The organism is Vogesella indigofera (assembly GCF_028548395.1).
Taxonomy (GTDB): Bacteria; Pseudomonadota; Gammaproteobacteria; order Burkholderiales; family Chromobacteriaceae; genus Vogesella; species Vogesella indigofera_A.
Genome location: NZ_JAQQLA010000013.1, coordinates 1 through 53538 on the forward strand (window position 1 = coordinate 1; position 53538 = coordinate 53538).

The following is a 53538-nucleotide window of genomic DNA, read 5'->3' on the forward strand; positions in this document are numbered from 1 at the left end:
ACACTTACACCTATCGGTTATTCGTTCTGTTAAAGAGCAGTGCTGAACCGCGTTTCGTTTGCGGCGTCAGCTGAGGAGGCGAACTATAGCGAAGCCGACCACCCGCGTCAACACCCCAACATGCAGTTTTTGACACAAAAACCACAAACCATTGATTTTAATGAGCAAGTAATTTGAAGAAAATTGGAAACCCAAGCCGGATTGGCTCTGCTACGCTGGATGACCTACTCCTCCCTCCCATAAAAACCCATTAATTCATGCAACGTCACTGGCTTTTCGATCTTGATGACACCCTGCACCACGCCGGCGCACAGGTATTTCCGCTGATTACGCTGCGGATGACCAGTTACATCATGCAACACCTGCAGGTTGACGAAGATGAGGCGCACCGCCTGCGCAAGCTGTACTGGCGTCGCTATGGTGCCACCCTCGGCGGCCTGATCAGGCATCACCACGTCGATGCCGACCATTTTCTGCGCAACACCCACGACATGGACGAACTGCTACCCCTGATCGACAGCAGTAACCAGCTACCGCAATTGCTGAGCCGTCTACCGGGACGCAAGTGGGTGTTTTCCAATGGTCCGCAGCATTATGTAGAGGCACTGATCGAACATCTGCGCATCGGCCATTTCTTTGAAGAGGTTTTCGGCATCGAACGCTTCGGCCAGCCCAAGCCGCGGGCGGCCGCTTTTCGGCAGGTACTGCGTCAAAGCGGCATTGCCGCCGAACGCTGCATCATGGTGGAGGATTCCCTGGCCAACCTGCGCACGGCGCGGCAGCTGGGCATGCGAACGGTGTGGATCAGCCAGCAGAAGCGCAAGCCGTGCTGGGTCGACTATCGTATCGGCAGCCTGAGCCAGTTGCCACGGCTGGCATTTAGCGCCGACCCTGCTGCTTGAGCGACAGCAACAGACAGGCAAAAGCCGCCAGCGGCCACAAGTCGGCCACCAGATCGACCAGTGCGCTCATGTTCAACAGATGGCCGTAGCTCCAGCGGAACAGCGACAGCACGTCGGACTGCAGACCGGACAGCGGCCAGAACGACACCACCAGCTGCGACAATAGCAGGCACAGCATGGCAGCCAGGGTTTGCGGCCAACGTTGGCCACGCGTCACCACCCACACCAGCAACAGGCCACCGAGCAGGCCCAGCGCGACGTTGAGGTTGACCCACTGGAAGAACAATGCTGGCTTCAGCAGCGCACCGGCGGTAACCAGTTTCAGCACGATCACCGTCAGCAGGAAGTAGACGATGGCGCGCAACTGGTACTGGCGCCGGCTCAGGAAGCAGGTCAGGAACAGCAGACTGCCGGCGAGATTCAGCATCGCACTGCCGCCTTCGATCAGAATCAGGAATAGCTGCGGATCTTGCAGCGGCGAGATATACGGCTGCGGCAGCCCCTCCGGCAACACCACCATGCCGAACAGAGGAATCGCCGGATTCAGCTGCGTCAGGAACCATAGCCCGATCAGCAGCAACGCGTAGTCGGCACTGCTATCGCTGACAAACCAGTGCCGGCGCAACGCCTTGCACTGCGCCCAGAAGCGGGAAAACAGCGGGAACGTCGCCAGCGTCGCGCCGCAAGCGGCGCCGCCGACGTTGTACAGCACGTCAAGATTGGAGGCGACGCGCAATGGCAGGAACTGCTGCAGCGTCTCCACCAGCACACTGCTGAGACTGGCCACCAGCATCGCCAAGCCCCAGCCCTGCCATTTGCGATGCGGCACCAGCGCCAGGCTGAAACCGTAGGGAATGTAGATCAGCAGGTTGACGGCATTGTCGAAAAAGCGGGTGTAGTACGGCAGCGGGTAAAACAGGAAGTCGAACAGCGGCAAGCCGGTATCCTGCCAGCCGGTAAACGGATAGGCACTGAGGAACACGATCAGCGCGGCATTGATCAATGCCGCATGCAGTGCGACATGGCTGCGATCGGAAGCAGGAGAAACGGAAGCGGAGCTCATCGGAATCGTCTGGCCAGGTAGGCGGCTCAGGCCTGCGCCTCCGACCACACGCCATCGTGGAAGAAACGACGATAGCGCGTCAACCACGGCGCGATGTCGTAGCCATGCTGCGCCAGCCAGGCCGGATCGAAGTAACTGTTGAGATAGCGGTTGCCGTCGTCGCACAGCAGCGTGACGATGCTGCCGCTCTGGCCGTTACGCTGCATCTGCGCCGCCAGCTGGCAGACGCCGTAGAAATTGGTCCCGGTGGAACCACCGCACTTGCGCCCGAGCACCTCCTCCAGAAAATGCACGGCGGCGTAGCTGGCGACGTTCGGCACGCGGATCATGTGATCCACCACCCCGGGAATGAAGGACGGCTCGACCCGCGGGCGACCGATGCCTTCCACCCCGGAGCCGCCGCTGCACTGCTGGTCGCGCTGACCACTATAGTAGCTGTCGTAGAACACCGAGTTTTCCGGATCCACCACGCACACCCGCGTCGCCAGGCGCTGGTAGCGCACGTAACGGCCAAAGGTGGCGCTGGTGCCGCCGGTGCCGGCACCGCACACGATCCACTCCGGCACCGGATGCGGCTCCAGCGCCATCTGCCGGAAAATGGTATCGGCGATATTGTTGTTGCCGCGCCAGTCGGTGGCACGCTCGGCGTAGGTGAACTGGTCCATGTAGTGGCCGTCCAGCTGCTGCGCCAGTTGCCGCGACACGTCATAGATAGTGGCCGGATCATCCACCAGGTGGCAGCGCCCACCGTAGAACTCGATGGCACGGATTTTCTCGGCCGAGGTGCTACGCGGCATCACCGCGATGAACGGCAGACCCAGCAGGCGGGCGAAGTAAGCCTCCGACACCGCGGTACTGCCGCTGGAAGCCTCGATGATGCTGGTACCGGCCTTGATCCAGCCGTTGCACAGACCGTAGAGGAACAGGGAACGCGCCAAGCGGTGCTTGAGGCTGCCGGTAGGATGGGTGGACTCGTCCTTGAAATAGAGCTGGATGTCGGGCAGCCCCGGCAGCGGCAAGGGAATCAGGTGCGTATCGCTGGAGCGATTGAAGTCTGCCTCGATCTTTTGTACTGCCTGCGCTACCCAGCTACTCATCGTCATCTCCTTGGAATAGACGCATTGTACCCGAGTCATGCAAAAAGGGCGCCGCAGCGCCCTTTTTCATGCCAACCGCAGCCGGTCGATCAGAACTTCATACCGATACCGACGCTGGTCACCAGCGGGTTGATGTCCAGCGTACCCAGGTCGGTACCATTGGAGCTGACTTTGGTCTTGATCCACAGCTTCTTCATGTCCAAGTTCAGGAACACGTCCTTGGTCAGAGGCATGTCGATACCGACCTGCAGCGCCGGGCCAAAGCTGTTCTTTTTCACGGTCCAAGGCAGCACGTCCGTATTTTTCACGTCGTAGAAGCGGGTGTAGTTGATACCGGCACCGGCGTACGGACGGAACTGGCCTTCCGGATTGAAGTGGTACTGCAACGTCAGCGTCGGTGGCAGCACTTTAACGGAGCCCAGCTTGCCCAGAGCAGAAGTCACATCATGCTTGGAAGTACCCAGGATCAGCTCGGCGCCAATGTTGTTGGTGAGCATGTAGGTGAAGTCTAGCTCGGGAATGGTGTCATTGCTGACATCGACATTCGCCGCTTGCAGCGTTTTATTTACCGAAGTTTGCGGATTTACGTTAGCAATACGCAAACGTGCGATGATGTCGCCCTGTGCCGCGAAGGCACCGGCGGACAAGGAAGCCAGAATGGCGGCGATAGCGAATTTTTTCATGGTTATCTCCAAGCAAGTTCTGCGAAAATTCTTCTTGTTCGCCAAAGCACTCTTAATTGACCAGCAACTTGTCGAGCACGGCGAAGACGTGCGGCAAGAATAACCTTGCTCTGAGGCAGGGTTTTTGCGTTAGATCATGAAACGATCATGAAATACCACGACCTGCGAGACTTCATTAGCCAACTGGAACGACAGCACGAGCTGAAGCGCATCAGCGTGCCGGTGTCGCCGCACCTGGAGATGACCGAGATCGGCGACCGCGTGCTGAAGGCCGGCGGCCCGGCGCTGCTGTTTGAAACGCCGCAACAGGGCGACAAGCGCTACGACATCCCGGTGCTGGCCAATCTGTTCGGCACCCCGCAGCGGGTGGCGATGGGCATGGGCGCCAACGACGTGATGCAGCTGCGCGAAATCGGCAAGACGTTGGCTTATCTGAAGGAGCCGGAACCGCCGAAGGGCTTGCGCGACGCCTGGGACAAGCTGCCGCTGCTGAAGCAGGTGCTGTCGATGGCGCCGAAGGAAGTAAAGAAGGCGCCGTGCCAGGACATCGTGTGGGAAGGCGACGAGGTGGATCTCTCGCGGCTGCCGATCCAGCACTGCTGGCCCGGCGACGTGGCACCGCTGATCACCTGGGGCCTCACCGTCACCCGCGGCCCCAACAAGAAACGCCAGAACCTGGGCATCTACCGCCAGCAGGTGATCGGCCGCAACCGCGTGATCATGCGCTGGCTGGCGCACCGCGGCGGCGCGCTGGACTACCGCGAATTCCGTGCGGCCAACCCGGATACGCCCTACCCGGTGGCGGTGGTGCTGGGTTGCGACCCGGCCACCATCCTCGGCGCGGTGACGCCGGTGCCGGACACGCTGTCGGAATACCAGTTCGCCGGCCTGCTGCGCGGTAGCCGCACCGAGCTGGTGAAATGCCTCGGCTCCGACCTGCAGGTGCCATCCAGCGCCGAAATCGTGCTGGAAGGTCACATTCACCCGAACGACATGGCGATGGAAGGCCCGTACGGCGACCACACCGGCTACTACAACGAGCAGGACAGCTTCCCGGTATTCACCATCGACCGCATCACCATGCGCGAGAAGCCGATCTACCACAGCACCTACACCGGCAAGCCGCCGGACGAGCCGGCCATTCTCGGCGTGGCGCTGAACGAGGTGTTCGTGCCCATCCTGCAGAAGCAGTTTCCGGAGATCGTCGACTTCTACCTGCCGCCGGAAGGCTGCAGCTACCGCATGGCGGTGGTGTCGATCAAGAAGCAGTACCCCGGCCACGCCAAGCGGGTGATGATGGGCTGCTGGAGCTTCCTGCGCCAGTTCATGTACACCAAGTTCATCGTGGTGGTCGACGACGACGTCAATACCCGCGACTGGAAGGAAGTGATCTGGGCGATTACCACGCGCATGGACCCGGTGCGCGACACCACCCTGATCGAGCACACCCCGATCGACTACCTGGACTTTGCCAGCCCAATTTCCGGACTGGGCGGCAAGATGGGACTGGATGCCACCAACAAGCTGCCGGGCGAAACCAGCCGCGAATGGGGCACCCCGATCGTGATGGACGCCGCCACCCGCCAGCGGGTGGATAGCCTGTGGCAGCAACTGGGACTGTAAGAACCTTCTCACGACCTGCCGCGACAGATCGCCAGATGGGGCGATACCGCATTGAAAACGGCTTCGGCAGGTGCATTTATATCCAAGCCAACGCCCTTCCTCAGGCGTTTTCGCCTTGTCTCGCGTGAGCTCGCGAGATCGTGAACACGCTCTGACACGTCGCCGGCGCAAATAATTGTGTTACCCCGGGCAGGGCGCGTTATCATCGCGCCCTGTCTGTACTTACCCCGGAGATCTCACCATGATTAATGCCAATTCCCGCCAGCGCCTGAAACGCCTGAAACCCCGCCAGCGCAAGAAGCTGCGCGTTGGTGAGTTCCAGGAACTGGGCTTTACCGTGATCGCCAACCTGAAAGACGACGCCGCTGCCGGCGCCCACGACGGCCTGCTGGATGCCTGGCTGGACGCGGTCGAGCAGCACGGTGTCAGCTTTGGCGGTCACTTCAGCGACGGCCAGCTGGACGGCATCGTATTCCCGATCAACGGCGTGGCGGTCACCGCCGAGATGCGCAGCGCGCTGAATGCCTGGCTGCAGGCACGCGCCGAAGTCAGCGACGTGGAATGCAGCGAGCTGCTGGACGTGTGGCACAGCGCCTGGTAAGGCTGCGGCCAACCCTGGCCCCATGAAAAAAGCCTCCGCATGCGGAGGCTTTTTTCTATGCCGCGTCAGGGCGCGGTCAGCCGGCGCCGCGCATACAACAGCAGGCCGTCGGCCAGATGCTGGTACAGCCGCGGCGCGCGCGACGGCGGACAGGGTTGGCCGCACAGCGGCGACGGATCGCCGGCCGCAGCCAGCGTCTGGCACAGCGCCAGCTGTTCGTGCTGCCACGCCAGCCAGTCGGCCTCGCCACGGCGTTGCAGGCGCTGGTACTGCTGCGGCCACGGCGCACCGGACTGCACGGTGCGCCAACCAAAAAACAGCAACGAATGCCACAGAGCAAAACTGCTGCGACACTGGCGACGGCACAGCGCCGGCAATACGGCGTTGATCGCCAGCAGCAAGGGCAACAAGGGCTGGGTCATGGGGCCTCCTTTTGTGCAATGCACAAAAAAGGTATAAACCGATTCTGCCGCCTTGCCAAGGCCCTTCGCCACATTGCCCCCTCTGCTGCCTCCTATCGAATCGGCACAAAAAAAGGCGTCACCATGCGGAAAACCGCACGGGGACGCCCTACAAAGGGACCTACAAACTTACAGCGTCACCCAGCGCGGGCTGGTCAGCGCCTCCGGCTGCAGCAGCTTGTCCAGCTGCTCGCGCGTCAGCAGGCCGCGACGCAGCACGATGTCGTAGACGCTGCCGCCGTTGGCGTGCGCCTCGGTCGCCACTTCGGTGGCGGCGGCATAGCCGATGTAGGGGTTCAGCGCCGTCACCAGACCGACGGAACGGTGCACGGTGTCCAGCAGGTAGTCGCGGTTGGCGGTGATGCCGACCACGCAGTTTTCGCGCAGCGTGTCGCAGGCCGCGGTCAGATGGCTGACGCTGCGGAACAGGCTGTAGGCGATCACCGGCTCGAAGGCATTCAGCTGCAGCTGGCCGGCTTCCGCCGCCATGGTCACCGTCATGTCGTTGCCGATCACTTCATACGCGACCTGGGTCACCACTTCCGGAATCACCGGGTTGACCTTGCCCGGCATGATCGAGGAGCCGGCCTGGCGCGGCGGCAGGTTGATCTCGCCGAGGCCGGCACGCGGCCCGGACGACAGCAGGCGCAGGTCGTTGCAGCTCTTGGACAGCTTCACCGCCACCCGCTTCAGCACGCCGGACAACTGCACGAAGGCGCCGCAGTCCTGCGTCGCCTCGATCAGATTCGGCGCGGTCTGCAGCGCGATGCCGGTCAGCGCCGACAGCTTCTCGCACACCAGCGGCGTGTAGTCCGGATGGGCGGTGATGCCGGTGCCGATGGCGGTGGCGCCAAGGTTGATCTCCAGCATCAGCGCGCTGGCTTCGTACAGCCGCTGCTCGTCCTCGCCCAGCATCACCGCGTAGGTGCGGAACTCCTGCCCCAGCGTCATCGGCACCGCGTCCTGCAACTGGGTGCGGCCCATCTTCAGCACGTCGGAAAATTCGTCGGCCTTGTCGTCGAAGGCGTCACGCAGGCGAGCCATCGCCGCCAGCAGGCGCTGCACGCCCCAGAACGTCGCCAGCCGCAGCGCGGTCGGGTACACGTCGTTGGTGCTCTGCCCCATGTTGACGTGCTCGTTGGGGTGCAGGTACTGGTACTCGCCCTTGCCGTGGCCGAGGATCTCCAGCGCGCGGTTGGCGATCACCTCGTTGGCGTTCATATTGGTGGAGGTGCCGGCACCGCCCTGGATCACGTCGACCACGAACTGCTCGTGCAGCTTGCCGCCACGGATTTCCTCGCACGCCAGCACGATGGCGTCCTTGTGCACGGTACCGAGCAGGCCGAGCTGGTGGTTGGCCTGCGCCGCCGCCTGCTTGATCACCGCCAGCGCGCGGATCAGGTCGCCGTAACCGGCGATGGTCTGGCCGGTGATGGGGAAGTTCTCGATGGCGCGCAGGGTATGCACACCCCAGTAAACGTGGGCAGGGACCTCGCGGTCGCCGAGCAGATCGTGTTCAAGACGGGTAGCCATAGCGTGGTTCTTGTGTGGGGAAGGATGGCCGCCACTGTAGCGCCGCCGTGACAGCCCCGACCAATTCCGAATGGCGATGGGATGATGCAGGATTTGCATGATCGGCCATCATGTCGCCAACGCGCGATCAAAAACCAAGAACATGCGGCCAACCTTGCACCAAGGTTGGCCGCAATAGTGGGTTATGCCGCGCTACACCGCCGGATAGCGCGCCGCCAGCTGTTGCCACAGCGCATCCAGCGCCGGCAGCTCGCGCCGCGCGTCGCGGTAGACGCGGATCTCCATCGGCAGCGTCCACTGCTCGCCACCGGCAGCACACAACTGGCCGGCCGCCAGCTCGCGCTGCACCGCGCTGTGCGGCAGGAAGGCGACACCGTGCCCTTCCAGCACCATCGCCTTCAGCCCCTCAGCCATGTCGGTCTCGAAACACTGCCGCAGCGCGCACACCGCCGGCGCCCGCGCCAGGATCAGGTCGGTCATGCGCCGGAAGTAGGCGTTCGGGCCGTAGCCGAGGAAGGGCAGCGGTGCGGCACTACTGCCGGGCAGCTGCCACTGCGGCTGGCCGTCCGCCAGCGCGCGCGCGAACGGCCCCAGCGTCTCGCTGCCCAAGCGCAGGCCGGGATAGCGGCCGGCGCTCAGCTCCACCGGATGGCGCGGATGGTGGTAACACAGCAGCAGATCGGCATTGCCCTCCACCAGCGCCACCACCGCGTCGTGCACGTTGTGCGCCAGCAGGCGCCACGACACCTCGCCCAGAGCCGCGCGCTCGTCCGCCAGCCAGCGCGGCACGAAGCCGAACGACAGCGTGTGCGGCACCGCCAGCGTCAGCGTGGTGCCGTCCGCCGCGTGCAGGCCGCGCAGCAGGGTGCGGGTGCTGGACAGCTCGCCGACCAGCTGCCGCGCCTTGTCCAGCAGCAGCTCGCCGGCCGGCGTCAGCCGCGTCGGCCAGGTAGTGCGGTCGATCAGGTCGGCGCCCAGCCACTGCTCCAGCGCCTTGATGCGGCGCGAGAACGCCGGTTGCGTCAGGTGGCGCAATTCGGCGGAGCGGGTAAAGCTGCCAGTCTCGGCCAATACCAGAAAGTCTTCCAGCCAGCGGGTTTCCATAGCACACCTCCTGCAATGGCCAGCAGCGTAATCGCTCTGCCGGCCGCACGCAAAAAAGGTTGGCCGCATGATCGCTCATGCGGCCAACCTTTTTATCACCTCAACGGATGCGCCTCAGTCGCGCTCCAGCTCCCACAGTGCCGACTGCAGCGACTCCATGCGCGCATCCAGTGCGCTGCGGGCATCGGCCAGCGCCCGGTTGTAGATCGCCGGACCGATGCGCCCGGCGACAAACAGCAGCAGCGACTGCGCGTCGAACGCGCCCAGCTCCACCCCGAACTCGCTATCCAGCTGGCTTTGCAGCGCGGGGGCCAGCTCGGCAAGCTGGGCGTGGCTGAGGAAACGTTCGTCGCGACTCATGGCAAGACTCCGGAATGACACGCTGCCGCCGGGCGGCGGCAGCGCAAAACACGCAGTCTATCAGCCCTGCTTGGCAAATGCCGGCGTCAGCTCGATGTCCTTGCGGCCATCCTGATCTTCGTCATCGTCCACTTCCGGCAGCGCGGCAGTCAGTTCTTTCTCGCTTTTCGCCACCACGCAGGCGGCAATGGCGTTACCCAGCACGTTGGTCGCGGAACGGCCCATGTCCAGGAAGTGGTCGACGCCCAAGAGCAGCAGCAGGCCGGCTTCCGGAATGTTGAACTGCGACAGGGTAGCGGCAATCACCACCAGCGACGCGCGCGGCACGCCGGCGATGCCCTTGGAGGTCACCATCAGCACCAGCAGCATGGTGATTTCCTGCGACAGCGACAGGTCGATACCGTAGGCCTGGGCGATGAAGATGGCGGCGAAGGTGCAGTACATCATCGAGCCGTCAAGGTTGAACGAGTAACCCATGGGCATCACGAAGCTGGCGATGCGGTCGGAGCAGCCGAAGCGCTTCAGGCCTTGCAGGGTTTTCGGATAGGCGGCTTCCGAGCTGGCCGTGGTGAACGCCAGCAGTGCCGGCTCGCGCACCGCGCGCAGCAGCTCGATGACGCGGCCCTTCAGGAAGATGGCGCCCATGGCCAGCAAGGCCAGCCACAGCAGGCCCAGCGACAGGTAGAACTGCGCCATGAAGCTGCCGTAGGTGGACAGAATGCCCAGACCCTCTTTCGCCACCATGCCGGCAATCGCCGCGAATACCGCGAACGGCGCGAAGTTCATCACGTAGCCGGTAACCTTCAGCATGATGTGGGCCACCGCATCGATGGCGTCGATCAGCCCCTTGGCCTTGTCGCCGATGGCGGCGGCGCCGGTGCCGAAGAACATCGAGAACACCACGATGGCGAGGATCTCGTTCTTGGCCATCGCGTCAAACACGCTCTTCGGAATCAGGTGACTGATGAAGTCCTTCAGCGACAACGCACCCTTCTCGATACCGGAGCTGGCAGCCACATCCGGCAGCGGCAGGCCGAGGCCGACACCCGGCTTCAGCAGGTTGACCATGATCAGGCCCAGCGTCAGCGATACCAGCGACGCGGTCAGGAACCAGCCCATCGCCTTGGCGCCGATGCGGCCAACGGTAGCCGCGTCACCCATGCGGGCAATGCCAACCACCAGGGTGGAGAACACCAGCGGCGCGATGATCATCTTGATCAGGCGCAGGAAGATATCGGTCAGGATGGACAGCTGGTCGGCAAAGGCGGTGATCGCAGCAGGGCTGGATGCCAGCTCGCGGAAGAGGTAGCCACAGAAGATGCCCAGCACCATGGCGACGAGGATCATCTTGGTCAGACGGTTGAGTTTCACGGGGGACTCCATGCATATGAGGGTCAGTAATACTTCGTAGTACCGGGCGGGCCCGGTGCGCCGGCATCTAGGTGTGCCGTTGTCTGGGCTGCGATATAGCACGTGCCATGCCAGCCCCCGCCATTGCCAAGCCCATGATTTGCAAGGCAATAAATCGGCGGCACCGGCGACAGCAACGGCAAGCCGAACAGTCACCCGATCGGCATCCGGATTTCCGAACACCCTGCCGCCGTCGCGCGGCCATAAAAAAACCGCCCGTCATGGCCGGCATGACGGGCGGTTTGATGGCAGCGTTGCTTCAGTCGCCGCCGCCGGCCTGCGCCACCCAGTCGGCGGTGTGCGCCGCCGCCTTGAATTCGTGCACCACCTGTTGCAGCTCGGCAAAGGCGCGCGGCGCGTCCAGCGCGGCGCAGGCACTGCGCAACGCCGCCAAATGGCCGGCCAGCTGCGCCGGCGGCAGGTGGTACTCCTGCGCCCGCATGATGCGCGGATGGTCGGTGGCCAGCACGCCGTCGCCGATCAGCAGCTCCTCGTACAGCTTTTCGCCTGGGCGCAGCCCGGTGCAGCGGATCTCGATGTCGCCGTGCGGGTGGTAGTCGTCGCGCACCTCCAGCCCGGACAAGTGGATCATGCGCCGCGCGAGATCGATGATCTTCACCGGCTCGCCCATGTCCAGCACGAACACGTCGCCGCCCTCGCCCATCGCGCCGGCCTGGATCACCAGCTGCGCCGCCTCCGGAATGGTCATGAAGTAGCGGGTGATGTCCGGGTGGGTCAGCGTCACCGGCCCGCCACTGGCGATCTGCTGCTTGAACAGCGGCACCACCGAGCCGGAGCTGCCCAGCACGTTGCCGAAGCGCACCATCACGAAACGGGTGCGGCTGCCGGCGGCGTGGCGCGCCTGCAGCGTCAGCTCGGCCAGGCGCTTGCTGGCACCCATCACGTTGGTGGGCCGCACCGCCTTGTCGGTGGAAATCAGCACGAAGGTGGCGACGCCGGCGTCCTGTGCCGCCTGCGCGCAGCTGTCGGTGCCGAAGGCGTTGTTGACGATGCCGGCCACCGGATTGTGCTCCACCATCGGCACATGTTTATAAGCCGCCGCGTGGTACACCGTCTCCACCACGAACGCCTGCAGCACCGAGGAGAGCCGCGCGGTATCGGTGACGCTGCCCAGCACCGGCGTGCGCGCCACCGCCGGCGCCAGCCGCGCCAGCTCCTGGTCGATCGCGTACAGCGCGTATTCACTCAGCTCGAACAGCACGATGCGCGCCGGACGGTTTTTCACGATCTGCCGGCACAGCTCGGCGCCGATGGAGCCGCCGGCGCCGGTGACCATCACCACCTTGCCGCGGATGTTGGCCGCCAGCAGTTCCGGCTGCGGCGGCACCTGGTCGCGACCGAGCACATCGTCGATCTCCACCTCGCGCAACTCTTCCACCCGTACCTCGCCGGACACCAGGTCGGCCATCCCCGGCAGGCGCTTGATCGGCACGTGCAGCGTTTCCAGCTGCTCCAGGATCTGGCGGTGGCGGCCGCGGCTGGCCGACGGCATCGCCAGCAGGATCGCCTCCGCCCCGCTGTCCTGCAGCAGCTGCGGCAGGGTCAGCGGGTCGTGCACTGTCAGGCCACGGTAGGTGCGGCGCCACAGCTGCGGGTTGTCATCGACAAAGGCCAGCGGCCGGTATTCGCGCCCCTCGTGCAACGCTGCCATCAGCTGCAGCCCGGCACGGCCGGCGCCGTAGATGATCACCGGCCGCCGGGGCGCGTCCAGCGCGTCGATGCGGCGCACGATGCCGCGCAGAAAAAAGCGGCTGCCGCCGATGTAGGCCATCGCGAACACCCAGAAGATCACGATGGCGGTACGCGGAAACGGCGCGATGCCGGCCATCAGGATCACCGCCATCAGCAGCAGCACCGACAGCGACACGCCAACGAACACGGTGTACACGATGCGGTCATCCAGAAACTTCAGCACCGCGCGGTACAGGCCGAGCTTGATGAAGATGGGCAGCACCCACAGCGGCGGCACCGCGAAAATCCACAGGTATGGGTCCAGCTTCGGGTCCCAGTTGCCGCCCAGGCGCAGCAGCACCGCGCTCCACAGCGCCAGCGGCAGCAGCAACGCATCCAGCAGCATCAAGAGCGCCATCTTGTGGTGGCGCGAGAAGGACAGCAGTTTTTCCAGCATGTTGTTCCCAAGGTTGGCCGCAGACCGGGCCGAAAGCTCAGCGCGACACGATCTTCAGCAAGGTGGCGACGATGATCAGCACATCGCCCCACAGCGTGTAGCTGCGCGCGTACTGCACGTAGTAGTCCAGCTTCTGCGGCAGGATCGATTCGACATACATCTTCTCCGCATCCGCCGCTTTGCCGAGCAGCTCGTTCTCGTCGATCATGCGGATCGACGCCCAGTCGGTAATGCCGGGGCGTACCGACAGCACGATCGCCTTCACCGCCGCCGGATAGTGTGCCACGTACTTCGGCACCTCCGGCCGCGGGCCGACCAGGCTCATGTCGCCGAACAGCACGTCCAGGAGCTGCGGCAGCTCGTCGAGCTTGGTCTTGCGCAGCAGGCGCCCGGCGCGGGTGACGCGGGCGTCGGCGCCCACCGTCAGCTGGCCGGAGGATTCGGCACCGATCTGCATGGTGCGGAACTTGTGGATGCGGAACAGCTGACCGCCACGCCCTACCCGCACCTGGCGGAAGAACACCGGCCCCGGCGAATCCAGCTTCACCCACAACGCGATGGCCAGCAGCAGCGGCCAGATCAGCCACAGCCCGCACAGCACCGCCGTCAGGTCGAACAGGCGCTTGAGCAGCGGCGAGCCGTGGGTGGCAGCCAAGGTTGGCCGCAGATTATCAGGCATCTGGCTCATCATTTGCCCAGCAGCTGGCGCACCGCGGCAATCACGCGGCTCTGGTCGTCGTCCGTCATGCGGGTGTACAGCGGCAGCGTCACCTCGGCCTCGAACGCGGCGTCGGCCACCGGGAAGCTCTCGCGCTTCAGGCCGTAACCGTCGCGCCATACCGGCTGGCGATGCAGCGGGATGAAGTGCACCGAGCAGCCGATGCCCAGCTCCGCCATGCGCACGATGAAGTCGTCACGGCTGATGCCGGCTTCCGGCTTGAGGCGCACCGGGTACAGGTGCCAGGCGTGGTTGCTGCCGGCCTCCGTCGGCCGCGCCGGCAGGATCAGCGGCAGGTCGCCAAGCGCCTCATCGAAGCGTGCGGCCAACGTTTCGCGCTTGTGCAGGAAGGCGTTGATCTTCTTCAGCTGGTGGATGCCCATCGCCGCGGCGGTGTCCGGCATGTTGTACTTGTAGCCGGGGGCGACCACCTCGTAATACCAGGCCGGCGTCTTGGAGGTGTAGCGGTCGAAGGCGTCGCGGCTGATGCCGTGTAGGCGCATCACCTTGCAGCGCGCGATGATGTCCTTGTTCTTGGACACCACCATGCCGCCCTCGCCGGTGGTCATGGTCTTGTTGGCGTAGAAGCTGAACACCGTCACATCGGAATCCAGCGTGCCGATCAGCTTGCCCTTGTAGTAGGTGGGCATGGCGTGGGCGGCGTCTTCGACAATTTTCAGGCCGTGCTCGCGGGCAATGGCAATGATGGCGTCCATGTCGCAGGCCAGGCCGGCAAAGTGCACCGGCATGATGGCGCGGGTCTTGGCCGTGATGGCGGCGCGGATCGCCTCCGGGCGGATGTTGAAGGTCACCGGGTCCACGTCCACGATCACCGGATGGGCGCCGAGGTAGCGCACCACCTCGGCGGTGGCGGTAAAGGTGTAGCTGGGCACGATCACCTCGTCACCCTCTTTCACCCCGACCGCCTCCAGCGCCAGATGCAGGCCGGCGGTGGCGGAATTCACCGCGATCGCTTCCACGCCGTCACCGATAAATGCCGCAAAATCGGCCTCGAACTGCTTGGTCTTGGGGCCGGTGGTTACCCAGCCGGAACGCAGTGCATCGACCACTTCGTTGATTTCGTCTTCGCCGATATCCGGCAGTGCAAACGGTAGAAACTTCTGTTCAGCCATTATTCAGTCTTTCATTACCATGCCGGCGGCACCGTGCCACCGGGTAAAAATCCTTGCGGCCAACCTTGGCCGTCTCACTTCAGCTTGTCCGCCAGCCGCTTGCCGATCTTCTGCGTCGGCAGCTCCACGAAACGGTTGATCGCCAGCGCCATGTACCAGGTCGCAGCCAGCGCGATGGCCACCATCAGCCACCACGGGGTGCCGTATTGTGCCAGCGCGAACAGGATGGCGTAACCGGCCACCGAGTGGCACACGTACCAGGCGTAGCTGACGCCGGCCACCCGCGTCAGCAACGGCGCGGCCACCAGCCGCGGCCACAACGCGCCGGCGACGAACAACGCCACGCCGATGCCGTAGCTGGCATACAACTCTACCGAGCCCCAGTTGCTCACCCACACGAACAGCCCCAGCATGGCGAGGAAATGCAGCACGGTTTCCCATTTGCCGGCCTGCCCGGTCTGGTAGAAGTACAGCCAGCAGCCGGCGAACATCAGCGGGAAGTAGCAGACGATGGTCTGGAAATTATTGGGCTCGGCGAAGCGGCACAGCCAGCCGATCAGCGGCAGCAGCAGCCAGATCGCCCACTTGATGCGCCGGCCGGTGAGCGCGAACGCCGCGCCGAGCATGGCGTAGAACCACAGTTCCACCTTCAGCGTCCACATCACCGGGTCGATGTTGCGCCCGCCCAGCCAGTCCTGGAACGCGATGCTGGCGTGGCCCAGCACATCGGCGGGGCTGACGTCGAACTCGCCATCCGGCAGCCGGGAGGCCAGCCACAGCGCGCCCACAGTCAGCGCCAGCCCCGCCCAGTAGGTGGGGTAGATGCGGAACAGGCGCGACACCGCGAAACGCGCCGCGCCCATGCGGGTGAGCGACAGCGGGATCAGCAGCCCGGAGATCAGCAGGAACAGCCCCACCCCCACCGCGCCGAGGTTGAACGGCAGCACGAAGGAAGCGTCGTGGTAGCCGTCCAGCGGCGGCAGATGCATTACCTCGCCGATGCGGTCGCGGCGCTGCCAGAAGATCTGCGTGTAGTGGAACAGCACCACGGCCAGCATGGCCAGCCCGCGCAGGCCGTCGGCAAAGTCGAAGCGGATGTGTTGCTGTTGCTGGCTCATGCTGCTCTCGTCATCAAAAGGTTGGCCGCAGGCCGCTTAGCGCATGGCCTGCAGGAAGCATCTCGCCAGCACCGCGTAGTCGTGCTTGGCGAGCACGTACGCCTTGCCGGCGGCGCCCATGCGGCCGCGCTGGTTCGGCGTCAGTGCCGCCATGCGCCGCAGGCCGTCGGCGATGGCCACCGGGTCTTCCGCGCCGACGCTGATGCCGGCGCCGGCATCAAGCACCATGTCGTTGCCGGCCTCCACCGAGTGCAGCACCGGCTTGGCGGCCATAAGGTAGTCGAACAGCTTGTTGGGGTTGATGCCGAAGCGGTAGATCGGCAGCTTGCGCCAGCCGATGTACAGCGCGTCGCACTCGGCGAGGAAAGCCGGCACCGCGCGTTTGGGAATGGCCGGCAGGAAGCTGACATTGCCCAGCCCCAGCTGCTGTGCCTGCGCCTGCAGCGCCGCCTTGTCCGGGCCGTCGCCGACCAGCACGATGTGCAGACCGGCATCCGCCGGCAGCAGGCTGGCCGCCTGCAGCAGGCTGGCCGCCTGCAGCAGGAAGTCCAGCGCGTTGGCGAGGCCATGCCCGCCGGCGTAGCCAACGATGAAGCGCTTGTCGGCCTTCAGTTCCGCCAGCCGCATGCGGTGCTCGGCCGGCAGCGGCTCGCTGGCGCCCTGCCATTCTGACACGTCCACGCCGTTGGGGATCACCACGTATTTTTCCGGCGCCATGCCGTGCGCCAGCATGTAGTCCTTGGCACAGGGCAGCATCGACACCACGGTGTCCGCCTTGCGGTAGCCGAAGTCCTCCGCCCACTGCAGCAGGCGGATGAACGGGTGCTTCGGACTCATGCCGCCCACTTCCACCGGCGTCAGCGGCCACAGGTCATGCACCTCGTACACCAGCCTGGCACCGGTCTTGCCGGCGATGAAGGCCGCCGGTACGGTGTCCAGCGGGTAGGTGGAGGACGCGATCACCACCTCCGGCCGCCACTCTTTGAGATAGCGCCCGGACAGGCCCATCACCCGGCCGAGGAAACGGAAGATGTTGAGCACCCGCTTCAGGCCGTTGCCTTCGTACTTCGGCGTCTTGCACCAGGTGTAGCGGATGCCGTCGATGTCCTCGTCGGCATAGTTGGCCGCAAGCGTCGGGTTGTGCTGGCGCAGGTGCGAGTAGTCCGCCGCCACGATGTGCACTTCGTGCCCGGCCTTCACCCATTCGCGGGCCAGGTAGTAGGGGCGGAATTCCATGCCGTGCCGCGGGCTGCCGGCGTAGTGGTTGATGTAGAGAATGCGCACGTTATCGGGTCTGTTCGGTTAAGGGGTCAGCGACATCAGCCCGGCGGCGATGTTGATCATCAGCGCCAGCACCGTGGTGTTGAAGGCAAACGACAGCAGGCAGTGCAGGGTGCCGATGCGGCGCATCGCACGCGAGCTGAGCGCGACATCCGCGGTCTGCGCCGAGGTGCCGATCACCACTGAAAAGTAGAAAAAATCGCTGTAATTCGGGGTTTCCTGGCCGGGGAAATCCAGCCCCGGCGGCTGGCGACGATGACGCGCCAGAAAATAGCTGTGCGCGTAGTGCAGCGCGAACATGGTCTGCGTGAACAGCCAAGAGGTGACGATGGTCAGCCCGCTCAGCGTGATATGGCCGAGGCGCTGCACGCCGACCGCCTGCCGCGCCAGCGACAGCTCGACCACGATCGCCAGCAGGCACACCAGCGCCGACACCACCACCAGCAACAGCAGCACATGGCGGCCCTCGTCCTGTACCTGCGCGTGGCGGTGGATCTTGTCGTCGTCGCTCTGCCGCATCATGTGCGCGGCCAGCAACAGGTAGAGGCAGGCGCCGCCGTTCCAGCCGACCAGAAAGACGCTCAGTGGCGGCATCGGGCTGAACCACGGCACCAGCCGCGCCAGCAGCACGCCGCACAGAATGGCGACCAGCAAGCGCGGATGGGCACGCAACAGGCGCAGCGGCAGGCTGGTATGGGGTCGGTTCATCGCAGGCTCCCGCTCAAGCACGACGGTTCACGGTTCCAGCCCGGCGCCGCGCTGCATGCGCTTCCAGTCGTTGCGGGCAAACCACACTCCCAGTATCGACCAGATCATGCCATCGCTCATCAGCCGTTCCGAGGTCGGGATCGCGCCGCTGTAGGCCCAGTTCATGCCCACCATCAGGCAGGCCAGCGCCATGCCCTTGCTGGCCAGACCATAGGCGAACAGGAAGCGCAGCTGGCCGCCGGCGGCGACGCGGCGCCAGCGCGCGTAGTCGTTGTCGCGCAGCTTGGCGAACCAGGCGTTGCTGCGCAGCTGCCAGATCGCGTACACCATCGCCACCACCAGGTGGGTGGCGACATTGCCCAGCGTCAGCGGCATGTCGTACAGCCCCCAGTGCAGCAGGGTAAACAGCAGCCCCAGCGGCAGCGATACCAGCAGCAGGGTTTGCGGGGCGGTTTGCCAGTTCATGTCGTCTCCTTCATGTCGTCACCTGCAGCTGGCGGTACAGCGCCAGCAGTTTGTCGGCCTCGGCCGCCCAGCTGTACTTGGCCAGCACCGCGCGCTTGCCGGCCTCGCCCATCGCCTGCGCGCGCGCGTCGTCGGCCAGCAGCGTGGCGATGGCGTCGGCGATCGCGCGCGGGTCCTGCGGATCGACCAGCAGGCCGCAGCCGGCGTCCTCGACGATGCCGCGCCACAGCGGGAAATCGCTGGCGATCACCGGCATGCCGGCGGCCATGTATTCGAACAGCTTGATCGGCAGCGACTCGACGTAGCTCGGCGTCGGCAACAGCGTCACCAGCCCGATCTTGCTGGCGGCCAGCACCTCGGCCACGCCGGCGCGATCGAGCACGCCCAGATCGTTGACGCGGCTCCAGCCGGCCTCGCGCACCAGCTGGGCCTTCAGATCCGGCTCGCTCCAGATGCCGGCCAGGTTCAGCCGGGTATCGGAATCCGGCAGCGCGGCGATGATCGGTTCGATGCCGCGGGTACGGCTGATGCCGCCCAGGTAGCAGGCCTCGTTGCGGCGGCTGCTCCACGCCGTGTCGCGCACCAGCTCGGCCAGGATCGGGTAGTTGCAGACGTCGACACTGCGGCGGGCGCCGGCGCGCGCAAAGCGCTCGCGGATCACCGGCGTGGCGGCGACGATGGCGTCGAAACGGCGCGCGGCGTAGTCCTCCAGCGTTTCCACCCCGCGCGACACCCACGGCCGCGCCAGGCCCGGAATCCAGTGCTTGGCCAGCACCTGGCGCGGCACGTCCTCGTGCACGTCGTAGACGATGCGGATGCCGGCCTGCTGCAGGCGCAGCGCGGCGGGGATCAGCTCCGGATCGTGAAAGTGCGCGACGTCCGGCATCAGCTGCAGCGCTTTCTCGTACACCCGCTTCACGGTACCGGTCATGCGCGACAGGCGGCCGCCGGACTTGGCGCCGACGTCGTGCAGGCGCACGTCGCGGTTGATCTCGTCACCCAGCCCGTCGGCAACGATCAGGTGCACCTCGTGACCGGCGGCGGCCAGGCTGGCGCACTCCTTCACGAAGATGCGGATGTCGTGGCGCGGATGGGCGCTGGTGAGATGGGCGATTTTCATCGGCGGTTTCCTTCTGGCAACGCCAGCAAATCACGGTAGATGTCGGCAAAACGCTGCATATTGTGTTGGTGCAGGCCTTTTTCGGCTACCAGCCGGCGGTTCAGCGCGACTGCTTCCGCCAGCTGCGCGTCGTCGGCGGCGCGCAGCAACTGTGTTTTCAGCGCCGCGCCGAGACGCTGGACGTCCTCGACGATGGCGCCGTTGACGCCGTCCAGCACCCACTCCAGGTTGGCCGGCAGGTTGGACAGCACCGGCAGGCAGCCGTGACCCATCGCTTCGAGCAGGCTGATGCTGGTGGCGTCGCTCTTTGGCACGCTGACAAACACGCGCGCGTCGCGGTACAGCCCGGCCAGTACTTCCGGCGCGACAAAGCCGGTGAAGTGCACGCGGGCAAGGCCGAGGCTTGCGGCCAACGTTTTGAGGCTTTCCGTCTCGTCACCGCTGGCGGCCACCGTCAGCGTCCAGCCAGCAAAGCGGGCGTCGGCGTCGGCTTCAACCTCGGCCCAAGCGCGCACGATGGCGTCGATACGGTATAGCGGCTTGTGCAGGCGGCAGGACAGCACGGAGAGCGGCTTGGCGGCGACATCCGGCGCCGGCGGCAGCGCGTCCATGCCGAAATTGAGCACGTCCATGCGGCGGATCGGCGCCAGCTCGCGGCACACCGCCGCCATGTGCAGCGAATCGCTGGTGACGGCGCTGGCGGCGGCGAGGTTGGCCGCCACCAGGTGTTTCATGAAACGGTTCTGGCGCGGCAGCAGCAGCACGTCCGAGCCCCAGCAGGTCAGCAGCCACGGCAGCTTGCGCCCGGCCAGCGCGCGGCGCGCGTGCCACGCCACGCTGTTGGCCTGGTGCACGTGCACGATGTCGGGCTGCACTGCATCGATCAGGCCCGCGATCTTGCCGGCGGTGGCCAGCGCCTTGAGGCTGAAATCCACCTGCAGCACGCGGCCAAGGTTGGCCGCATGGTAGCGCGCCGGCAGCTCGCCGCTGGTGACGAGGTGGATTTCGTCCACGTGCGGCGCGATGCCGGCGAGGTAGCGGAAGGTGTGCACCGAGGCGGAGCCGATCAGCAACAGTTTCATGCGGGATCCTTGTGCTGGCCCAGCAGCTCGGCCAGCGCCCGGGTCAGCCGCGCCAGCTTGCGCTCCAGATGCGCGTCGGCCTTGAGCGCGATGTTCATCGGCAGGTTGAGCACGCTGGCGGCCAGGCGCTCGCCGTGCGGCGCGCTGCCGGCGACATAGCCGTGGCGGAAGGAGCCGGCGGGATGGATCACGTCGTCGAACCACACCCCGATGTTCAGGCCGCTGACGGCGGACAGCTGTCGCGCCAGCGCCGCCTTATCGGCCACCGCGAACGGCAGCGCGAACGGGTAGCGCACCCAGTGCGTGCCGGCCGGCGCCGGCCATTGCTGTACGGACGGCAACGCGGCCAGCGCGCGCTGGTAGCGGACGGCCAGTTGCTGCTTGTACGCGATGGCGGCCGCCAGCGTCGGCAGCTGGCGGCGCAGCAGCACCGCCGACAGCAGCGGCATCGCGCGTGGCGGGTGCGGCTCGCCATCGCGGACTTCGCCATCGCCGGAGCGGTAGACCAGCCCCAGGCGCCGTACCGCGGCCATGGTGCAGCGCCCCAGCAGCGGCCAGCGCGCGCTCAGCAGGTGCGCCTTCAGCGTCGCCGCCAGCCGCCACTCGTCGCCGCAAGGCAGCTCCGGCAGCACGGTAGGCGGCAGCTCGCTACCGGCCGGCAGCAGCGCCATGCCGCCGATGCCGCCGGTGAGATTCTTCGAGTATTCGAAGCTGAAAAAGGCGCCGTCGTGATACGTCCCCAGCCACTGCCCGTCGCACTTGGAAGCAAAACCGTGCGCGGCGTCGTCGACAAAGCGCACGTGGCGCTGTTTTTCGCGCAGCCAGGTCGGCACCTCGCACGCGATGCCGAAGTTGTGCGGCACCACCACCACGCGGGTACGCGGCGTGATGGCGGCGTCCAGCGCCAGCCAGTCGAAATTGAGGCTGTCGCGGCCGACATCGACAAAGCGCAGCGTGGCGCCGGTGGGCGGCACCTGGTTGGGCACCACCACGCAGGTGAACGCCGGCACGACGACCTCGTCGCCCGGTTCTACGCCATGCAACTGCAAAAGCGCGGCAAAGGCGGCGCGGCCGCTGTCGAACAGCACGATGCGGCCAACCTCGACCTCGAACAGCTGCGCCAGCTCGATGCGCAGCGCAGCGCGGTGATGGCGGCGGCCGGCGAGCATGGCCGGGAAGGCGGACAGGAACTGCCAGATGCTCAGCGAATTGGCGGTCAGCATAGCGCCTTCACCTTTCTCGCCGGCTGGCCTGCGTACAACCAGCCTGCGGTCAGCTCACCCTTGACCACGCTGCCGGCGGCGACCACCACGTTGTCGCCGATCACGGCGCCGGGCAGCACGATGACGCCGGCGCCGATGAACACGTTGTTGCCGATGCGGATGTCGGCGTCGGTGTGGCAATCGACGAACGCCGTCGCCGTCACATCGGCGGGTATCGCGTTGCTGTGGCAGAACAGCATGCAGCGCGGGCCGATGGCGACGCGCTCGCCGATCTGCAGCCGGTTATCGCCGATCAGGCAGTAGAAATGTGGCGCGATATGGCTGTGCGCACCCAGCGCCAGGCGGCCAGCGCCGTACGTCAGCACCTCGCCGCCCCAGTACAACCGTGCGTGCTCGCCCAGCTGCAAGGCCGCCGGCACCGCGCTGACCGACGGATTGATCCGCGCCGAGGCGGCAAGGCGGGCACCGCGCCACACCAGCCACTGGCGCCACAGCAACAACAGCACGCGCTTAAACATCGGACCTTTCCCGCAGCCGCAGCAGGCGGAACACCCACGCCAGATAGGCCGCAAAATAGAGCGTCATCACCACCGCCATCACGCGGAACGCCAGCATGGCGTCGCGCCCGGCGACATACACCGCGGCAAACACCGCCAGATTGACGATGACGCCGCACAGCACAAACAGGAAGGACGCGCGCTGGCGGCCGATCACCATCGGCACCATGAAGGCCGGACCGACGATGAAGGCGGCGGCGAAGTACGGCGCAAGGTTGGCCGCAATCTCGCCGGCACCCAGCCACGGCGCGCCGAACACCAGCGCAAACAGCGGCCCACCCCACAGCGCCAGCACGCCGAACGGCAGCAGCGACAGTGCCGCCAGCACCAGCACCGCGCGCTTGAGCAGACCGGACAGCGCGCGACCGGACGCCGCCGCCTCGGCCAGATCGCGGAACACCACCTGCGCCACCGCCTGCCCCACCAGCGCCGCCGGCAGTTTCAGCACCCGCAGCACCAGCGCGTACTGGCCGACGATGGCGGCGCCGGACAGCGCCGACAGCAGCGCCAGCATCAGCGAATCCTGGAACGCGACCACGAAGGCGTGCGGCGTGTTCACCAGCGGGAATTCGCGGTAACGCCGCGCCTCGGCCAGCAGCGCGGCACGATCGTGGCCGCGCAGCCACGGCAGGCGCGCCGCGACATCGGCACGCGCCAGCGTCAGCAAGGCGATGACCTGCCCGGCCAGCTGCGACAGGATCAGCCCGCCGACGGCAAGGCCGGACCAGCCGGCCGCCACCTGCAGCAGCGACACGCCCAGCGACTGCACCACCCGCCCCTGCGCGTTGGCCGCATAGCGGCGCTGGCGGTTGTTCCACGCCGTCCACGCTGCCACACCACCGGCCAGCCACACGCCCAGCGGCAGCAGCGGCAGCCACGGCGCCAGCTGCGGCGCACCGAGCAGGCCGGCGATGGCGTCGTGCCACGGCCAGAACAGCGGCAGGGTCAGCAACAGCAGGCCAGTATTGATCGCCAGCGCCAGCAGCATCAGCCGCGCCGCTTCCGGCTCGGACTTGGGCAGCACCACCGCCATGTCGTAACGCGCGGTGGCGATCACCGCCAGATTGGACAGCCAGGCGACAAACACCGCCAGCACGCCGAAATCGGCCGGCGTGTACAGCCGCGTCAGCAGCGGCGCGAACAGCAACGGCAAGGCCTGCGCCAGCGCCGCGCCGCTGGCCAGCGTCGCCACATGGCGCATGAAGCCGCCTGCGGCCAACCTTTGACGCAGCACGCTCAAGCTCATAACAGCTGGATACCGGCCAGCCGCAGCAGCCAGGCGAAAGCGGCGAACAGCAGCATGGTCAGCAGCACGCTGGCGCCCAGCGCCAGCCAGAAACCCAGCCGCGCCTGCAGCCAGGGAAACAGCAGGAACATCGGCAGTGTCGGCAGCACGAACCAGAAGGTATACCAGGCGTGATTCGCCACCTTGTCCGCCGGCTGTCGCTCCAGGTGCAGCCAGATCAGCGTCAGCACCGTCACCAACGGCAAGGACGCCAGCAGCGCGCCCAGCTTGTCGCTGCGCTTGGCCAGCTCCGACACCAGCACCACCATGGCGGCGGAGACGAGGTACTTGAACGCCAGATACGCCACTTAGGCCAGCGCCTTCTTCACCGCGGCGACGATGGCATCCTGGGTCGCTTCATCCAGGAACGGGTGCATCGGCAGGCTCATCACCCGTTTGCCGGCGGCCTCGGCCAGCGGGAAGCTGCCCTCTCCCTGTCCCAGATCGGCAAACGCCGGCTGCAGGTGCAGCGGGATCGGGTAGTGCACCGCGGTCGGCACGCCCAGTTCCTGCAGCGCCTTTTGCACCGCCTCGCGATTGTCCACCTCGATGGTGTACTGCGCGTAGACGTGGCTGTTGCCAGCGGCGATCACCGGCACGCGCGCGACATCCTTCAACAATTCGCTGTAGCGTGCGCCGATGCGGGCGCGGGCCACCACTTCGTCCTGGAAGCTCGGCAATTTCGCCAGCAGCACGGCGGCCTGGATGGTATCCAGCCGGCCGTTGAGGCCAATCACCGGGTGGTGGTAGCGGCGGTCCTGGCCATGCACGCGGATCTCGCGCATTTTCTTGGCCAGTTCGTCGTCGTTGGTGAACACCGCGCCACCGTCGCCGTAACAGCCCAGCGGCTTGGACGGGAAGAAGCTGGTGGTGGCTATGGTGCACAGGTTGCCGGAGCGCTTGCCGTGCTGGCTGGCGCCGAAGCTCTGCGCGCCGTCCTCGATCACCGCGATGCCGTGTTTTTCGGCGATGGCGTTGATGGCCGCGAAATCGGCACACTGGCCGTACAGGCTGACCGGCATGATGGCGCGGGTACGCGGCGTGATCGCCGCTTCCAGCAACGCCGGGTCGAGGTTGTAGGTCAGCGGGTCGATGTCGACGAACACCGGCTTGGCGCCCAAGAGCGCAATCATCTCGCCGGTGGCGATGAAGGTGAACGGGGTGGTGATCACCTCGTCGCCGGCCTTCACGCCCAGCGCCATCAGCGCGATCAGCAGCGCCTTGGTGCCGTCGCAGACGCCGATCGCGTGTTTGGCGCCGGTGTAGGCGGCCAGCTGCTCTTCCAGCTGTTTCACTTCCGGCCCCATGATGTACTGGCCGTGATCCAGCACCGCGTGGATGCGGGCGTCGATGTCGCTTTTTAGGTGCTGGTACTGCGCTTTCAGATCGATGAACTGGATGGACATGGTGTCACTCTCAACAGGGTCAAAGCGGCGTGCAGTGGTTGCCGCCGATGTCGTAACGTTGGCCGCAGGCGGCGCAGTCGTGCTCAGCGATGCTGTCCGCCAGCCGCTCGCCGCACTGGCACATCCAGCCGATGCGCCTGGCCGGGGTGCCGACCATCAGCGCGTGCGGCAGCACGTCGCGGGTCACCACCGCGCCGGCGCCGATGAAGGCGTACTCGCCGACGGTGTGGCCGCAGACCACGGTGGCGTTGGCGCCGATGGTGGCGCCCTTTTTCACCACCGTGCGGCGGTATTCGTTCTTGCGGCTGACGTGGCTGCGCGGGTTGTTGACGTTGGTGAATACCATCGACGGGCCGCAGAACACGTCGTCTTCCAGCGTCACCGCGTCGTAGATCGACACGTTGTTCTGCACCTTCACGTTGTCGCCGATGATCACGTCGTTGCCGACAAACACGTTCTGGCCAAACGAACAACGCGCGCCGATGCGCGCCTGGCTGCAGATATGCACCCAGTGCCAGACGCGGGTGTCGTCGCCGATCTGGGCGCCGTCGTCAACGATAGCGGTGGGGTGGACGGTATAGGCAGCCATGATCAGTACTCCAGCGGCAGGCTGACGCGACGGCCGTCGCGGGCCGACAGGTAGATGCCGACCAGCAGCTCCAGCGACTTCAGTCCTTCGCGGCCGTCAGTTTCCGGCTCCGCCTCGCCGCGCATCACCTGGATCACGTTGTCGTAGTACAGCGGGTGGCCGAAGCCGTAGACGCTGGTGGTGGCGTAGCTGGCGGCCTTGATGTCGTCGTCCATCGCGTGCGGCGCGGCGAATTCCCAGTGCTGGATCTCGTTGACCGCCATGCCGCCGATGCGCACGGTGCCCTTCTCGCCGAGGATGGTGATCGAGCCTTCCAGGTTTTTCGGGTAGGTGAGCATGGTCACGTTCATGCTGCCCAGCGCGCCGGAGCGCCACTTCAGGCTGACCACGCCGCTGTCTTCCACCTCGATGTCGCGTTCCATGGTCGCGGTGTAGGCCTGCATGCTCTCCACCGGGCCGATGATCCAGTCCAGCAGGTCGACGTAGTGGCTGGCCTGGTTCATGAACGCACCGCCGTCGTACTCCCAGGTGCCGCGCCAGTCGGCCTGGTCGTAGTAGGACTGCGGCCGGGTCCAGAACACGTTGACGTTGACCATGTAGATGCGGCCGAAGCGCTTTTCCTGCACCGCGCGCTTGAGCAGCTGCAGCGTGGCGTTGCGGCGGTTCTGCTTGACCACGAACAGGCGCTTGCCGGCCTGGTCGGCGGCCTTCACCATCGCCACGCCGTCCTGCCAGCGCGTCGCCATCGGCTTCTCGGTCATCACGTGGAAGCCGGCGGCGAAGCAGTCCATCGCCTGCTGCGGGTGCAGCCCGGACGGGGTGGTCAGGATGATGACGTCGGCGTTGCTGGCCTTGAGCAGTGCCGCCAAGGTGGCGTGGCCACGGGCGCCGGTACGCGCCACCGCGGCGGCCAGCGCCGCCGGATCGGTGTCGCAGACGTCGGTCAGCTCGGCACGGTCGGCGTGCTGTTCCAGCGCGCCGAAGTGGTTGTTGGCGATGCGGCCGCAGCCGATCAGGGCGAAGCGTATCTTGCGGTCGGTAATGCTGTCGTAAGCAATCATTTCAGTCCTTTCCCGCTGCGGCGTGCTGCCGCAGGCTTTGCCCGCCGCGCAGGCGGCGGGCCCAAAATAGACAAGGGCCGCACGTGGCGGCCGGATCCGTGGCGCGCAGGCGCTCAGATCAGCAAACGGTTGTTGCTGTGCAGGTTGGCCTCTTTCAGCCGCTTCACGAATTCGCCGAATTCCAGGCCGAAACGGCCTTCCAGTTCGTCGGCCTTTTTCGCCAGCGCGTCCCAGCCGGTCAGGCCAGGCGGCTGCTTGAACGCCATCACCGCCATATTGCCGTGGGTGGCGGCCGGCAGCTCGATGACGCAGCCGCCGAAAGCGGCCAGCAAGCGTTCGAGGAAGCTGTGATAGCGCTTGTCGCCGCTCCACCAGTTGGTGACGAAGATGCCGTTGGCGGTCAGTGCGCGCTTGCAGTCCTCGAAGAATTCTTCGGTGGTCAGGTCGGCGACGATCTGCTGGCCGTCGAAGCCGTCGACCATGATCACGTCGGTGGATTCGCGGAACATCTTGATGTAGTCGGCGCCGTCGGCCTCGACGATCTCGAAGAAGTCGCCCTCCGGCGGCAGCTGGAAGAACACCCGTGCCACGGCGACCACTTGCGGATTGATCTCCACCGCGACGCTGATCGCGTCCGGCAGGTACTCGTCGATGAAGCGCGCCAGCGAACCGCCGCCGAGGCCGATCTGCACGATGTGGCGCGGGTCGTCGTTCCACAGCAGGAAGGCCATCATCGCGCGGGTGTAGGTCAGCACCAGGTCGGCCGGATCGTCGAGATCCATCGAGCTCTGGATGGTGGCCGAACCGAGGTGCAGCGAGCGGATGTTGTCGGTCTCGGAGATGTCCACGTCCGGCAACGCGTCCTGGCTGTTGCGCACGCGGCGGCGGAACGGGTGTTGTGCCTTACCCGCCACGGCTGTCTCCCGTCTGGCTGTCGGCCTTGGGCCGCGAATCGAGGATGCTGATGGTGCGCCGGGCAGGAACGGCGGGCGTTGCGGCCAACGTTGCGGCGTCGTCATCGTCCGCATTCGCCAGCGCGACCGGGTCGCGGAATTCTTCCTTGTCGAAGGCGGTATCGCCGCCCTCGAACGGGCTGTCGCCGGTCTTGAGACCGGCAAAGTCGAACAGCTTGCTATCGGCCAGGTGCGACGGCACCACATTCTGCAGCGCGCGGAACATGCTCTCGACGCGGCCGGGGAAACGCTTGTCCCAGTCGTTGACCATCTCCTTCACCACCTGGCGCTGCAGGTTGGGCTGCGAGCCGCACAGGTTGCACGGGATGATCGGGAATTCGCGCAACTGCGCGTAGCGTTCCAGATCCTTCTCGCGGCAGTAGGCCAGCGGGCGGATCACCATGTGGCGGCCGTCGTCGGACACCAGCTTCGGCGGCATCGCCTTCAGCTTGCCGCCGTAGAACATGTTCAGGAACAGGGTGTGCAGCATGTCGTCGCGGTGGTGGCCGAGCGCGATCTTGGTGGCGCCCAGCTCGTCGGCGACGCGGTACAGGATGCCGCGGCGCAGGCGCGAGCACAGGCTGCAGGTGGTCTTGCCTTCCGGAATCAGGCGCTTGACGATGCTGTAGGTGTCTTCCTCGATGATGCGGTACTCGACACCGATCGATTGCAGGTAGGTCGGCAGGATGTGCTCGGGGAAGCCCGGCTGTTTCTGGTCGAGGTTCACCGCCACGATGGAGAAATTGATCGGCGCCGACTTCTGCAGCCCGAGCAGGATGTCCAGCAGCGCGTAGCTGTCCTTGCCGCCAGACAGGCAGACCATCACGCGGTCGCCCTCTTCGATCATGTTGAAGTCGTTGATGGCGTCGCCAACGTGGTGGCGCAGGCGTTTGGTGAGTTTGTTGCCTTCGAACTGGGCCTTTTTGGCCTTGTCGTCGGCAAGTTGCAGCGTGTCGGACATGGAGGACGGCTAAGAAATTGAAAAACAGGCGATTTTAACGTCAAACGCCCGTCCGTTGCCACACAATCCGCCCTTGCCGGCGCACTCAGTCGGCCAGCCATGCCCCCTGCTGTCGCAGCGCCTGATACTCGTCGCGGCTGAGGCGCAGGCGGCAGCCGACGCCGGCGCTGTCCGGGTACACGTCCGGCTTGCAGGTTTCCACCAGCACGCCGGTGACCGCAGGATGACCAAAGGCGATGTCGACCACCTTGCCGAGCAGGTATTCCTGGGTCTCGAACACGCGGTTCTTCACCAGCGCCAGCGTCTGCAGCCGCAGGTAGTCGTAGTCCAGCACCAGCGCGATGTCGTCGCGCGGTGGCACCATGCGCGCCACCTGCAGCACGATGTTGAGCTGCATGCGCTGGCGCACGCCGCGCTCGAAGTCATGGATGCCGATGAAGCAGTCGAACACGAAGTCGCGCAGAAAGATTTCGGCCAGCATCACGCCTCCACCGCAAACATCACGTCACGCGCCAGCGGCAGCAGGTGCTGGCCGTCATCCACGGTCAGCACCTGGCCGGTGATCTGCGCCGCCTCGGCCAGGAAGTGCACTGCCTCCGCCACCGATTGCGGGCGGGTACCCTCGCCCAGCGCCGTCATGCGGTGCGCGCGAGCGAAGTTGTCCGCCGTCTGCTCGCCGCTGAGCAGGGTCAGCCCCGGCGCCACGCCGTTGACGCGCAGGTAGGGCGCCGCCGCCATCGCCTGCAGGCGGATGCTTTCCTTCAGCGCCAGCTTGGACAGGGTGTAGGAAAAGTAGTCCGGATTGAGGTTGAACAGCTTCTGGTCGAGGATGTTGACCACGCTGCCACGCGCATCCTGCTGCCGCAGCCACTGGCCGAACGCCGCCGCCAGCATCAGCGGCGCGCGGAAGTTCACCGCCAGCTGGCGGTCGAACGCCGCCGGTGACAGCTCGAAGAAGCCGTCCTCCTCGAACAGCGCGGCGCTGTTGACCACGCAGTCCAGCCGACCGCAATCGGCCACCACCTGCGCGATCAGGCCGGCGAAGTCCGCGTCCGCCGCCAACAGGTCCAGCCCGTAGCTGCGTGCCTGCGGCAGGCGCGCGACAAGGTTGGCCGCATCGCCAGCCGAGTGGTGATAGTGCACGCACACCTGCCAGCCCGCTGCGGCAAACCGTTCCGCCATCGCCTGCCCCAGCCGTTTGGCGCCACCAGTGATCAACACGACTTTCATCTGCCCTCCCGCCATCCGTTTCCCGCCGTCCGCGCCGACTCTCTGACACAACACGAGCGGCGCGGCGCAAAAGCTGCATGATATATACTCGCCGGCAATTTCACTGACAATTCTTAGCCGCCATGAGCCTGCCAGAACCCTCTGCCGACGCCCTCGCCACCAGCCACGCGCTCAGCCACCGCATCGCCGCCGACATCGCCGCGGCCGACGGCTGGATCGCCTTCGCCCACTTCATGCAGCAGGCACTGTACGCGCCCGGCCTCGGCTACTACGCCGCCGGCAGCCGCAAGTTCGGCGCCGACGGCGACTTCGTCACCGCGCCGGAACTGACGCCGCTGTTCGCGCAGACGCTGGCGCGCCAGCTGGCAGAGCTGCTGCCGCAGACCGCCGGCAACATCATGGAGTTCGGTGCCGGCACCGGCCGCCTCGCCGCCGACCTGCTGCTGGCGCTGGACGCGCTCGGCTGCGCGCCGGCGCAGTACTTCATCGTCGACCTGTCGCCCGACCTGATCGAACGCCAGCGCGACACCCTCGCCCGCCTCGCCCCGGCGCTGCTGCCGCGCGTGCAGTGGCTGCCGGCGCTGCCGGACAGCTTCGACGGCATCATGCTCGGCAACGAGGTGCTGGACGCGATGCCGTGCGAGCTGGTGGTGCGCCGGCAGGACGGCCGCCTGCAGCAGCGCGGCGTTACCATACGCGACGGCGCCTTCTGCTTCGACGACCGCGACTTCGAGGACGCCACGCTGGCCGCGCTGGCCGCCGAGCTGGTGCCGGACATCCCCGGCTACGTCACCGAAATCAGCCTCGCCAACCGCGCCTTCATCCACACCCTGGCCGGCGTGCTGCAACGCGGCGCCATCCTGATGATCGACTACGGCCACAACGCCGGCGAGTACTACCATCCGGAACGCAGCATGGGCACCCTGCTCGGCCACTACCGCCACCACACCCTCCAGGATCCGTTCTACCTGCCCGGACTGATGGACCTGACCACGCACGTGGATTTCAGCGCCGTGGCGCAAAGCGGCCTCGACGCCGGCCTCGACCTGATCGGCTACCTCAGCCAGGCGCAGTTCCTGATCAACGCCGGCATCACCGAGCGGCTGTCGTTCCTGGATGCGGCCAACGTCAAGGACTACCTCCCGGTAGCCAAGGCGGCGCAGCGCCTGCTGTCACCGCAGGAAATGGGGGAAACCTTCAAGGTGATCGGTTTTGGCAAACAGGTGGCCATCGACTGGGTCGGCTTTAGCAGCGGCGACCGCTGCTACACCCTGTAAGCGGCACCAGACCATTCCACGAAAATAGTTGACACCCGGAAATCTGCTGCGTATAGTCAGCGGCCTTGATGCCTAGGCATCGAGATGTGGCGAATTAGCTCAGTCGGTTAGAGCGACGGAATCATAATCCGCAGGTCCGGGGTTCGAGTCCCTGATTCGCCACCACAGTTTACCGAGACGGTGCCACGGCAAAGTCTCACGGCGAATTAGCTCAGTCGGTTAGAGCGACGGAATCATAATCCGCAGGTCCGGGGTTCGAGTCCCTGATTCGCCACCAGTTTAAAAGCCAGCAGAAATGCTGGCTTTTTCCGTTTCCGCGCCGGCGTCCGTCCGACCCGCAACATCCCCAAGCCCTGCCAGCCGTGCTAAAATCGGCGCAAGCTATTCATTTGCCAGCAAAAACCGTTCGCAAGCCCGTGGCCGCTTGCTTTGGCGGCCCCTGCTGGCATTTCTCATTTACAGTGTGCCCAGCATGAAAAAGGTTTACATCAAGACGTTCGGTTGCCAGATGAACGAGTACGACTCCGACAAGATGGTCGACGTGCTCGGCAGCAGCGAAGGCATGATCAAGACGGAAAATCCGGAAGACGCCGACGTGATCCTGTTCAACACCTGCAGCGTGCGTGAGAAGGCGCAGGAAAAGGTGTTCTCCGATCTCGGCCGCATTCGCCCGCTGAAAGAAGCCAATCCCAACCTGATCATCGGCGTCGGCGGCTGTGTCGCGTCGCAGGAAGGCGACACCATCGTCAAGCGCGCGCCTTACGTCGACGTGGTGTTCGGACCGCAGACGCTGCATCGCCTGCCGGAGCTGATCAAGAGCCGGCAGCAAAGCGGCAACGCCCAGGTCGACATTTCCTTCCCCGAAATCGAGAAGTTCGACCACCTGCCGGCGGCCAAGGTCGACGGCGCCGCGGCGATGGTGTCGGTGATGGAAGGCTGTTCCAAGTACTGCTCGTTCTGCGTGGTGCCGTACACCCGCGGCGAGGAGGTATCGCGCCCGTTCGACGACGTGCTGACCGAGATCGCCGGCCTCGCGGCGCAGGGGGTGAAGGAAATCACCCTGCTGGGACAGAACGTCAACGCCTACCGCGGCCTGATGGCCGACGGCGAGATCGCCGATTTCGCACTGCTGCTGGAGTACGTGCACGAGATTCCCGGCATCGAGCGCATGCGCTTCACCACCAGCCACCCGCGCGAATTCAGCCAGCGCATCATCGACTGCTACGCACGCCTGCCCAAGCTGGTCTCGCACATCCACCTGCCGGTACAGAGCGGCTCCGACCGTACGCTGATGGCGATGAAACGCGGCTACACCGCGCTGGAATACAAGTCCATCATCCGCAAGCTGCGCGCCATCCGCCCCGATCTGTGCCTGTCGTCGGACTTTATCGTCGGCTTCCCCGGCGAAACCGAGGCCGATTTCGAGGCGACGCTGAAACTGGTGAAAGACATGGCCTTCGATTTCAGCTATGTGTTTATCTACAGCCCGCGTCCTGGCACGCCTGCGGCCAACCTTGCCGACGACACCCCGCACAGCGAGAAGGTGCGCCGCCTGGAAGCGCTGAACGAGGTGATCGAGGCCGAAGGCTTCCGCATCAACCAGGGGATGCTCGGCAGCGTGCAGCGCGTGCTGGTGCAGAACATCTCGAAGAAGGACCCGTCGATGCTGGCCGGGCGTACCGCCAACAACCGCGTGGTCAACTTTGTCGGCCAGCCGCGGCTGATCAACCAGCTGGTCGACGTGGTGATTACCGAAGCCAACCCGCACTCGCTGGGCGGCGAACTACTGCTGCGTGAAAGTGACTGAACCATGCGCCTGCCGCTTGTAATATTGCCCCTGCTGGCGGCCTGTGCCAGCCTGCCACCGCCCGATCCGGCGACCATGGATTGCGCGGCGCTGACGCAGGCGCTTGCGCAAACGCGGCAGCAGCTGCAGGATGAGCGACAGGCGCCACGCAGCCCGGTGCAGCTCAATATCGGGCTGGGCGGCGCCATCGGCAGCCACGGCAGCGCCGGTATCGGTTTCGGCGTGCCGCTGGGCACCGCGCAACCGGACCCGCAGCGCATCGCCGGGCTTGAACGCAGGCTGCTGCAATTGCAGCAGCTACACCAGCAACGGCAATGTCCGCCCCTCACGACCACCAGTCCATGACCGAAGCCCACAGCAGCCACAGCTTTACCCCTGTCGACAACGAACGTCTGTCCCGCCTGTGCGGCGCACTGGACGAGAACCTGAAACAGATCGAAACCGGACTGGATGTCAGCATCCAGCGCCGCGGCGAGCAGTTCAGCCTGCGCGGCGAGCAGGCCGGCCGTGCACTGAGCCTGCTGCAGCGCTTTTATGCGCTGGCGGAAAAGCGCGAGCTGTCGGTGCAGGACATCCAGCTAGGGCTGGTCGAGGCACGACAGGATAATCCGCAGGACGGCCTGGACGACACCCCGACCCTGCACACCCGCCGCCGCGACCTGAAAGGCCGCACCCCGCGCCAGAGCCGCTACATCAAGGCCATCTTCAGCCATGACATCACCTTCGGCATCGGCCCGGCCGGTACCGGCAAGACCTACCTCGCCGTCGCCTGCGCGGTGGACGCGATGGAGCGCGACGCGGTGAAACGCATCGTGCTGGTGCGCCCGGCGGTGGAAGCCGGCGAGAAGCTGGGCTTCCTGCCCGGCGATCTGGCGCAGAAGGTCGACCCCTACCTGCGCCCGCTGTACGACGCGCTGTACGACCTGATGGGTTTCGACAAGGTCGCCAAGCTGTTCGAGAAGAACCTGATCGAGATCGCGCCGCTGGCCTATATGCGCGGCCGCACGCTGAACAACGCCTTCATCATCCTCGACGAGGCGCAGAACACCACGCCGGAGCAGATGAAGATGTTCCTGACCCGCATCGGCTTCGGCTCGCGCGCGGTGATCACCGGCGACGTGACCCAGATCGACCTCGCCCGCCACCAGAAGAGCGGCCTGGTCGAGGTCGAGCGCATCCTGAACCAGGTGCGCGGTATCCATTTCCACCATTTCCAGAGCGACGACGTGGTGCGCCACCCGCTGGTGCAGAAGATCGTCGACGCCTACGACCGTTACCAGATCCAAGAAGATGAAGACCGCTAAACGCAATCAAGTGCTGCAAAGGTTGGCCGCACGGCTGGACCTGACCCTCGAAGACCGGCTGGAAGCCGAACAGGCGCTACCGGAAGGCAAGCAGTGGCGCCGCTGGTGCCAGGCCGCGCTGCAGCGCGACGTGCACAAGGCCCAGATCTCGCTGGTGGTGGTCGACGAGGCCGAAGGCCGCGCACTGAACCGCGACTACCGCGGCAAGGACTACGCCACCAACGTGCTGAGCTTCGCGCTGAACGAGGGCGACACCGTCGCCGGCATGCCGCTGTTCGGCGACCTGGTGTTCTGCGCCCCGGTGGTGGCACGCGAGGCCGCCGAGCAGGGCAAGAGCCTGGACGCGCACTACGCCCACCTCGTCGTGCACGGCATGCTGCACCTGCAGGGCCTTGACCACGAAGAGGACGACGAGGCCGAGGCGATGGAAGCGCTTGAAACCGTCATCCTCGGCAAGTTAGGCTATGCCGATCCTTACGCCGCAGAGAAACCCTGACCCGACACCATGGATGATTATTCCAGTAAACCCGCGCCCAACTGGTTCGAGCGCCTGCTCAACCGCTTTACCCACGAACCGGAAGACCGCGAAGAGCTGGTTTCCCAGCTGCATGCCGCCTTCGAGCGCAATGTGCTGGATGCCGAAGCGCTGTCGATGATCGAAGGCGTGCTGTCCTTCTCCGAGCGCACCGTGCGCGAGGTGATGGTGCAGCGCAGCCAGATGGACGTGATCCGCCTGTCCGAGCCGATGGAAAAGCTGCTGTCGCACGTGATCGAGGCCGGCCATTCGCGCTTCCCGGTGATCGGCGAGGACAAGGACGACGTGCAGGGCATCCTGCTGAGCAAGGACCTGCTGCGCTACTTCCTGACGCCCAACGATTTCGACCTGCAGAAGACGCTGCGCCCGGTGGTATTCGTGCCGGAGAGCAAGCGCCTCGACGGCCTGCTGCGCGAGTTCCGCGCCACCAAGACGCACATGGCGATCGTGGTCGACGAATACGGCGGCGTGTCCGGGCTGATCACCATCGAGGACGTGCTGGAAGTGATCGTCGGCGACATCGACGACGAGCACGACCTGATCGAATCGGAAGACGACATCGTGCCGGTGCGCGGCGAGCGCTACCGCGTGCTGGCCACCACCAGCATCGACGACTTCAACGACTTCTTCGAGTGCGCACTGCCGGACGACGAGGTCGACACCATCGGCGGCCTGGTCACCGCCAATCTCGGCTACGTGCCGGTACGCGGCGAAGGTCTGCAACTGCAGGACTGGCATTTCACCGTGATCCGCGCCGACAGCCGCCGGCTGCAGGCACTGCTGGTCGAGCGCCGTCCGCAGGCAGAACGCTAGATGCTGCGTACCCTCGGTTATTTGCTGCTGGTGCTGCTGGCCGGCGCCGCCACCGTATTCGCCTTCGCCCCCTACCGCCTGTTCCTGCTGATGCCGCTGTTGCTGGCGCTGCTGCTGGAACTGGTGCAACGTTGGCCGCAACGCGCCTTCCTGCTCGGCTACGGCTGGGCACTGGCCGCCTATACCAGCAATTTCTACTGGATCTACATCAGCCTGCACGACATCGCCGGCATGCCGGCACTGATGGCCGGCGCCATGACCTTGCTGCTGCCGGCCTATCTGGCGCTATTCCCGGCGCTGGCGGTGTGGCTGGCCTGCCGCATCGGCAACCATGGCGCCAGCCGCTGGCTGCTGCTGTTCCCGGCGTTGTGGACGCTGGGCGAGTGGCTGCGCAGCTGGATGCTGACTGGCTTCCCGTGGGGCGCCATCGGCTACAGCCAGATCACCGAAAGCCCGCTCGCCGGCTTCGCTGCCGTCACCGGCATCCACGGCGTCACCTTTGCCGTGGCGCTGTCCGCCGCCATCCTCGTGCTGCTGCCGCGCTGGCGCCGCCTGCCGCAGCTGGCGCTGCTGGGGCTGGCCACCGCGCTGTGGGGCGGTGGTGCCTGGCTGCAGCAACAGCAGTGGACCAGCGCTAGCGGCAAACCGCTGGCGGTGTCGCTGCTGCAGGGCAATATCCCGCAATCGCTGAAATGGGATCCGGCCACCTTCGAGCTGACGCTGAGTACCTACTACCGCATGGTGGCCAGCGCGCCGCCGTCCGACCTGCTGCTGCTGCCGGAAACCGCGCTGCCGGTGTTCCTCGACGACCTCCCCTCCGGCTACCTGACCATGATCAACGGCGACGCCAGCCGCCGCCAGGCGACGCTGATCACCGGCATTCCGCGCCGCACCGACGACGGCAACGGCTATCTCAACGCGGTGGTGGCGCTGAACGACCCGGCACAGCCGTACTACGCCAAGAACCACCTGGTGCCGTTCGGCGAGTTCATCCCGCTACCGGCGGTGACCGGCTGGATCTACCGCTTCATGGACATGCCGCTGTCCGGCTTCAGCCGCGGCGGTGACAGCCAGACCCCGCTGGCTGTGGCTGACCAACGCATCGCCTTCAACGTCTGCTACGAGGACGGCTTCGGCGAGGAACTGATCGGCCCCGCAGCCGGCGCCACCATGCTCGCCAACGTCAGCAACCTAGCCTGGTTCGGCAGCAGCAACGCCATGAGCCAGCAACTGCAGCTGTCGCAGGCACGAGTGCTGGAAACCGGGCGCCCGATGCTGCGCGCCACCAATACCGGCATGACCGCGGTGATTGATGCTAGCGGCGAGGTGCAGACCGTGGCGGCGCCGGACACCCGGCAGACGCTGACGGCACAGGTACAGGGCCGCAGCGGGCTGACCCCGTACATGCGCTACGGCAATGCGCCGGTGTTGTGGGGCTGTGTGGCGCTACTGCTGGTCGGCATCGCCCTGCACGGCTGGCAGCGTTACCGGCGCCAGTTACTGGCCGCGGCATGAACAAAGCCCGACGCGATGCGTCGGGCTTTTTGTTGCGCACAAGGTTGGCCGCAGGCTTGCGGCCAACCTTGTCATGCCGTCACACGTGGAAGCGCGACACCATCTGCCGCAGATTGCCGGTCAGGCCGTGCAACTCGCCGATGGCACCGGAAGTGTGGCCGGCAGCCTCGGCATTCTGCGCCGCCGCCTGCGCGATCTGCTCGACGTGGCGGGTGATCTCCTCGCTGGCGTGGCCCTGCTCCGACAGCGCCTGCGAAATGTCGTTTACCACCGCCACCACGCCTCCGGCGCTGTCGCGGATCTGGCGGATCGACTCGCCGCCCTTCTCCGCCAGCGCCAGCCCGGATTTCACCCGTTCCACCGCCTCTTCCATATTGCTGCGCGACGCCTCGGAGCCGCTCTGGATCTCGCGGATCATCACCGCGATCTCCTGCGTCGCCTGGCCGGTGCGCTCCGACAGCTTGCGTACCTCGTCGGCTACCACGGCAAAGCCGCGGCCCAGCTCGCCGGCTCGCGCTGCCTCGATCGCCGCGTTCAGCGCCAGCAGGTTGGTCTGGTCGGCAATGTCCTTGATCACCTGCATGATGGTGGAGATGGTCTGCGTCTTGCTGACCAGATCACCGATGGTCAGCGCCGCCTGATCCACCGACTCGTTGATGCGGTGCATCTCGTCCACCGCGCGCGAGATCACCTCGCCACCGTTGTGCGACAGCTGGCCGGAACTGGCTGACACCGCGTGCGCGTGGCTGGCCAGTTCGGAAATCTGCTTGATGCTGGCGGTCAGCTCCTCAATCGAGACCGCCATGTCGCTGGCGGCGCGGCTTTGCTGCTCGGAGCCGGTGGCCACCGCGGTGGCGCTGCCGGAAATATTGCCGGCCATGCCGGTCAGGCTATGGCTGCTGTCGGCGATGCCGCCGACCAGCTCGCGCAGGTGCTGCTGCATGTCGGCCACCGCCGCCAGCAGGCTGTCCTTGTCGCTGGCCGCCACCGGCACCGCAACATTGAGCTGGCCCTGGGCAATCTGGCGCACTACGTCACGCGTCAGCGCCGGCTCGCCGCCCAGCTGCTGCATCACGCTGCGGCGGGTCAGGTAGCCGATCAGCACCACCAGCAGCAGCGCGACAAAGATCTCGGCGAACAGCAGCAGTGCGGTATTGCGCAGCGCCAGCGCCACATCGTCAAGGTAGATGCCGGTACCCACCACCCAGCCCCACTTGCCGCTGGTGGCGAGGTAGGACAGCTTAGGCTGCGGCTGGTCAAAGCCCGGCTTGTCCCACACGTAGGACACAAAATTGCGGCCATTCCCCTCGCGCACCGCCTGTTCGAACAGCTCGCCGAGGTTGACGCCGGTCGGATCCTTGATGGTCTTCAGGTTGGTGCCGGCCAGCTGCGGCTTCGCGCCGTGCGCCACCCACACCCAGCCGGGATCGAAGGCAAAGAAATACTCGCGCTCGTCGTAGCGCATGCTATTGAGCACGGTGATCGCCTGCTGCTTGGCGTCGGCCTCGGACAGCTTGCCGGCAGCGGCCATCTCCTCGTAACCCTTGATCAGGGTGACCGCGCTCTCCACCAGATTGCGCACCTTGTCCCGGCGGTCGGCGTACAGCGAGGCGCGCTCGAAGTACAGCGTGATGCCGCCGATGATACAGAGCAGCACCGCTACCAGCACCACCTGCAATTGCAAACGGCGCCTCAATGACATCGTCCCGTTACTGCTCATCGCTACTCTCCTTGTCGTTTTATGTCGCCGTGTGTGCCGGCGTGCTTATTTAGTATCACTTTATGTAAACCACCACTAGAGCAATTGCCCTTTTTAAAGCATTTAACCAGAAAAAAACCCGGCTTGGGCCGGGTAAAATAGCGATGGAGGGTAATCCCTCATCGATACATGGTTATTTCATTATTGGAATCACGAAGTCGATGGCCGGTTTTCCGGCCAATGCGTAGTAATGATCTGTACGCGGCTATAGCGCCCCTTCCGGACCGTGGCAGTGGTGGGCAGTAAACAACGACACCTTCCCGCCGCTGGCAGCAGTGGAACGCCATCGGCAGCGGAATCGGCACGTGGACCCGGAACATGTCGAGTTGGATATGGCGTATTCGCGCGCCGCGGCACCGGCGCTAGTGAAGATGCGGCTGCCGTAACCGCACTGGGGGCATTGATCAACGGCATGCACTTTCGAAGTCAAGCGCCCGCACCAGCGCCGGAATGCAGCTAGAGTTACTCACAGGGGCGGAAGACTACAGATAGTCGCTATCAATGGCTGCTTGCAGGACGCTGTTAGCAGCAGAAAGTGATTGCCGTGTCTTGGGTGAGGCAACGATCCGCAGCGGCTACCTTTACACCCATGGCACCGCCCAGTGCTGCAAATATGGCCAGCACCGAATAGCATGAATTACCCTGGGCAGCACGATAGCGGAGAGCGGGATGCCATGCCGTGTGTTGGGCAACGCCGATCAGGCGGAACCGAACAATATCATCGGCACCAGCATTTCACGCGCTGCGACCAGCGCTACCAACTGCACAACGGGCAGGCTATGACCGAAGTACCAACTGCCGTAGGCAGCACTGCGGCGAGGTCATCTACTTGGCGAAGGCAATAAAAAAGCCGGCTTGCGCCGGCTTTTTTACTTGAAGCTGCTTATTCAGCAGCTTCTACTGCAACTGCTTCTTCTGCACGATCCACCAGTTCAACCAGTGCCATCGGAGCGTTGTCGCCCTGACGGAAGCCGTACTTCAGAATACGCACATAGCCACCATTGCGGTTAGCAAAACGTGGGCCGAGTTCGTCAAACAGTTTTACAACCATTTCACGATCACGAGTGCGGTCAAAAGCCAGACGACGGTTGGCCAGCGATGGCTTCTTACCCAAGGTAATCAGCGGCTCGGCGACACGGCGCAGTTCTTTGGCCTTTGGCAGAGTAGTCACGATCACTTCGTGACGCAGCAACGAGTTAGCCATATTGCGAAGCATCGCAAGACGGTGGCTGCTCGTACGGTTCAATTTACGATTACTGTTACGATGACGCATTTTAGTGTCCTTTTATCCCGACTTACGGCTTCTCAAGACCAGCCGGTGGCCAGTTCTCAAGTTTCATGCCAAGGGTCAGGCCTTTAGAAGCGAGAACTTCCTTGATCTCATTCAGAGACTTGCGACCAAGGTTCGGAGTCTTCAGCAGCTCGGTTTCCGTACGCTGAATGAGATCACCGATGTAGTAAATGTTCTCTGCCTTCAGACAGTTGGCGGAACGTACCGTAAGTTCGAGATCGTCAACCGGACGCAGCAAGATCGGATCGATCGGCGGCGCCTTTTCAACGATTTCCTCAACTGCGGTGCCTTGCAAGTCTGCAAAAATCGACAGCTGATCAACCAGGATGCGGGCAGCAATACGCACTGCTTCTTCCGGCTCGATCACGCCATTGGTCTCGATGTCCAGCACCAGACGGTCAAGGTCTGTGCGCTGCTCCACACGGGCGCTCTCAACATTGAAGCTGCAGCGGTTCACCGGGGAGAACGAAGCATCGAGCTGGATGGTGCCGATGGTACGGTTGTCATCATGGCTGATGCGGGCGGAAACTGGCTGGTAGCCACGACCCTTCTCAACTTTGACTTCCATATCAATCTTGCCGCCAACCGACAGGTTGCAGATGACGTGATCAGGGTTGATCACCTCAACATCGTGCGGCAATTCCAGATCACCAGCCAAGACAGGGCCTTCACCTTCCTTTTTCAAGGAAAGAATGACACTGTCACGACCATGCAGTTTGAGTACTACACCCTTCAGGTTCAGAAGAATGTCGACGACATCCTCCCGAACACCGTCAAGAGCGGAATACTCATGCAAAACGCCAGCAATAGTAACTTCGGTCGGTGCGTAACCAGGCATCGACGAGAGCAGAATCCGGCGCAGGGCGTTACCCAGAGTATGGGCATAACCACGCTCGAACGGCTCCATCGACACACGGGCGTGTGTAGCCGAAACCGGCTGCACATCGATCAAACGCGGTTTCAGAAATTCCGAAGCGCTGTTTTGCATAGTCATTCCTTAAGAGCTAGCGATTACTTGGAGTAATATTCCACAACGAGCTGCTCGTTGATATCGCTAGACAGCTCGGAACGCTCAGGAGCAGTCTTGAAGACACCTTCCATCTTCTTGCTGTCAACAGCAACCCACGAAGGGAAGCCGATTTGCTCGGCAAGAGCCAAGCCTTCCTGAATACGCACTTGCTTCTTGGACTTTTCGCGAATAGCAACAACGTCGCCTGCTTTCACCTGGAAAGAAGGAATATTCACAATCTGACCATTCACAGTGATTGCCTTGTGGCTAACCAGCTGACGTGCTTCAGCACGGGTAGAACCAAAGCCCATGCGATAAACAACGTTGTCCAGACGGGCTTCAAGGATCTTCAGCAGGTTTTCACCGGTGGAGCCTTGACGACGAGCTGCTTCAGCAAAGTACTTACGGAATTGACGTTCCATAATGCCGTAAATACGACGAACTTTCTGCTTTTCACGCAGCTGTACACCATAGTCAGACAGACGGCCTTTTTTCGCGCCGTGCTGACCAGGAGGGGTATCAAGCTTACACTTGGAATCAAGTGCGCGACGGGCACTCTTCAGGAAGAGATCAGTCCCTTCGCGACGAGCAAGCTTACATTTTGGGCCAATATAACGTGCCATGTTCTCAGACTCTCCGGATTAGATACGACGTTTCTTGGGAGGGCGACATCCGTTGTGTGGTACCGGAGTCACGTCGGAGATGCTGGTAACTTTGAAGCCAAGGGCGTTCAGGGCACGCACGGAGGATTCACGACCAGGGCCTGGGCCCTTGATACGAACCTCAAGGTTCTTTACACCATATTCTTGGGCAACTTTACCAGCGTGCTCTGCAGCTACCTGAGCTGCAAACGGTGTACTTTTACGCGAGCCTTTAAAACCAGCACCGCCGGAGGTAGCCCAAGACAAAGCATTCCCTTGACGGTCAGTGATGGTGATGATGGTGTTATTAAAGGAAGCGTGAACGTGGACGATGCCATCGCTTACGCTTTTGCGTACCTTTTTGCGTACACGCACTGCTGTGTTTGCTTTAGCCATTATCTATGTTCCTTATTACTTCTTGCCGGCGATCGGCTTGCGCGGACCCTTACGGGTACGTGCATTCGTGCGGGTGCGCTGACCACGGCAAGGCAGACCGCGACGATGGCGGAAACCGCGATAAGAACCCATGTCCATCAAACGCTTGATGCTCATGGTAATTTCGCGACGCAGGTCACCTTCAACAGTGAACTTGCTGACTTCTACACGCAGAGATTCCATCTCGGCTTCGGTCAAATCCTTGATCTTGGAAGAAGGATTAACACTCGCGGAAGCACAAATGAGCTTCGCACGAGTAGAACCGATGCCATAGATAGCCTGCAGGCCGATAACGGCATGCGCATGATTGGGGATGTTTACCCCTGCAATACGGGCCATTCTCTTTCCTTAAGCTTTACGAGCTTGAAAAGGTTGCGATTGTAACATACGAAAACCCGGCTAACAAATGTTAGCCTTGTTTTTGTTTGTGACGCGGATCAGTGCAGATCACTCGTACCACACGATTGCGGCGAATGATTTTGCAGTTACGGCAAATTTTCTTTACCGAAGGTTGTACACGCATTTCAGTTCCTTTCTATCTGAAAAGAGCAAGTGCGACTACTTCGCACGGAACACAATACGGGCACGGGACAAATCATAAGGTGTCATTTCTACTGTCACCTTATCTCCCGGCAGGATGCGGATGTAGTGCATCCGCATCTTTCCGGAAATATACCCGAGCACAATGTGTCCATTCTCGAGCTTGACCTTGAAAGTTGCGCTAGGCAAATTTTCCAGGATCTCGCCCTGCATCTGGATGGTATCTTCTTTAGCCATAAAACTGCTACCGTTGACCGTCAGCGACCGGATGCGCCCTTGAAGTTGGCCTTCTTGAGCAATCCGTCATACTGGTGAGACAACACGTAGGACTGAACTTGTGCCATGAAGTCCATTGTCACGACAACAATGATCAACAGCGAAGTTCCACCAAAGTAGAATGGTACATTCCACTTCAGGATAAGGAACTCGGGCAACAAGCAAACCAGTGTGATGTAGATCGCACCAATAAGTGTTAGACGGAGAATGATTTTCTCAATATAACGCGACGTCTGCTCACCCGGACGGATACCCGGAATGAACGCACCGCTTTTCTTCAGGTTATCAGCCGTTTCCTTGGGGTTGAACACAAGGGCGGTATAGAAGTAACAGAAGAAAACGATAGCAGCAGCATAGAGCAGAACATACAGCGGCTGACCAGGATGCAATTTGTCTGCAACAGACTTCAGCACACCCAAGCCTTCGGTATTACCAAACCAGCCCAGTACGGTTGCCGGGAAAAGAATGATGCTGGATGCAAAAATCGGCGGGATGACCCCGGCCATATTCAGCTTCAGCGGCAGATGCGTCGACTGGCCCTGCATTACACGGTTGCCGACCTGTCGCTTGGCGTAGTTGACCAGCACTTTACGTTGGCCGCGTTCAACGAACACCACCAGGTAAGTGACAGCAATCACACCCGCAAACAAGGCAATCGCCAGCAGGATGGACAACGAGCCCTGGCTGGCCAGGGTCAGTGTCTTACCGATCGATCCGGGTATGCCAGCGGCGATACCCGAACAGATGATCAACGAAATACCATTTCCCAAACCACGTTCGGTAATCTGCTCGCCCAGCCACATGAGGAACATGGTGCCGGTGACCAGGGTCACCACTGTCGTTACATAAAACTCGGTCTGACCACTCAGTACCAGCTCCGGTTGCTTGAACAGCATGACAGCAATACCGAAACTCTGGAACGTAGCCAAAAAGAGCGTTGCATAACGCGTGTACTGAGTGATTTTGCGACGGCCAGCATCACCCTCCTTCTTCAACTGCTTCAGCGTTGGAACAATTTCTGAAGCCAGTTGAAGAATGATGGAGGCGGAGATGTACGGCATGATGCCTAGGGCAAACACCGAAAATCTCGACAGGGCACCGCCCGAAAACATGTTGAACATGTCAAGCAGGCCCGTCTGTGACGACTGGAACAACTTCGCTAGTTCTACCGGATTGATACCAGGCACCGGAACGTGGGCACCGATGCGATAAACAATCAGCGCGCCGATCAAAAAGAAAATCCGCTGCTTGAGGTCACCAAATTTACTGGCATTACCAACTAGAGAAGCATTCGCCACGAGCTTTACCTTATTCTACGAAGCTACCGCCAGCGGCTTCGATTGCAGCCTTGGCACCAGCGGTGGCAGCGATGCCACGCAGTTTAAGAGCACGCTCAACCTTGCCGGACAGGATGACTTTTGCGCCCAGAGCCTGCGTCGGCACGATACCGGCTTGCTTCAGGGACAACAGGTCGATCTCGTCAACCGGCATCAGCGCCAGTTCGGACAAGCGAACTTCGGCTACATCGCCAGCAGTCAGGGACTTGAAGCCACGCTTCGGCAGGCGACGTTGCAGAGGCATCTGACCGCCTTCGAAACCTACCTTGTGGAAGCCACCAGCACGGCTCTTCTGACCTTTGTGACCACGGCCAGCAGTCTTGCCCAGACCGCTACCGATACCACGACCCACGCGACGTTTTGCGTGTTTGGCACCGGCTGCAGGCTTAATAGTATTCAGCAGCATATTAACCCTCGCTCTTAACCAGGTAGCTGATCTTGTTGATCATGCCACGGTTAGCAGGAGTATCAATCACTTCAACGACTTGGTTGATCTTCTTCAGACCCAGACCATTCGCGCAAGCTTTATGAGACTCGATGCGACCAATCAGACTCTTAACCAGAGTCACACGGATTTTTTTAACATCACTCATGATCCGCCCCCAGAATCTGAGCAACGGTCAGGCCACGCTTCGCAGCGATCTGCGAAGGAGTTGCCATTTTGCTCAAACCGTCAATCGTGGCGCGAACCACGTTGTACGGGTTGGTCGAGCCATGGATCTTGGCAGTAACGTTGTGTACGCCCAGTGCTTCGAATACAGCGCGCATAGGACCACCAGCTTTAACACCGGCACCCTCTTTAGCTGGCTGCATGAACACAGTGGTCGCACCGTGCTTGCCGACAACAGCATGATGAATAGTGCCGTTTTTCAGCGGAACCTTGATCATGTTGCGACGAGCCTGTTCCATACCTTTTTGCACGGCAACTGGCACTTCTTTCGAACGCCCTTTGCCCATGCCAATACCACCGTCAGCATCGCCAACTACGGTCAGAGCCGAGAAGGCCATGATACGACCGCCCTTCACCACTTTGGTGACGCGGTTTACGCCGATCATCTTCTCGATCAGACCATCGCCACGATCTTCGATCTCGTGCTTAGCCATTCTTAACTCCGATTAGAATACAAGACCGTTTTCACGGGCTGCGTCAGCCAGGGCTTTGATACGGCCATGGTATTTGAAACCCGAACGATCGAAAGCAACTTGGTTGATACCAGCAGCCTTAGCTTTTTCAGCAATGTTCTTGCCAACAACCGCAGCAGCAGCGGTGTTGCCGCCATTGCTCAGGTCGGCACGCACAGCGGACTCCAGGGAGGAGGCGCTAGCCAGAACAACATTACCGGTTGCGTCAATCACTTGAGCATAGATATGGCTGTTAGTGCGATGAACGCACAGACGAGCCACCTTGAGCTCCGCAATACGGGCACGGGTTTTACGTGCGCGGCGGAGTCGAGTCTGTTTCTTGTCCATTTCAGGGCCTCAATTACTTCTTCTTGGTTTCTTTCAGAACCACAACCTCGTCGGCATAACGTACGCCCTTGCCCTTGTAAGGCTCTGGGGAACGATAAGCACGGATCTCGGCTGCGACCTGGCCAACCAACTGCTTGTTGGCACCCTTGATCAAAATCTCGGTCTGAGTCGGGGTTTCACACTTGATGCCGGCTGGCATGGCGTGAACAACCGGGTGCGAGAAACCAAGGGACAGGTTGAGTGCTTCACCCTGGGCTTGAGCGCGGTAACCCACACCAACCAGGTTCAGCTTTTTCTCAAAACCCTTGCTAACACCAATGACCATGTTGTTCAGCAGCGCGCGCAGGGTTCCGGACATGGAACGTGCGAACTTGCTGTCGTTCTTGGCGGCAAATTCGAGCTGGTTATCAACCAGCTTGACTTCAACATCAGCACACAGTGCTGTGCTCAAAGAGCCGAGAGCGCCTTTTACAGTCACTTCTTCAGCACCGAATTTCACTTCTACGCCAGCAGGGATGACTACCGGGTTTTTTGCTACGCGAGACATTCAACCCTCCGATTAGGCTACGACGCAGAGCAGTTCGCCGCCGATACCGGCTGCACGTGCTTTACGATCAGTCATCACACCACTTGAAGTCGAAACGATAGCGACACCAAGACCGTTCATTACTTTAGGGATTTCGTTGGAACCCTTGTAAACGCGCAGACCTGGGCGCGAAACGCGCTCGATCTTCTCGATTACCGGACGACCAACGTAGTACTTCAATTCAATTTCCAGAACCGGCTTTTTATCAGCATCGGTAACAGAAAAAGTCTCGATATAACCCTCTTCCTTCAACACCTGAGCAATGGCCACCTTCAACTTGGAAGAAGGCATTGCAACAACGGCTTTAGCAGCACGTTGGGCGTTGCGGATACGAGTCAACATATCGGAGATAGGATCTTGCATGCTCATTCTGTATCTCCTATTACCAGCTGGCTTTAGTCACGCCCGGGATCTCACCTTTCATGGCGAGTTCGCGCAGCTTGTTACGTGCCAAACCGAATTTACGGAATACACCGCGAGGGCGACCAGTCAGTGCGCAGCGGCGACGCTGGCGAACCGGGCTAGCATTACGCGGCAGGGTCTGCAGTTGCAGACGAGCAGCAAAACGCTCTTCTTCGGAAAGATTCTGGTTATTGATGATAGCGAGGAGCGCTTCACGCTTGCCGGCGTACTTAGCCACGAGCTTAGCGCGCTTCTCTTCACGATTAATCAAAGCTAGAGTTGCCATGTGCTTAGCCCTTGAACGGGAATTTGAACGCAGCCAGCAAAGCGCGGGCTTCCTCATCGGTCTTTGCAGTAGTGGTGATAGTGATGTTCATACCACGCAAAGCATCGATTTTGTCGTATTCGATTTCCGGGAAAATGATCTGCTCTTTAACGCCCATGTTGTAGTTACCACGGCCGTCAAAAGATTTGGCAGAAACGCCACGGAAGTCGCGTACGCGAGGCAGCGAGATCGTAACCAGACGATCCAGGAACTCGTACATGCGTTCACGACGCAGGGTCACTTTGCAACCAACCGGATAGTGGTCACGGATTTTGAAGCCCGCGATCGACTTACGTGCGGTAGTCACAACTGGCTTCTGACCGGCGATTTTTTCCAGGTCGGAAACAGCGTGATCCATTACTTTCTTGTCAGCTACAGCCTCGCCCACGCCCATGTTGAGAGTGATCTTCTCAATGCGCGGAACTTCCATCAGGGACTTGTAACCGAACTGTTTTACCAGCTCTGGTACAACAGTGTTTTTGTAAAAATCGTACAGACGTGCCATCTTCACCCCTTACGCGCCGATAACTTCACCGGTGGATTTGAAGATACGCACCTTGCGGCCGTCCTCAAGCACCTTGAAGCCTACGCGGTCAGCTTTCTGGCTACCCGCATTGAAAATAGCGACGTTAGATACATCAATCGGCATAGTCTTTTCAACGATGCCACCAGCGACACCACGTACTGGATTAGGCTTCTGGTGTTTTTTTACCAGGTTGATGCCTTCCACTACGACTTTGCCTTCCAGGACACGCAGAACGGAACCGCGCTTGCCCTTGTCTTTACCGGTGATTACTACGACTTCATCACCTTTACGAATTTTGCGCATCTGTGGTCTCCTTACAGCACTTCTGGCGCGAGCGAAACGATCTTCATGAAACGCTCGGTACGAAGCTCACGAGTCACCGGCCCGAAAATACGGGTACCGATAGGCTCCAGCTTGTTGTTCAGAAGAACTGCAGCGTTGCCATCAAACTTGATGAGCGAACCGTCAGGACGGCGAACGCCCTTGGCAGTACGCACGACAACAGCGTTGTACACATCACCTTTTTTCACGCGACCGCGAGGTGCTGCATCCTTGATGCTCACCTTGATGATGTCGCCCACGCCAGCGTAGCGACGCTTGGAGCCGCCCAACACCTTGATGCACATAACGGAACGCGCACCAGTGTTGTCTGCAACATCCAAAATGGACTGCATTTGAATCATTTGATTACCTTTCTATCCAACTTAATTCCGTCACTTTCTTTCACCTTCAAGAAGATGAAAGAAACGCCACCTAAAGTAAGGTGGCGTATCCAACGGCCAGTCTTGGACCCCGTAAGGGATGACTTCGGCTGAACACCGAATCACACATTATACAGAGGGGCAAGCCCCCCTGCAAGCATTACACACAGATTAAACTGCGCGCTCTACCAGTGAGGTCACAACCCAAGTTTTCGTCCGGGAGAGTGGACGAGTTTCGCTGATCACAACGAGGTCGCCAGTTTTGTACTGGTTGGTTTCGTCATGAGCGTGAAACTTTTTGGAGCGACGAACAATTTTACCGTAGATAGGGTGCTTAACTTTGCGCTCTACCAGAACAGTAACGGTCTTGTTCATCTTATCGCTGACTACTTTGCCGACCAGCGTGCGGACTACTTTAGTTTCGCTCATCTCAGGCAGCCTTTTCTTTCAGAACAGTGCGGGTACGGGCGATATCGCGACGCACCTTTTTCAGCTCACTATTCTTGGCGAGCTGTTGAGTTGCGTGCTGCATGCGCAGTGCAAATTGCGCCTTCAGCAAACCAAGCAACTCGGCCTTCAGCTCATCAACACTTTTCGCTCTCAGTTCGGATGCTTTCATTGCTGACCCACCTGTTTAATTACAAACACTGTCGGAATAGGCAACTTGGCAGCTGCAAGACGGAAGGCTTCGCGTGCCAGTTCTTCAGCAACACCATCCATCTCGTACAACATTTTGCCTGGCTGAATTTCGGCCACGAAGTATTCCGGACTACCCTTACCCCCACCCATACGAACTTCGGCTGGCTTGGAAGTAATTGGCTTGTCTGGGAATACACGGATCCAGATGCGACCGCCACGCTTGATGTGACGAGTCATAGCACGACGAGCCGCTTCGATTTGACGGGCAGTCAGACGACCGCGACCGATTGCTTTCAAACCAAAATCGCCGAAGCTAACTTTGTTGCCGCGGGTCGCGATACCAGTATTGCGACCTTTCTGCTGTTTACGGTATTTCAGTCTAGTTGGCTGCAGCATTTCGAGCTCCTGCCTTTCTGGATTTCTTCTCTGGTGCTACAGGGGCAGCCTGGACTTGACCTGGCTTGATATCACCCTTGTATACCCATACCTTGATGCCGATAACACCGTAGGTGGTGTGAGCTTCAGAAGTAGCGTAGTCAACATCTGCACGCAGAGTGTGCAGAGGCACGCGGCCTTCGCGGTACCATTCGCTACGAGCGATATCGATACCGTTCAGACGACCGGAGCTCATGATCTTGATGCCCTGGGCACCCATGCGCATTGCATTTTGCATGGAGCGCTTCATGGCACGACGGAACATCACGCGCTTTTCCAGCTGCGAGGCGATACCGTCGGCGATGATCTGAGCATCGATCTCTGGCTTGCGAACTTCTTCGATATTGACGTGCACAGGCACACCAAGACGACGCTGCAGTTCTTTCTTCAGAACTTCAATGTCTTCGCCTTTTTTACCGATAACAACACCTGGACGGGCGCTGTGAATGGTAATACGGGCGGACTTGGCTGGACGCTCGATAACAACACGACCTACCGAAGCATGCGCCAAGCGCTTCTTCAGGAACTCGCGTACTTCGATGTCTTGCTTCAACTGGCCAGCAAAGTCATGCGAATTTGCAAACCATTTGGAAGACCAGTTTTTAGTCACTGCGAGACGGAAACCCGTCGGATGAATCTTCTGACCCATAGCTTACCCCTTAGTTGCCAACACTGAGCGTGATATGGCAGGTCTGCTTCTCAATGCGGTTACCGCGGCCTTTGGCACGGGCGGAGAAACGCTTGAGACTAGGACCCTTATCAACGTAGATGGAAGTCACCTTGAGGGTGTCGATATCAGCGCCTTCGTTATGCTCAGCATTGGCGATAGCGGACTCAAGCACCTTCTTGATGAGCGCGGCACCCTTTTTCGGGCTGAAGGTCAGGATATTCAGTGCCTGGCCGACGGCTTGGCCGCGGATCAGGTCTGCAACCAGACGGCATTTTTGTGCCGACAGGCGTGCATTATTAAGTTGTGCAGAAACTCTCATCGCATCACCTTATTTCTTCTTGGCCTTCTTGTCAGCCGCGTGGCCTTTGAAGGTACGAGTCAGCGAGAATTCACCGAGCTTGTGGCCAACCATGTTTTCGGAAACATACACCGGAACGTGCGTACGACCGTTGTGAACCGCAATGGTCAGACCGATGAAGTCAGGCAAAATCGTCGAACGGCGCGACCAAGTCTTGATTGGACGCTTGTCGCTCGTTGCACGTACCGCATCTACTTTTTTCAGCAGGTGCAGGTCAACGAACGGGCCTTTTTTAAGCGAACGTGCCATAGCTCAATTACCCTTTATTCGAGAAGCGACGACGTACAATCATGTTGTCAGTGCGCTTGTTACGACGTGTACGGAAGCCCTTAGTCGGGGTACCCCACGGACTAACAGGAACACGACCTTCACCTGTACGGCCTTCACCACCACCGTGTGGGTGGTCAACCGGGTTCATGGCAGTACCGCGAACGGTTGGGCGGATACCGCGCCAACGGTTTGCACCGGCCTTACCAATCTTGCGCAGGCTATGTTCTTCGTTGCCCACTTCACCAACAGTGGCGCGGCAGTCAACGTGTACACGACGGATCTCGCCAGAGCGCAGACGCAGCTGAGCGTAGATGCCTTCACGAGCCAGCAGCATGGCGGAGCAGCCGGCGGAACGGGCAATTTGCGCGCCCTTGCCTGGTTGCAGCTCGATGCAGTGGATGGTGGTACCAACCGGGATGTTACGGATTGGCAAGGCATTACCAGCCTTGATCGGTGCTTCGGAACCGGACATCAGCTCAGCACCAACCTTTACGCCACGCGGGGCAATGATGTAGCGACGCTCACCATCCGCATAGCACAACAGCGCGATGTTGGCAGTACGGTTTGGATCGTATTCGATACGCTCAACCTTGGCCGGAACCGCGTCTTTGTTACGACGGAAATCGATGATGCGATACTGTTTCTTGTGACCACCACCCATGTGACGGGTAGTGATGTGGCCGTTGTTGTTACGGCCACCGGTCGAGTTTTTCTTCTCAACCAGTGCGGCGTGCGGGCGGCCTTTGTACAGGTCAGGGTTTACCACCTTGACAACAGCACGGCGACCAGCAGACGTCGGTTTTACTTTTACCAGAGCCATAGTCTATCTCCTTATTCCGCAGCAACAGGGGTAGCGGTCAGGTCGATTTCTTGACCTTGGGCAAGGCTCACGTAAGCCTTTTTCCAGTCCTTGCGCTTGCCGACGAAACGGCCAAAACGCTTGGACTTGCCCTTAACATTCAGCGTGGAAACGCCATCAACCTTGACGTTGAACAGCAGTTCAACGGCAGCCTTGATTTCAGGCTTGGTTGCGTTGGCAACCACGCGGAATACCACCTGCTGGTTTTTCTCGGCAACCATGGTGCTCTTTTCAGAAACTACCGGCGCCAAAATTACTTGCAGCAAACGTTCCTGATTCATGCCCATTGCTCCTCGAGTTGCTTGATGGCATCACGGGTGATAACAACCTTCTTGAAACGAACAAGGCTGAACGGATCAGCTTGCTGAGCTTCAATCACCAGGACGTTTGGCAAGTTGCGGGAAGACAGATACAGGTTCTCGTCGAGCTCGCCAGTGATGAACAGAGCACGATCCAGACCCAGGGATTTCACCTTGGCGGCAAATTCCTTTGTCTTTGGCGTTTCAACTGTCAGGCTGTCCACGACGATCAAACGCTCGTCACGTACCAGCTGCGACAGGATCGTAGCCATACCGGCACGGTATTGCTTACGGTTAACCTTGTGCGTGAAGTTTTCGTCAGGCGAATTCGGGAACGCACGACCACCACCACGCCACAGAGGCGAGGAAGTCATACCGGCACGAGCACGACCGGTGCCCTTTTGACGGAATGGCTTCTTGGTGGAGTGTTTCACTTCAGCACGAGTCAACTGCGCACGGTTACCACTGCGCGCATTTGCCAAGAATGCAGTTACTACCTGATGCACCAGCGCTTCGTTGTAGTCACGGGCGAAGAGTGCTTCAGAGGCTTGCAGGGCTTCGACTTGCTGACCCTGGGCGTTGATCACTTTCAATTCCATCATGCACCTGCCTTCACGCTAGGACGCACCACTACATCACCGTTCTTGGCACCAGGTACAGCACCCTTCACCAGAAGCAGTTGACGCTCCACATCAACACGGACAACTTCAAGGCACTGGATAGTGCTCTTTACGTTACCGTACTGACCAGCCATACGCTTACCCGGGAAAACGCGACCCGGATCTTGCGCCTGACCGATGGAACCGGCGGAGTTGTGAGAAACAGAGTTACCGTGCGAAGCGCGGTTGGAACTGAAGTTGTGACGCTTGATGGCGCCGGAGAAGCCTTTACCCTTCGAGGTACCAGTAATATCGACCAATTGGCCAACCTGGAAAATCTCGACGGAGATGGCATCACCAACGTTCAACGATGCCAGAGCCTCTGCGGACAGAGGGAACTCGCGCATTACGCGAGCGGCATCAACGCCAGCTTTGGCAAAGTGACCGGCCTGAGCCTTGGTTACACGATTTGCCTTGCGAACACCTGCTGCAACCTGAACGGCAGTGTAGCCATCAGTTTCAGCAGTCTTTACTTGCGATACGCGGTTTGCGGACATATCCAGCACAGTTACCGGGATGGTTGCGCCATCTTCAGCAAAAATGCGGGTCATGCCGACTTTGCGACCGACCAGACCTAAAGTCATGTTTATTTCCTTTACAGGCGCCGATTACGATTGACCGGCTTACTCAAAAGAAAAGCGGACTCACCACAATGGTGAGTCCGCTAATGTAACAATAAAATTCAATAACCGCAAGCACTTAGCTCACGGCGCATGAAATAGTGCTGTTACTGTAGCTTGATTTCTACATCCACACCGGCTGGCAGGTCCAGCTTCATCAGCGCATCAACAGTCTTGTCGGTCGGATCAACGATGTCCATCAGACGCAGGTGCGTACGGATTTCCAGCTGATCGCGGGACGACTTGTTAACGTGCGGGGAACGCAGGATGTTGAAACGCTCGATTTTGGTCGGCAGCGGAACCG

General features: G+C 62.1%; 68 protein-coding genes and 2 tRNA genes (1 of these 70 only partly in view). 12 read left to right on the forward strand and 58 right to left on the reverse strand.

The features are described from left to right. Window positions 1-257: 257 nt before the first annotated feature. Entirely contained in the window at window positions 258-902 is a 645-nt protein-coding gene (locus PQU89_RS16575; RefSeq protein WP_272766762.1) for a pyrimidine 5'-nucleotidase, read from the forward strand. Here PQU89_RS16575 and PQU89_RS16580 read toward each other — a convergent pair. The 3 genes from PQU89_RS16580 to PQU89_RS16590 all read right to left on the reverse strand — a co-directional run bounded on the left by PQU89_RS16580 (window position 880) and on the right by PQU89_RS16590 (window position 3745). Continuing rightward, window positions 880-1965 (reverse strand): VanZ family protein, encoded by a 1086-nt coding sequence (locus PQU89_RS16580; protein ID WP_272766763.1) that lies wholly within the window; start codon window positions 1963-1965, stop codon window positions 880-882. The two genes, PQU89_RS16575 and PQU89_RS16580, sit on opposite strands and share 23 nt — an antisense overlap. Before the next feature lie 26 nt (window positions 1966-1991). Next, window positions 1992-3062, reverse strand: coding sequence for a PLP-dependent cysteine synthase family protein (locus PQU89_RS16585; protein ID WP_272766764.1), 1071 nt, complete (start codon window positions 3060-3062; stop codon window positions 1992-1994). 89 nt (window positions 3063-3151) lie between these two features. After that, window positions 3152-3745 (reverse strand): OmpW/AlkL family protein, encoded by a 594-nt coding sequence (locus PQU89_RS16590; RefSeq protein ID WP_272766765.1) that lies wholly within the window; start codon window positions 3743-3745, stop codon window positions 3152-3154. Window positions 3746-3892: 147 nt separating this feature from the next. Between PQU89_RS16590 and ubiD the strand changes: the two genes are divergently transcribed. Next, entirely contained in the window at window positions 3893-5368 is a 1476-nt protein-coding gene (gene ubiD, locus PQU89_RS16595; RefSeq protein WP_272766766.1) for a 4-hydroxy-3-polyprenylbenzoate decarboxylase, read from the forward strand. 241 nt (window positions 5369-5609) lie between these two features. Next, window positions 5610-5969 carry a YggL family protein gene (locus PQU89_RS16600; protein WP_272758410.1) on the forward strand — a complete coding sequence of 120 codons (360 nt, stop codon included), beginning with the start codon at window positions 5610-5612 and terminating at the stop codon, window positions 5967-5969. Between the two features lie 65 nt (window positions 5970-6034). On the opposite strand, the gene PQU89_RS16605 is transcribed toward PQU89_RS16600, so the two are convergent. The 25 genes from PQU89_RS16605 to PQU89_RS16725 all read right to left on the reverse strand — a co-directional run bounded on the left by PQU89_RS16605 (window position 6035) and on the right by PQU89_RS16725 (window position 29876). Beyond that, complete coding sequence (locus tag PQU89_RS16605; RefSeq protein WP_272766767.1) at window positions 6035-6391, reverse strand: hypothetical protein; 357 nt, start codon at window positions 6389-6391, stop codon at window positions 6035-6037. Between the two features lie 168 nt (window positions 6392-6559). Beyond that, on the reverse strand, window positions 6560-7963 hold the full coding sequence (aspA, locus tag PQU89_RS16610; protein ID WP_272766768.1) for an aspartate ammonia-lyase: 1404 nt from the start codon (window positions 7961-7963) through the stop codon (window positions 6560-6562). A 192-nt stretch (window positions 7964-8155) separates the two neighbouring features. Continuing rightward, window positions 8156-9067, reverse strand: coding sequence for a LysR substrate-binding domain-containing protein (locus tag PQU89_RS16615; RefSeq protein WP_272766769.1), 912 nt, complete (start codon window positions 9065-9067; stop codon window positions 8156-8158). Between the two features lie 114 nt (window positions 9068-9181). Next, the gene (locus PQU89_RS16620) at window positions 9182-9427 is read right to left on the reverse strand and encodes a DUF2164 domain-containing protein (RefSeq protein ID WP_272758416.1); all 246 of its coding nucleotides are present in this window, start codon (window positions 9425-9427) and stop codon (window positions 9182-9184) included. A 60-nt stretch (window positions 9428-9487) separates the two neighbouring features. Then, window positions 9488-10798 carry a dicarboxylate/amino acid:cation symporter gene (locus PQU89_RS16625; protein WP_272766770.1) on the reverse strand — a complete coding sequence of 437 codons (1311 nt, stop codon included), beginning with the start codon at window positions 10796-10798 and terminating at the stop codon, window positions 9488-9490. A gap of 298 nt (window positions 10799-11096) precedes the next feature. Further along, complete coding sequence (locus PQU89_RS16630; protein ID WP_272766771.1) at window positions 11097-12986, reverse strand: polysaccharide biosynthesis protein; 1890 nt, start codon at window positions 12984-12986, stop codon at window positions 11097-11099. Between the two features lie 37 nt (window positions 12987-13023). Then, on the reverse strand, window positions 13024-13665 hold the full coding sequence (locus tag PQU89_RS16635; protein WP_272766772.1) for a sugar transferase: 642 nt from the start codon (window positions 13663-13665) through the stop codon (window positions 13024-13026). Between the two features lie 8 nt (window positions 13666-13673). Further along, the gene (locus PQU89_RS16640; protein ID WP_272766773.1) at window positions 13674-14837 is read right to left on the reverse strand and encodes a DegT/DnrJ/EryC1/StrS family aminotransferase; all 1164 of its coding nucleotides are present in this window, start codon (window positions 14835-14837) and stop codon (window positions 13674-13676) included. A gap of 74 nt (window positions 14838-14911) precedes the next feature. Then, entirely contained in the window at window positions 14912-15955 is a 1044-nt protein-coding gene (locus tag PQU89_RS16645; RefSeq protein WP_272766774.1) for an acyltransferase family protein, read from the reverse strand. Between the two features lie 36 nt (window positions 15956-15991). Beyond that, the gene (locus PQU89_RS16650; protein ID WP_272766775.1) at window positions 15992-17239 is read right to left on the reverse strand and encodes a glycosyltransferase family 4 protein; all 1248 of its coding nucleotides are present in this window, start codon (window positions 17237-17239) and stop codon (window positions 15992-15994) included. A gap of 18 nt (window positions 17240-17257) precedes the next feature. Further along, window positions 17258-17944 (reverse strand): DUF1345 domain-containing protein, encoded by a 687-nt coding sequence (locus PQU89_RS16655; RefSeq protein WP_272766776.1) that lies wholly within the window; start codon window positions 17942-17944, stop codon window positions 17258-17260. Between the two features lie 27 nt (window positions 17945-17971). Continuing rightward, window positions 17972-18409 carry a hypothetical protein gene (locus PQU89_RS16660; RefSeq protein ID WP_047967663.1) on the reverse strand — a complete coding sequence of 146 codons (438 nt, stop codon included), beginning with the start codon at window positions 18407-18409 and terminating at the stop codon, window positions 17972-17974. A 10-nt stretch (window positions 18410-18419) separates the two neighbouring features. Beyond that, window positions 18420-19529 (reverse strand): glycosyltransferase family 4 protein, encoded by a 1110-nt coding sequence (locus tag PQU89_RS16665; protein ID WP_272766777.1) that lies wholly within the window; start codon window positions 19527-19529, stop codon window positions 18420-18422. Then, a complete protein-coding gene (locus PQU89_RS16670; protein ID WP_272766779.1) occupies window positions 19526-20611 on the reverse strand; it encodes a glycosyltransferase family 4 protein in 1086 nt (361 codons plus the stop codon). Before PQU89_RS16670 ends, PQU89_RS16665 begins: the two co-directional genes overlap by 4 nt. Next, window positions 20608-21834, reverse strand: coding sequence for a DegT/DnrJ/EryC1/StrS family aminotransferase (locus PQU89_RS16675; protein ID WP_272766780.1), 1227 nt, complete (start codon window positions 21832-21834; stop codon window positions 20608-20610). The genes PQU89_RS16670 and PQU89_RS16675 overlap by 4 nt, the downstream gene beginning before the upstream one ends. Next, entirely contained in the window at window positions 21828-22352 is a 525-nt protein-coding gene (locus tag PQU89_RS16680; protein ID WP_272766781.1) for an acyltransferase, read from the reverse strand. Before PQU89_RS16680 ends, PQU89_RS16675 begins: the two co-directional genes overlap by 7 nt. After that, on the reverse strand, window positions 22345-23637 hold the full coding sequence (locus PQU89_RS16685) for a lipopolysaccharide biosynthesis protein (protein WP_272766782.1): 1293 nt from the start codon (window positions 23635-23637) through the stop codon (window positions 22345-22347). Before PQU89_RS16685 ends, PQU89_RS16680 begins: the two co-directional genes overlap by 8 nt. Then, complete coding sequence (locus tag PQU89_RS16690; protein ID WP_272766783.1) at window positions 23634-23984, reverse strand: DUF3147 family protein; 351 nt, start codon at window positions 23982-23984, stop codon at window positions 23634-23636. Before PQU89_RS16690 ends, PQU89_RS16685 begins: the two co-directional genes overlap by 4 nt. Next, window positions 23985-25082: a DegT/DnrJ/EryC1/StrS family aminotransferase gene (locus tag PQU89_RS16695; RefSeq protein WP_272766784.1), complete on the reverse strand. Its 1098-nt coding sequence runs from the start codon at window positions 25080-25082 to the stop codon at window positions 23985-23987. Window positions 25083-25101: 19 nt separating this feature from the next. Further along, window positions 25102-25671 (reverse strand): acyltransferase, encoded by a 570-nt coding sequence (locus tag PQU89_RS16700; protein WP_272766785.1) that lies wholly within the window; start codon window positions 25669-25671, stop codon window positions 25102-25104. Window positions 25672-25673: 2 nt separating this feature from the next. Then, entirely contained in the window at window positions 25674-26732 is a 1059-nt protein-coding gene (locus tag PQU89_RS16705) for a Gfo/Idh/MocA family protein (protein WP_272766786.1), read from the reverse strand. A 113-nt stretch (window positions 26733-26845) separates the two neighbouring features. Then, on the reverse strand, window positions 26846-27646 hold the full coding sequence (locus tag PQU89_RS16710; protein WP_272766787.1) for a polyamine aminopropyltransferase: 801 nt from the start codon (window positions 27644-27646) through the stop codon (window positions 26846-26848). Continuing rightward, complete coding sequence (gene ttcA / locus PQU89_RS16715; RefSeq protein WP_272766788.1) at window positions 27636-28646, reverse strand: tRNA 2-thiocytidine(32) synthetase TtcA; 1011 nt, start codon at window positions 28644-28646, stop codon at window positions 27636-27638. The genes PQU89_RS16710 and ttcA overlap by 11 nt, the downstream gene beginning before the upstream one ends. Window positions 28647-28731: 85 nt before the next feature. Continuing rightward, on the reverse strand, window positions 28732-29127 hold the full coding sequence (locus PQU89_RS16720; RefSeq protein WP_272766789.1) for a dihydroneopterin aldolase: 396 nt from the start codon (window positions 29125-29127) through the stop codon (window positions 28732-28734). Then, window positions 29127-29876, reverse strand: a complete 750-nt coding sequence (locus PQU89_RS16725) for an SDR family oxidoreductase (RefSeq protein WP_272766790.1) — start codon at window positions 29874-29876, stop codon at window positions 29127-29129. Before PQU89_RS16725 ends, PQU89_RS16720 begins: the two co-directional genes overlap by 1 nt. A gap of 122 nt (window positions 29877-29998) precedes the next feature. Between PQU89_RS16725 and PQU89_RS16730 the strand changes: the two genes are divergently transcribed. The 9 genes from PQU89_RS16730 to lnt all read left to right on the forward strand — a co-directional run bounded on the left by PQU89_RS16730 (window position 29999) and on the right by lnt (window position 37127). After that, on the forward strand, window positions 29999-31153 hold the full coding sequence (locus PQU89_RS16730) for a class I SAM-dependent methyltransferase (protein ID WP_272766791.1): 1155 nt from the start codon (window positions 29999-30001) through the stop codon (window positions 31151-31153). A gap of 88 nt (window positions 31154-31241) precedes the next feature. Continuing rightward, window positions 31242-31318 (forward strand) — tRNA-Met (locus tag PQU89_RS16735). Window positions 31319-31353: 35 nt separating this feature from the next. Further along, window positions 31354-31430: transfer RNA gene (locus PQU89_RS16740), tRNA-Met, on the forward strand. Window positions 31431-31625: 195 nt separating this feature from the next. After that, window positions 31626-32960 (forward strand): tRNA (N6-isopentenyl adenosine(37)-C2)-methylthiotransferase MiaB, encoded by a 1335-nt coding sequence (gene miaB, locus PQU89_RS16745; protein ID WP_272766792.1) that lies wholly within the window; start codon window positions 31626-31628, stop codon window positions 32958-32960. Window positions 32961-32963: 3 nt separating this feature from the next. After that, window positions 32964-33305, forward strand: coding sequence for a hypothetical protein (locus tag PQU89_RS16750; protein WP_272766793.1), 342 nt, complete (start codon window positions 32964-32966; stop codon window positions 33303-33305). Beyond that, window positions 33302-34264 (forward strand): PhoH family protein, encoded by a 963-nt coding sequence (locus tag PQU89_RS16755; protein WP_272766794.1) that lies wholly within the window; start codon window positions 33302-33304, stop codon window positions 34262-34264. Before PQU89_RS16750 ends, PQU89_RS16755 begins: the two co-directional genes overlap by 4 nt. Next, window positions 34251-34760, forward strand: a complete 510-nt coding sequence (gene ybeY / locus PQU89_RS16760) for an rRNA maturation RNase YbeY (protein WP_272766795.1) — start codon at window positions 34251-34253, stop codon at window positions 34758-34760. Before PQU89_RS16755 ends, ybeY begins: the two co-directional genes overlap by 14 nt. A gap of 9 nt (window positions 34761-34769) precedes the next feature. Beyond that, window positions 34770-35612 (forward strand): CorC family transporter, encoded by an 843-nt coding sequence (locus PQU89_RS16765; protein WP_272766796.1) that lies wholly within the window; start codon window positions 34770-34772, stop codon window positions 35610-35612. Then, window positions 35613-37127 carry an apolipoprotein N-acyltransferase gene (gene lnt / locus PQU89_RS16770; RefSeq protein ID WP_272766797.1) on the forward strand — a complete coding sequence of 505 codons (1515 nt, stop codon included), beginning with the start codon at window positions 35613-35615 and terminating at the stop codon, window positions 37125-37127. A 79-nt stretch (window positions 37128-37206) separates the two neighbouring features. On the opposite strand, the gene PQU89_RS16775 is transcribed toward lnt, so the two are convergent. The 30 genes from PQU89_RS16775 to rpsJ all read right to left on the reverse strand — a co-directional run. Continuing rightward, a complete protein-coding gene (locus PQU89_RS16775; RefSeq protein WP_272766798.1) occupies window positions 37207-38847 on the reverse strand; it encodes a methyl-accepting chemotaxis protein in 1641 nt (546 codons plus the stop codon). 922 nt (window positions 38848-39769) lie between these two features. Beyond that, the gene (rplQ, locus tag PQU89_RS16780) at window positions 39770-40159 is read right to left on the reverse strand and encodes a 50S ribosomal protein L17 (RefSeq protein ID WP_047967686.1); all 390 of its coding nucleotides are present in this window, start codon (window positions 40157-40159) and stop codon (window positions 39770-39772) included. 22 nt (window positions 40160-40181) lie between these two features. After that, window positions 40182-41165, reverse strand: a complete 984-nt coding sequence (locus PQU89_RS16785; RefSeq protein WP_120809396.1) for a DNA-directed RNA polymerase subunit alpha — start codon at window positions 41163-41165, stop codon at window positions 40182-40184. A gap of 23 nt (window positions 41166-41188) precedes the next feature. After that, window positions 41189-41809 (reverse strand): 30S ribosomal protein S4, encoded by a 621-nt coding sequence (gene rpsD, locus PQU89_RS16790; protein WP_047967688.1) that lies wholly within the window; start codon window positions 41807-41809, stop codon window positions 41189-41191. Between the two features lie 18 nt (window positions 41810-41827). Next, on the reverse strand, window positions 41828-42223 hold the full coding sequence (rpsK, locus tag PQU89_RS16795) for a 30S ribosomal protein S11 (protein WP_017507353.1): 396 nt from the start codon (window positions 42221-42223) through the stop codon (window positions 41828-41830). 15 nt (window positions 42224-42238) lie between these two features. Then, window positions 42239-42601 carry a 30S ribosomal protein S13 gene (gene rpsM / locus PQU89_RS16800; RefSeq protein WP_047967689.1) on the reverse strand — a complete coding sequence of 121 codons (363 nt, stop codon included), beginning with the start codon at window positions 42599-42601 and terminating at the stop codon, window positions 42239-42241. Between the two features lie 70 nt (window positions 42602-42671). Further along, window positions 42672-42785, reverse strand: a complete 114-nt coding sequence (gene rpmJ, locus PQU89_RS16805; protein ID WP_011137711.1) for a 50S ribosomal protein L36 — start codon at window positions 42783-42785, stop codon at window positions 42672-42674. 35 nt (window positions 42786-42820) lie between these two features. After that, window positions 42821-43039 (reverse strand): translation initiation factor IF-1, encoded by a 219-nt coding sequence (gene infA, locus PQU89_RS16810; protein ID WP_047967690.1) that lies wholly within the window; start codon window positions 43037-43039, stop codon window positions 42821-42823. A gap of 20 nt (window positions 43040-43059) precedes the next feature. Then, window positions 43060-44376 carry a preprotein translocase subunit SecY gene (gene secY / locus PQU89_RS16815; RefSeq protein ID WP_272766799.1) on the reverse strand — a complete coding sequence of 439 codons (1317 nt, stop codon included), beginning with the start codon at window positions 44374-44376 and terminating at the stop codon, window positions 43060-43062. Between the two features lie 10 nt (window positions 44377-44386). Continuing rightward, a complete protein-coding gene (rplO, locus tag PQU89_RS16820; RefSeq protein WP_047967692.1) occupies window positions 44387-44821 on the reverse strand; it encodes a 50S ribosomal protein L15 in 435 nt (144 codons plus the stop codon). A 1-nt stretch (window position 44822) separates the two neighbouring features. Beyond that, a complete protein-coding gene (rpmD, locus tag PQU89_RS16825; protein WP_047967693.1) occupies window positions 44823-45008 on the reverse strand; it encodes a 50S ribosomal protein L30 in 186 nt (61 codons plus the stop codon). Beyond that, window positions 45001-45519 (reverse strand): 30S ribosomal protein S5, encoded by a 519-nt coding sequence (gene rpsE / locus PQU89_RS16830; RefSeq protein WP_047967694.1) that lies wholly within the window; start codon window positions 45517-45519, stop codon window positions 45001-45003. The genes rpmD and rpsE overlap by 8 nt, the downstream gene beginning before the upstream one ends. 12 nt (window positions 45520-45531) lie before the next feature. Next, the gene (rplR, locus tag PQU89_RS16835) at window positions 45532-45885 is read right to left on the reverse strand and encodes a 50S ribosomal protein L18 (RefSeq protein ID WP_047967695.1); all 354 of its coding nucleotides are present in this window, start codon (window positions 45883-45885) and stop codon (window positions 45532-45534) included. A 13-nt stretch (window positions 45886-45898) separates the two neighbouring features. Beyond that, complete coding sequence (rplF, locus tag PQU89_RS16840) at window positions 45899-46432, reverse strand: 50S ribosomal protein L6 (protein WP_047967696.1); 534 nt, start codon at window positions 46430-46432, stop codon at window positions 45899-45901. A 12-nt stretch (window positions 46433-46444) separates the two neighbouring features. Further along, on the reverse strand, window positions 46445-46840 hold the full coding sequence (gene rpsH, locus PQU89_RS16845) for a 30S ribosomal protein S8 (RefSeq protein WP_047967697.1): 396 nt from the start codon (window positions 46838-46840) through the stop codon (window positions 46445-46447). Between the two features lie 13 nt (window positions 46841-46853). Then, the gene (rpsN, locus tag PQU89_RS16850; RefSeq protein ID WP_082133788.1) at window positions 46854-47159 is read right to left on the reverse strand and encodes a 30S ribosomal protein S14; all 306 of its coding nucleotides are present in this window, start codon (window positions 47157-47159) and stop codon (window positions 46854-46856) included. Window positions 47160-47163: 4 nt separating this feature from the next. Next, window positions 47164-47703 (reverse strand): 50S ribosomal protein L5, encoded by a 540-nt coding sequence (rplE, locus tag PQU89_RS16855; RefSeq protein WP_047967711.1) that lies wholly within the window; start codon window positions 47701-47703, stop codon window positions 47164-47166. A 9-nt stretch (window positions 47704-47712) separates the two neighbouring features. Continuing rightward, on the reverse strand, window positions 47713-48027 hold the full coding sequence (rplX, locus tag PQU89_RS16860; RefSeq protein ID WP_047967698.1) for a 50S ribosomal protein L24: 315 nt from the start codon (window positions 48025-48027) through the stop codon (window positions 47713-47715). A gap of 11 nt (window positions 48028-48038) precedes the next feature. Beyond that, entirely contained in the window at window positions 48039-48407 is a 369-nt protein-coding gene (rplN, locus tag PQU89_RS16865; protein ID WP_047967699.1) for a 50S ribosomal protein L14, read from the reverse strand. A gap of 189 nt (window positions 48408-48596) precedes the next feature. Continuing rightward, the gene (rpsQ, locus tag PQU89_RS16870; RefSeq protein ID WP_047967700.1) at window positions 48597-48854 is read right to left on the reverse strand and encodes a 30S ribosomal protein S17; all 258 of its coding nucleotides are present in this window, start codon (window positions 48852-48854) and stop codon (window positions 48597-48599) included. A gap of 1 nt (window position 48855) precedes the next feature. After that, window positions 48856-49044 (reverse strand): 50S ribosomal protein L29, encoded by a 189-nt coding sequence (gene rpmC, locus PQU89_RS16875; RefSeq protein WP_047967701.1) that lies wholly within the window; start codon window positions 49042-49044, stop codon window positions 48856-48858. Further along, a complete protein-coding gene (rplP, locus tag PQU89_RS16880) occupies window positions 49041-49460 on the reverse strand; it encodes a 50S ribosomal protein L16 (protein WP_047967702.1) in 420 nt (139 codons plus the stop codon). Before rplP ends, rpmC begins: the two co-directional genes overlap by 4 nt. Then, window positions 49444-50148, reverse strand: a complete 705-nt coding sequence (gene rpsC, locus PQU89_RS16885) for a 30S ribosomal protein S3 (RefSeq protein ID WP_047967703.1) — start codon at window positions 50146-50148, stop codon at window positions 49444-49446. The genes rplP and rpsC overlap by 17 nt, the downstream gene beginning before the upstream one ends. Before the next feature lie 10 nt (window positions 50149-50158). Next, window positions 50159-50488, reverse strand: coding sequence for a 50S ribosomal protein L22 (gene rplV / locus PQU89_RS16890; RefSeq protein ID WP_047967704.1), 330 nt, complete (start codon window positions 50486-50488; stop codon window positions 50159-50161). A 9-nt stretch (window positions 50489-50497) separates the two neighbouring features. Beyond that, window positions 50498-50776, reverse strand: coding sequence for a 30S ribosomal protein S19 (rpsS, locus tag PQU89_RS16895; RefSeq protein WP_047967705.1), 279 nt, complete (start codon window positions 50774-50776; stop codon window positions 50498-50500). Between the two features lie 7 nt (window positions 50777-50783). Next, window positions 50784-51617: a 50S ribosomal protein L2 gene (rplB, locus tag PQU89_RS16900; protein WP_082133789.1), complete on the reverse strand. Its 834-nt coding sequence runs from the start codon at window positions 51615-51617 to the stop codon at window positions 50784-50786. A gap of 11 nt (window positions 51618-51628) precedes the next feature. Continuing rightward, window positions 51629-51937, reverse strand: a complete 309-nt coding sequence (rplW, locus tag PQU89_RS16905; RefSeq protein WP_047967712.1) for a 50S ribosomal protein L23 — start codon at window positions 51935-51937, stop codon at window positions 51629-51631. Then, window positions 51934-52554, reverse strand: a complete 621-nt coding sequence (gene rplD / locus PQU89_RS16910) for a 50S ribosomal protein L4 (RefSeq protein WP_047967713.1) — start codon at window positions 52552-52554, stop codon at window positions 51934-51936. Before rplD ends, rplW begins: the two co-directional genes overlap by 4 nt. Beyond that, on the reverse strand, window positions 52554-53198 hold the full coding sequence (gene rplC / locus PQU89_RS16915; protein ID WP_272766800.1) for a 50S ribosomal protein L3: 645 nt from the start codon (window positions 53196-53198) through the stop codon (window positions 52554-52556). Before rplC ends, rplD begins: the two co-directional genes overlap by 1 nt. Window positions 53199-53341: 143 nt before the next feature. After that, window positions 53342-53538, reverse strand: the 3' portion of a protein-coding gene (gene rpsJ / locus PQU89_RS16920; RefSeq protein ID WP_047967708.1) for a 30S ribosomal protein S10. Its footprint extends 115 nt past the window's final position; only the last 197 of its 312 coding nucleotides appear in the window; its start codon lies off the right edge, out of view; its stop codon occupies window positions 53342-53344.

What these genes read in the sequence shown, in the direction of transcription:
- PQU89_RS16575 (WP_272766762.1), top strand. Translation starts at nt 258, where the DNA reads ATGCAACGTCACTGGCTTTTCGATCTTGATGACACCCTGCACCACGCC.
- PQU89_RS16580 (WP_272766763.1), bottom strand. Translation starts at nt 1,965, where the DNA reads ATGAGCTCCGCTTCCGTTTCTCCTGCTTCCGATCGCAGCCATGTCGCA.
- PQU89_RS16585 (WP_272766764.1), bottom strand. Translation starts at nt 3,062, where the DNA reads ATGAGTAGCTGGGTAGCGCAGGCAGTACAAAAGATCGAGGCAGACTTC.
- PQU89_RS16590 (WP_272766765.1), bottom strand. Translation starts at nt 3,745, where the DNA reads ATGAAAAAATTCGCTATCGCCGCCATTCTGGCTTCCTTGTCCGCCGGT.
- ubiD (WP_272766766.1), top strand. Translation starts at nt 3,893, where the DNA reads ATGAAATACCACGACCTGCGAGACTTCATTAGCCAACTGGAACGACAG.
- PQU89_RS16600 (WP_272758410.1), top strand. Translation starts at nt 5,610, where the DNA reads ATGATTAATGCCAATTCCCGCCAGCGCCTGAAACGCCTGAAACCCCGC.
- PQU89_RS16605 (WP_272766767.1), bottom strand. Translation starts at nt 6,391, where the DNA reads ATGACCCAGCCCTTGTTGCCCTTGCTGCTGGCGATCAACGCCGTATTG.
- aspA (WP_272766768.1), bottom strand. Translation starts at nt 7,963, where the DNA reads ATGGCTACCCGTCTTGAACACGATCTGCTCGGCGACCGCGAGGTCCCT.
- PQU89_RS16615 (WP_272766769.1), bottom strand. Translation starts at nt 9,067, where the DNA reads ATGGAAACCCGCTGGCTGGAAGACTTTCTGGTATTGGCCGAGACTGGC.
- PQU89_RS16620 (WP_272758416.1), bottom strand. Translation starts at nt 9,427, where the DNA reads ATGAGTCGCGACGAACGTTTCCTCAGCCACGCCCAGCTTGCCGAGCTG.
- PQU89_RS16630 (WP_272766771.1), bottom strand. Translation starts at nt 12,986, where the DNA reads ATGCTGGAAAAACTGCTGTCCTTCTCGCGCCACCACAAGATGGCGCTC.
- PQU89_RS16635 (WP_272766772.1), bottom strand. Translation starts at nt 13,665, where the DNA reads ATGCCTGATAATCTGCGGCCAACCTTGGCTGCCACCCACGGCTCGCCG.
- PQU89_RS16640 (WP_272766773.1), bottom strand. Translation starts at nt 14,837, where the DNA reads ATGGCTGAACAGAAGTTTCTACCGTTTGCACTGCCGGATATCGGCGAA.
- PQU89_RS16645 (WP_272766774.1), bottom strand. Translation starts at nt 15,955, where the DNA reads ATGAGCCAGCAACAGCAACACATCCGCTTCGACTTTGCCGACGGCCTG.
- PQU89_RS16655 (WP_272766776.1), bottom strand. Translation starts at nt 17,944, where the DNA reads ATGAACCGACCCCATACCAGCCTGCCGCTGCGCCTGTTGCGTGCCCAT.
- PQU89_RS16660 (WP_047967663.1), bottom strand. Translation starts at nt 18,409, where the DNA reads ATGAACTGGCAAACCGCCCCGCAAACCCTGCTGCTGGTATCGCTGCCG.
- PQU89_RS16665 (WP_272766777.1), bottom strand. Translation starts at nt 19,529, where the DNA reads ATGAAAATCGCCCATCTCACCAGCGCCCATCCGCGCCACGACATCCGC.
- PQU89_RS16670 (WP_272766779.1), bottom strand. Translation starts at nt 20,611, where the DNA reads ATGAAACTGTTGCTGATCGGCTCCGCCTCGGTGCACACCTTCCGCTAC.
- PQU89_RS16675 (WP_272766780.1), bottom strand. Translation starts at nt 21,834, where the DNA reads ATGCTGACCGCCAATTCGCTGAGCATCTGGCAGTTCCTGTCCGCCTTC.
- PQU89_RS16680 (WP_272766781.1), bottom strand. Translation starts at nt 22,352, where the DNA reads ATGTTTAAGCGCGTGCTGTTGTTGCTGTGGCGCCAGTGGCTGGTGTGG.
- PQU89_RS16685 (WP_272766782.1), bottom strand. Translation starts at nt 23,637, where the DNA reads ATGAGCTTGAGCGTGCTGCGTCAAAGGTTGGCCGCAGGCGGCTTCATG.
- PQU89_RS16695 (WP_272766784.1), bottom strand. Translation starts at nt 25,082, where the DNA reads ATGTCCATCCAGTTCATCGATCTGAAAGCGCAGTACCAGCACCTAAAA.
- PQU89_RS16700 (WP_272766785.1), bottom strand. Translation starts at nt 25,671, where the DNA reads ATGGCTGCCTATACCGTCCACCCCACCGCTATCGTTGACGACGGCGCC.
- PQU89_RS16705 (WP_272766786.1), bottom strand. Translation starts at nt 26,732, where the DNA reads ATGATTGCTTACGACAGCATTACCGACCGCAAGATACGCTTCGCCCTG.
- ttcA (WP_272766788.1), bottom strand. Translation starts at nt 28,646, where the DNA reads ATGTCCGACACGCTGCAACTTGCCGACGACAAGGCCAAAAAGGCCCAG.
- PQU89_RS16720 (WP_272766789.1), bottom strand. Translation starts at nt 29,127, where the DNA reads ATGCTGGCCGAAATCTTTCTGCGCGACTTCGTGTTCGACTGCTTCATC.
- PQU89_RS16725 (WP_272766790.1), bottom strand. Translation starts at nt 29,876, where the DNA reads ATGAAAGTCGTGTTGATCACTGGTGGCGCCAAACGGCTGGGGCAGGCG.
- PQU89_RS16730 (WP_272766791.1), top strand. Translation starts at nt 29,999, where the DNA reads ATGAGCCTGCCAGAACCCTCTGCCGACGCCCTCGCCACCAGCCACGCG.
- miaB (WP_272766792.1), top strand. Translation starts at nt 31,626, where the DNA reads ATGAAAAAGGTTTACATCAAGACGTTCGGTTGCCAGATGAACGAGTAC.
- PQU89_RS16750 (WP_272766793.1), top strand. Translation starts at nt 32,964, where the DNA reads ATGCGCCTGCCGCTTGTAATATTGCCCCTGCTGGCGGCCTGTGCCAGC.
- PQU89_RS16755 (WP_272766794.1), top strand. Translation starts at nt 33,302, where the DNA reads ATGACCGAAGCCCACAGCAGCCACAGCTTTACCCCTGTCGACAACGAA.
- ybeY (WP_272766795.1), top strand. Translation starts at nt 34,251, where the DNA reads ATGAAGACCGCTAAACGCAATCAAGTGCTGCAAAGGTTGGCCGCACGG.
- PQU89_RS16765 (WP_272766796.1), top strand. Translation starts at nt 34,770, where the DNA reads ATGGATGATTATTCCAGTAAACCCGCGCCCAACTGGTTCGAGCGCCTG.
- lnt (WP_272766797.1), top strand. Translation starts at nt 35,613, where the DNA reads ATGCTGCGTACCCTCGGTTATTTGCTGCTGGTGCTGCTGGCCGGCGCC.
- PQU89_RS16775 (WP_272766798.1), bottom strand. Translation starts at nt 38,847, where the DNA reads ATGAGCAGTAACGGGACGATGTCATTGAGGCGCCGTTTGCAATTGCAG.
- rplQ (WP_047967686.1), bottom strand. Translation starts at nt 40,159, where the DNA reads ATGCGTCATCGTAACAGTAATCGTAAATTGAACCGTACGAGCAGCCAC.
- PQU89_RS16785 (WP_120809396.1), bottom strand. Translation starts at nt 41,165, where the DNA reads ATGCAAAACAGCGCTTCGGAATTTCTGAAACCGCGTTTGATCGATGTG.
- rpsD (WP_047967688.1), bottom strand. Translation starts at nt 41,809, where the DNA reads ATGGCACGTTATATTGGCCCAAAATGTAAGCTTGCTCGTCGCGAAGGG.
- rpsK (WP_017507353.1), bottom strand. Translation starts at nt 42,223, where the DNA reads ATGGCTAAAGCAAACACAGCAGTGCGTGTACGCAAAAAGGTACGCAAA.
- rpsM (WP_047967689.1), bottom strand. Translation starts at nt 42,601, where the DNA reads ATGGCCCGTATTGCAGGGGTAAACATCCCCAATCATGCGCATGCCGTT.
- rpmJ (WP_011137711.1), bottom strand. Translation starts at nt 42,785, where the DNA reads ATGCGTGTACAACCTTCGGTAAAGAAAATTTGCCGTAACTGCAAAATC.
- infA (WP_047967690.1), bottom strand. Translation starts at nt 43,039, where the DNA reads ATGGCTAAAGAAGATACCATCCAGATGCAGGGCGAGATCCTGGAAAAT.
- rplO (WP_047967692.1), bottom strand. Translation starts at nt 44,821, where the DNA reads ATGCTGCTGAATACTATTAAGCCTGCAGCCGGTGCCAAACACGCAAAA.
- rpmD (WP_047967693.1), bottom strand. Translation starts at nt 45,008, where the DNA reads ATGAGTGATGTTAAAAAAATCCGTGTGACTCTGGTTAAGAGTCTGATT.
- rpsE (WP_047967694.1), bottom strand. Translation starts at nt 45,519, where the DNA reads ATGGCTAAGCACGAGATCGAAGATCGTGGCGATGGTCTGATCGAGAAG.
- rplR (WP_047967695.1), bottom strand. Translation starts at nt 45,885, where the DNA reads ATGGACAAGAAACAGACTCGACTCCGCCGCGCACGTAAAACCCGTGCC.
- rplF (WP_047967696.1), bottom strand. Translation starts at nt 46,432, where the DNA reads ATGTCTCGCGTAGCAAAAAACCCGGTAGTCATCCCTGCTGGCGTAGAA.
- rpsH (WP_047967697.1), bottom strand. Translation starts at nt 46,840, where the DNA reads ATGAGCATGCAAGATCCTATCTCCGATATGTTGACTCGTATCCGCAAC.
- rpsN (WP_082133788.1), bottom strand. Translation starts at nt 47,159, where the DNA reads ATGGCAACTCTAGCTTTGATTAATCGTGAAGAGAAGCGCGCTAAGCTC.
- rplE (WP_047967711.1), bottom strand. Translation starts at nt 47,703, where the DNA reads ATGGCACGTCTGTACGATTTTTACAAAAACACTGTTGTACCAGAGCTG.
- rplX (WP_047967698.1), bottom strand. Translation starts at nt 48,027, where the DNA reads ATGCGCAAAATTCGTAAAGGTGATGAAGTCGTAGTAATCACCGGTAAA.
- rplN (WP_047967699.1), bottom strand. Translation starts at nt 48,407, where the DNA reads ATGATTCAAATGCAGTCCATTTTGGATGTTGCAGACAACACTGGTGCG.
- rpsQ (WP_047967700.1), bottom strand. Translation starts at nt 48,854, where the DNA reads ATGAGCGAAACTAAAGTAGTCCGCACGCTGGTCGGCAAAGTAGTCAGC.
- rpmC (WP_047967701.1), bottom strand. Translation starts at nt 49,044, where the DNA reads ATGAAAGCATCCGAACTGAGAGCGAAAAGTGTTGATGAGCTGAAGGCC.
- rplP (WP_047967702.1), bottom strand. Translation starts at nt 49,460, where the DNA reads ATGCTGCAGCCAACTAGACTGAAATACCGTAAACAGCAGAAAGGTCGC.
- rpsC (WP_047967703.1), bottom strand. Translation starts at nt 50,148, where the DNA reads ATGGGTCAGAAGATTCATCCGACGGGTTTCCGTCTCGCAGTGACTAAA.
- rplV (WP_047967704.1), bottom strand. Translation starts at nt 50,488, where the DNA reads ATGAGAGTTTCTGCACAACTTAATAATGCACGCCTGTCGGCACAAAAA.
- rpsS (WP_047967705.1), bottom strand. Translation starts at nt 50,776, where the DNA reads ATGGCACGTTCGCTTAAAAAAGGCCCGTTCGTTGACCTGCACCTGCTG.
- rplB (WP_082133789.1), bottom strand. Translation starts at nt 51,617, where the DNA reads ATGGCTCTGGTAAAAGTAAAACCGACGTCTGCTGGTCGCCGTGCTGTT.
- rplW (WP_047967712.1), bottom strand. Translation starts at nt 51,937, where the DNA reads ATGAATCAGGAACGTTTGCTGCAAGTAATTTTGGCGCCGGTAGTTTCT.
- rplD (WP_047967713.1), bottom strand. Translation starts at nt 52,554, where the DNA reads ATGGAATTGAAAGTGATCAACGCCCAGGGTCAGCAAGTCGAAGCCCTG.
- rplC (WP_272766800.1), bottom strand. Translation starts at nt 53,198, where the DNA reads ATGACTTTAGGTCTGGTCGGTCGCAAAGTCGGCATGACCCGCATTTTT.